We start from the raw sequence: 55,259 nt of genomic DNA, 5'->3' as shown, positions 1-55,259 counted from the left end.
GCCCGAACGGGCCGACTACGAGCGGACGCTGCGCCGCCTCGTGCTGCGCGGCTACGCCGAGGCGGGCGCGGTCGACAAACCTGAGAAGTGGGGCGCACTCCTGTGGCTGCTCGCGGCCGAGTTCTCCGACCGCCCGCGGTGACACGCTGCCGGGTCATACGGATGCCGAAGTGCGCGCGAGAAAGGAGAGTGCTCCCTGCTGGACGCCGAGGTGTACGGGCAGGCCGGCGACCAGTGTGCGGACAGTCCGGACTTGATCCGGTGATGTGGGCCGGACGGCCCGGTTGACGATCTGGGCCGGCAGCCTTGCCCGGAGACGCGACCCCGGCACCAGGCCTTCCGGCCGTGGTGCCAGTACCCCCTCCACGGGCGTGTGTCGTGGAAGCCCGGCCCGCCCCGGCGTCCGCTTCCCGGCCGCTGCCGGTTACCGGACCGTGAGGAACTGCAGCGTCCCACTGCCCGCCAGATAGAGCGTGCTGTCGTCGGCGCTGATCGCGGCGCCCCGGACGTCGGTGGCTTCGACGTCGGCGAACGGGTCGAGGAGCGTGCGGGTGGCCGTGTCCGCCACCGCCACCGAGGGCCCGTTGATGTCGTCGTTGACGACGTACAGCTTGGTGCCGTCGTGGCTCAGCATCGGGTTCCGCAGGTCGGCGTAACCCTGCACGACCGCGATCGTGGCCAGTGTGCCGTCGCCTGCCGTGCTGATCACTCGGACATAGCCGAGGTTGTTGACGACGTCGTAGATCCTGCTGCCGTCCGCGCTGATCGTCGCACCGCTCGTGCCGCTCTCACCGGGCGGCTGGGCAACCGTCCGCACCACGGTGGGCGGGGTGGCCGCGACGTCGAGGTGCACCAGCCCGGCGCCGCCGCTGACGTAGACGTCCTTCCCGCCCGGGTGGACGAGGACGTCGTTCACGTACTGGTTGTTGATGTCCACCGAGCCGGTGAAGGCCCCGGTCGCCGCGGCGAACACCATGACCCGGCTCGGACCGCCCTGGCGGTAGGTCCTCGCCCCGTCCTGGCTGACGTAGAGCGACGCGCCGTCCGGGCTCACCGCCACCGACTTCAGCAGGCCCGGCGCCCAGCCCGCCGGGCGCGGCTGATCGGGCACGGCGAAGGTGCGGAGCACGGTGTCGGCAACAGCGTCGATGACCGTCACCGTCTGCCCGGCCAGGGCGTAGGCCCGCTTGCCGTCCCGACCGACCGCCACCTGACCGGCCATGAGAGCGTTGCTCCTGGGCAGCGGGAGCGTGGCCTTGATGGCGCCGGTGCCGGTGTCGACAACCTTCACCAGCGCGGTGGGGCCGTCCTTGTCGCTGTCGTCGATCATTACGAACGCCTGTTTCCCGTCAGGGCTCACGGCCACCGCCTCCGGTGACCCGCCGACCGCTGTCGAGCCCACCTCGGTCGGGCGCGCCGACGGTGCGGCGACCGCTGTCCCCGCCCCGAGCGCCGACAGCACCACGGCCAGGCAGACCGCCCGACGCAGACTCGACAGTCGTCTCTTCTTCACTTGTACCCCTCCCGGTGACCGGTATCGAACATTAGGCCACCGTGACCAACTCGGCTGCGCCTTCCGGTGATTCGAGGCGGGGGAGGGCCCAAGGGGTCGGCCCGCCACGGGGCTTCGCCGGATTCGTCCGCCAGGACCGTCCCCCTCACCGCCGAGGCCGAACGGGCGCCTACGACGCCGCCGACTGTTCGCGGGGCCGATCCGCGGGTGCGGGGCCGTCGGCGGAGTTGGGTATCCACTTGGTCGTGACCGCTCATCGCCGTACGCGCGCTGCCCTGTTCCTGTTCGTCGGCCTGCTCACCTGCCCGCTGCTCACGCCGGGTGCGAGAGCCCCCCAAGTGCTCCGCGGCAGCCCTGCATCCCTTGTGTCCGCCTCCTCTGCGACGGGCCGGCCGGGGTGCGGGTCGGATCGTGCCGGGCCGGCTCGCGGGGAGAGGTTCATGGTCGCGGCTGCCAGTCCTTCGGCGGCCGCGGCCGGCTGCGGAGTGCTCCGTGACGGCGGCAGCGCCGCCGACGCGGCCGTCGCGGTACAGGCGGTCCTGGCGGTGGTGGAACCCCAGTCCTCCGGCCTGGGAGGCGGCTCACAGATCACCTACTGGGACAGCGGCAGGCATCGCGTCCGGTTCTTCGAAGGGCTGTCCCAGGCACCGGCGGTCGTCACCGAGGGGCTGGGCGTGCCCACCGCCGCCGAGCAGCAGGGTCACCACGTCCGTGCCTTCGACGAAAGCGTCGAGCACACCGGCCGGGCCGTGGGCGTGCCCGGCACCGGGCCTCCTATCGGGACGCGAGCAGGTGACGTCGACGACCTGCGCGTTCCAGTAGCGGCGAGTTGTTCCCACGGATCCGGTGTGGTTTTGGACGTGCGGCCAGGACGTCACGGTTCGGGCCGCACGTGTTGCCGGCGATTCGGTGGCCGGCCCCAGGAGGATGTGGCTCAGGAGCAGGCGACGAGGTCGCAGTCGAACTTCACTGCCAGCGCGGAAGGGGTTCCGTCCGGCTTACTCCACGCCGTGCCCCTCCCGGTTCCGGGGTCGGCCGCCACGACGGCAATTTCTCTTGTGCTGCACTGGGCGTCCTGGAAGAGGTGAGCCTTCTGGTTGGTCGCGTTGGTGACCCGGATGACCGGATAGGGGAACTTGATGCACCTGCCCGAGGGCGGGCTGTTCATCTCTCCCGTTCGGCTGACCGAGTTCTCGAAAATGAAGCGGCCGTTCGCCGCGTATGCCGGCGCTACGCCCGCTGTGGTGGTGAGCAGCGCTGCTACGGGCAGCGCGAGCAGGATGCTCATACGGTGCTTCATCCGGCCCTCCCTCCTCGCCGTGCTCATGTGTGTGTGACCTCGATTTGGGTGTGACAGTTCGGGCTGGGGCTGATGTCTCGGGTGTGGAGGACCTCGCGGGTGCCGATGTAGGCGCTGGCTGCGAACTGCCGGACGTCGGAGCAGGGGCCGAGATCGAAGCTCGCTGTGGCTCCTGACACCACGTGGCGCTGAGTCTGCAGCCGGATGGTCGGGTCGCTGAAGCGCGCGACGGCGAGGTCGACCTCGTCCAGACCGAAGCCCGAGTGGTTGACGACATCAACCCGGTAGTTCGATGCGGTTGCCTGGCGTACGGCCGAAGCCGGCGAGGCAGGTGCGACCGCCGCGACGAGTGCCAGTGATGTGGCGCAGACCGCCTTGACCGCGCTCCTCATCGGACTTTCCTGTGCATTTCGAGTGCTGCCGTGTTCCGGATGGTGACGATGTCGTCGCAGCCGACGGGATCGGCGTCGACGTCACCGGTGGTGAACTTGCGCTCGCCGCCCACGAGTCCGCTGACCGCGTACTGCTTGACGTCGGAGCACGGTCCGAGATCGAAGATGATCACGCTGGAGGCCGGCACGTTGAACTGGTGGAGGATCTGGGTGACGGGCGTGCTGTTGCGAGTGAAAGCCAGCGCGATCTCGTCGAAAGCCTGGTTGGAGAAGTTGTCCACCTCGACTTGATAGTTCTTCTCCTGACGCATCATCACGTGCGGAGCCGATGCCGTTCTCGTCTCAGCCGCATGCCCGGAGGCCGGAGTCGCGGCCAAGGCCGCGAGGCAGGCCGCTGTCACGGCCATGGCGCGGTTGAGCAATGAGAATCGCATGTCTTCCCCCTGGAAGAGCCGGCGGAGGCCGGCCCACCCGACCCCCCTACGGTAAGTAGTGAAGCTATCGCCCGCCGTAGCGGACCGGCCAGAGCTCGATCGGGTGAATAGTCCGACAGTCCACGCCGGACCACACGCGTCTCGACCCCATGAGCGCCGTACGCCGCCAGCAGGGCCACCAGTTGAGGCAGCCGCTCTGGCCGCCCCGCCCGATGGGCAAGAACAACATCAGCGTGGGTGGGCCATGGGCGGCCGCGGCATCGGCCTCAAGGCCGTGGACCGTCTCAGGAAGACCGGCCTGTGCGAGATGGCCGCCGCCGACACCCTCCTTCAGGGTCCGGTCGAGACCGCCTCGCTCTGATCGTTCGTGGGCGTGTTGTTCAAGAGATCCCTGTGGCGCGCACAGTGGAGTGTTCCAAGGATTTGGAAGGGGCGTGCGCCCTGGACACCCCGTGCATCCGCGCGCCGGATGCCGCCCGCAGGGGTACGTGGTGTGCTGGCTCTGGCATGGACCGTCATGGTGGCGGTGCGCAGGTGCCGGGCGCGCGGAGGAGATCTCGATGGCGATCTTGGTGAAGGCCGAGCTGGCGGGCGTGACGACTGATCAGTATGACGCCCTGAACAGCAAACTCCAGGCGCTGCCCGGCAACCCCTTCGAGGGCTGTCTCTCGCACGTGTGCGTTCCGACGGGTTCGGGGCTGCTGGTCTACAACCTGTGGGAGTCGGAGGAGGCCATGGAGAAGTTCATGGGGATCGTGATGCCGGTGGCCCAGGAGGTGGGCCTGCCGCAGGGTTCACAGCCGGAGATCTCGCCGGTCCACGGGTACTGGACGCCGTAGCTTTCCCTACCGAACGCGTCCGGTGCGGGACCGGCGTCGCTGTGAGGGGCGCGGGGCACCGCGTGACCAGCCACGCAGCAACGCGAAGTCTTGGGGCCCATGGCCACAGAGGAATTGAAAGGCGGCGGTGAGACCATTGCTCAGGTTGTCCCGGCTGGTGAAGTCGCCGGGACGGCGGTTACTCGAACTCGCTGCTCCGGCCCGGCCCGGAGTAGCGGGATGGGAGGGGTAGATCGCCGCGTGGGTCCAGGTCGCGGCTGGGCCGGTCGGGATGCCTGTGGCCGTGGCGATCACCGCGACGCGGCCGGCCTGGGCGGGCGGCGCCCCTCAGGCCGGCCAGTCCGTGGGCGGCGAACCGTTGCAGTACATCGCGTGTGTGATCGTTCACCGTCGCGGCCGCCGCACTTCTCCCTGAGCCCTCCGTCATGGGAAGCGATCATGGCGGAGGGTGTGCCGGGCTCCCGAGGATGGGCCCGGCGTCAGGCGCTCATCCCCTGGAGACAGCGGCGCCCCAGCCCTTCTCCAGGAGGTCGAAGGCGCGTGTGACCGCCTGGCGAGGATCCTGGCCGGTGCGGGCGGTCCGGGGTGCTTCGAGGGCGAAGTGGGCGAGGGCGGCACAGGCCGGGTCGTCGGTCGGAAGTCCGCTTTCCTCGGCAATGGCGCGAGCGAGGGCGGTTTCGTGGCGCAACCACATGCGCTGGGCGTAGTCCCGCAATGCCGGGGTGTTGTCCACCAGCTCGACGAACGCGGTGAAAGCGGCGTCGTTCTCCACGGCCGCGACGCGGTAGCGCAGGGCATGCTCGCGCAGGGCCGCGGGGATGGACTCGCCTAGGGGTCGCTCGCGTACGGCGGCGAGCAGACGGGCTTCCTGGTCGGCGTCCTCGTCGAAGACGAGGGCTTCTTTGACCGGGAAGTGCTTGAACAGCGTGGTGGTGGACACGTCAGCGGCGTCCGCGATCTCACGGATGCCGACCTGCTCGTATCCCCGCTCAACGAAGAGACGCAGAGCGGCGTCGGCCAGGGCTTGGCGGGTGGCGGCCTTCTTGCGTTCGCGGCGCCCCGCCGGTGCTGTCGCCGGGGTGCCGGTCGTCGTGTCGGTCATGCCACAACCCTACACACTCGGTTGCCCAACTTCAAAAGTTGTGTCGTTGCACTTATTGAGTTGATGTGCTCTTCTGGAGTGGCGGGGCCGCGTGGCACAGCCCGGCCCGTTCCGCATGCTCCCCTCTGCCCGAAAGGCGTGACCAGCCATGCCCACCCACCGCATCGCGATCATCGGCGCCGGCCCCGGCGGCCTGACCTGCGCCCGCATCCTGCAGCAGCACGGCATCACCGCGGCCGTCTACGACCTGGACACTTCCCCTGCCGCCCGCGACCAGGGCGGCACCCTCGACATGCACCCCGGCTCCGGCCAGCACGCCCTGCGCGAGGCCGGCCTCTGGGACGACTTCCTCGCCCAGGCCCGCCCCGAAGGCCAGCAGATGCGCCTGGTCAGCCGCGACGGCCGCATCCTGTTCGACGCGATCCCGCCCGAGGCCGACACCGCCGAAGGCAACCCAGAGATCGACCGCGGACAGCTCCGCGACCTCCTCCTCGGCTCCCTCGAACCCGACACCGTGCGCTGGGGACACAAACTCACCCGCGCCGAACCCCTCGGCAACGGCACCCACCGCCTGCGCTTTGCAGGCGGCACCAGCACCGACGCCGACCTCGTCATCGGAGCCGACGGAGCCTGGTCCCAGGTCCGCCCCCTCCTGTCCGACGCGACGCCCCTCTACACAGGCGTCACCTTTGTCGAGACCGGACTCAACGACGCCGACACCCGCCACCCCCGCCTCGCCGCACTCACCGGCCACGGCACGATGATGGCCCTCCACGACAACCAGGGCTTCGTCGCCCAGCGCAACAGCGGCGGACACATCCGCGTTTACGTCGGCATGCGCACCGCACAGGACTGGCACCAGCAGGCCGGCCTCGACTTGACCGACACCACCGCCGTACGCGAGGCCCTCCTGAAAAAGTTCATCGGCTGGAGCCCCGACCTGCTCGGCTTCATCACCGCCACCGACACCGGCTACACCAACCGGCCCCTGTTCGCCCTGCCCGTCCCTCACACCTGGACCCACGCCCCCGGCGTCACCCTCCTCGGCGACGCCGCCCACCTCATGTCCCCCTTCTCCGGCATGGGTGCCAACCTCGCCATGCTCGACGGCGCCGACCTCGCCCACGCCCTCATCGAAAGCCCCACCATCGACGACGCCATCTGCGCCTACGAAACCGTCCTGCTGCCCCGCTCCATCGGGGCAGCCGAAGGAGCCGCAGAAGGCATCAACAGCGCCTTCTCCCCCGACAGCGCCGCCCAGACCCTCGCCCACATGGCCCAGCACCACTGACATCGGACAACCGCAACCTCTGCGAGCACGTGCTGCAACTGGGCGATCAGGGAGCCTGGTGGAAGGGGATGGGTATGTCGTGAGCCTTCAGAGCTGCCGTGTAGCGAGCCAGCAGCTCGTCAAGGTTGGAGAGGAGGATGACCGCAGCCTCGCGGGCTTCCAGGCGTAGCCATCACGGATGCGCGGCCAGAACCCCACAGTTGACCAACCTGAGCACGCTTGCCGGTCAGCGCGCCTGGGGCTGTCCGGGGATGACGCCGAGGTCGACGCCGGTCAGGTCACGGCTGGCGTCCCACAACCGCGCCGCTACGGAGGTGTCGGTGAGGTGGTTCCACGCCCGTTCACGGTGGGGCTTGCCGCGCAGGCTGAAGACGCGCGGTCCCCACAACTGCCCTCCGCGCACGGTGGGGTCCAGCACCGCTCGGACCGCGGGCCATGCGCCGGCGTGCTTGCCCTGGACGAGGAGGGCGGCCGGCGCACCGCAGAGCCGCGCGCCAGCGGTCCGCACATGGACTGGCGGCCGTGACGGGGTCAGGGAGTCCAGCGCGCCGCCGGGATGGACCACCACGCTTGCCACCGTGCTGTCGACAGCGCGCAGGCGGCGGTCGAGCTCGAGGCCGAAGTACATCTGCGCCAGCTTGGAGCGTCCGTAGGCGCGCTTGGGCCGGTAGTCCTTCCGGGACTGCAGGTCGTCGAGGTCGAGCCGCTCGGACTTCGCCGCGAAGCTGCCCATGGTCACGATGCGGGCCACCGATGCGGCCGACAGCAGCGGCATCAGCCAATGGGTCAGCGCGAAGTGCCCGAGGTGGTTCGTGCCGAACATGAGCTCGTGACCGTCCCCGGTCTCCCGGCGCGCCGGGGCGTCGAGCGCGACGCCGGCGTTGTGGACCACCGCGTCGAGGCATTCCACATCCAGTGATTCCACCGCTGTTCCGAGCGACGAGAAGTCGGCGAGGTCCAGCCGTACGGCCCGCACCCGCGCGCCAGGGACACGCGAGCGGATCGAGGCTGTGGCGACTTCGGCCTTCGCGGGATTCCGGCTGCCCAGTACGACAGTGGCTCCGGTCGCGGACAACTGCTCCGCGACGAAGTACCCGATGCCGGCGTTGCCGCCGGTGACCAGGAAGACGCTGCCATCGGCACGCGGCAGCCGTTGGACATCCCAGGGCGGGGTGGAGGACGTGGACGACATGGCGGCGGGGCTCCCTTGCTGTTGAAGGCGACTGCGACTGCCCTGCGGGACAGCTCGACACCCACGGTTCCAGCGGCCCCCGACACATCGCCTACAGATCACCGAAAGCCTCGCCGGACGGCCGACATCCTGCCGACGCGGTGCCGGCCCGTCGCATCAGGTGTTCGGGCCGTGTTCAGCTCGTCGGAGTGTTCTCGGCGACAGCGGCCCGGGCAACGGAGGGCGAGAGGTAGTCGGCAACGAATCCGTGAAGGCCGGCTACCTGTTCGCTCGTCAAGTGCCGGAAGCCGCGGGAGGCGCCGCGGCAGCATGCGCTGCCGCAGGAGCAGCTGGGAACGGCAATGCTCTCCCACTCGGTGGAGGAGTAGTCCCAGCAGATTTCGGTGCCGGGCGCGATATCGCGGAGGGCTATGAAGTCGTATCCTCCCGCAGCGTTGTTTCGGACCCCGGTGTTCGGTGAACAGGAGTGATTGGCCAGCCGCGCCGGGGCATCCAGCTCGACGTGGGTCTCCCAACCGACCTGGAACGAATGGTCCGTCCGCTCAGCGAGCTCCGCCAGCGGCCGCCCGGCGAGCACGACATCTCCGGCCACGAAGTCGCGCAGTGCGAACACACCCAGCCCCCTGTCGAGGGTGGGCCGAATAGCGAGATGTGAACAGGCTTCGGCTGGTGGCTGGTACATGGAGGCTTCCCTTCGTCGGGTCGAAGCACAGGATCACACGATGCCCATCCCGTCTTCAGTCGGATCGGGAATCCGGCTCCCCGCCAACCGTCAGGCATCGGGGACGCAGGTCCAGGCCTGTGCCTCGTCGGCAGCATGCCACCCGGGTTTACCCGTAAGTTCGGGCAACGTCCTGAAGTGATGTCGCCGCCGTACGCGACGCGTCGGCGCTTCGGGAGGAGCCTGTCCGTCCAGAGCGGACGACAAAAGGCAAAGGCAAGGAGTTACCCACTCCTTGCCACTCTCAATGTATAGCGCACCGGGGGCCTTGCGGCAAGGCCCGGGTCGTGCCGCAGAATGGTCTGCCAAGGCCATGACCTGCGGAAACGACAGGCGCGGAGGTGCGGCGAGCGCGCCGCCGGACCGCGCGGAGCGGCTGGCCGAAGATCAATCTCGTTAAATGGGGGACTTCATGATTGACGTGATCGTGGTCGGCGGCGGACCGACCGGTTTGATGCTGGCCTGTGAGTTGCGGCTGCACGGCGTGCACGTGGTCGTGCTGGAGAAGCTGACCGAGCCGACCAAGGAGACCCGCGGGCGCGGCCTGCACGCGCGCAGCGTCGAGCTGATGGACCAGCGTGGTCTGTTGGACCGGTTCCTCGCGGTCAGTGAGAAGTTCCAGGTCGGCGGTCTCTTCGGCGGCATCATGAAGGACTGGCCGGACCGGTTGGACACAGCTCATCCGTACGGCCTCTCCACCCTGCAGCCGGTCACCGAACGGCTGCTCGACGAGCGCGCCCTTGAACTCGGTGCCGAGATCCGGCGCGGCTGCGACGTGGTCGGGCTGAGCCAGGACGAGGACGGGGTGACCGTCGAGCTGGCGGACCGCACGCAGCTGCGCTCGCGCTACCTCGTCGGGTGTGACGGCGCCCGCAGCGCGGTGCGCAAGGGGATCGGTGTGGGTTTCCCGGGCGTGCCCGCCAAGGTCGAGACGCTGCTGGGTGACATGGAGATGACCGAGGATCCGGCGACGGTTGCCGCCGTCGTCGAGGAAGTCCGCAAGACCCAACTGCGGTTCGGCACCATCCCGAACGGGGACGGGACGTACCGCGTGGTCGTGCCCGCCGACGGTGTGGCCGAGGACCGGGCGACCGCGCCGACCTTCGAGGAGTTCAAGCAGCAGTTGCGGGCGATCGCGGGCACCGACTTCGGCGTGCACTCGCCGCGCTGGCTTTCCCGGTTCGGCGATGCCACCCGACAGGCCGAGCGCTACCGGGTCGGCCGGGTGCTGCTGGCCGGCGACGCGGCGCACGTCCACCCGCCGACCGGCGGGCAGGGGCTCAACCTCGGCGTGCAGGACGCGTTCAACCTCGGCTGGAAGCTGGCCGCCGCGGTCGACGGCTGGGCGCCGGAAGGGCTGCTGGACAGCTACCAGGCCGAACGGCACCCGGTGGGCGCTGCCGTACTGGACAACACCCGCGCGCAGATGGCGCTGCTGGGTACCGATCCGGGTGCGACCGCGCTGCGGGAGCTGTTCGCGAAGCTGATGGACTTCGAGGAGGTGAACCGGTACGTGACCGGGATGGTCACCGCGGTCGAGGTCCGCTACGACTTCGGCGAGGGCCACGAACTGCTCGGCAAGCGGCTGCGGGACGTGAAGCTGAAGGAGGGGCGCCTCTACGAGCTGATGCACGGCGGCCGCGGACTGCTGCTGGACCAGACCGGCCGGCTCTCGGTGGAGGGCTGGGCGGACCGGGTCGACCACGTCGTCGACGTCAGCGAGGAACTGGACGTGCCCGCGGTGCTGCTGCGGCCGGACGGTCACGTGGCGTGGGTCGGTGAGGATCAGCAGGATCTGCTCGGTCAGCTGCCCAAGTGGTTCGGCGCTGCCGTCGGCTGAGCGCGCGGCTGGGGCGACGGAAGCGGGGAGCCGCGCCCCCTTCCGTCGCCCGGTTTCCGCCCGTCTCGCCGGGCGCAGTATCGAGAAGGGTGGCGCAGCGGAGGGGGAGACCATGACCGTGATCGTCGGGCTCGTGCACAACGCGCGGGTGCATCTGGGCGGGGACTCGGCAGGTGTCTGTGGCCTGAGCCTCACCATCCGCCGGGATCCGAAGGTCTTCCGCAACGGCCCGTACGCCATGGGCTTCACCACCAGCTTCCGCATGGGCCAGCTGCTGCACCACGCGTTCAAAGCGCCCAAGCCCAAGGGCGACTTGGACCGGTTCATGACCACCGTCTTCGTCGACAGACTGCGCACCTGCCTCAAGAGCGGCGGCTGGTCGCGCAAGGACTCCGAACAGGAGAAGGCCGGGACGTTCCTCGTCGGCATATACGGCCGCCTGTTCGCCGTCTACGAGGACTACCAGATAGCCGAGCCCGCCGACGGATACGCGGCCGTGGGGTGCGGGGACGAGTTCGCACTCGGCGCTCTGCACGCCACCGCGGGCCTGGGCCTCACACCACATAAGCGTCTGGCCCTGGCTCTCGCGGCTGCCGGCCACCACAGTGCCGGAGTCTCCGAGCCGTTCAGTTACGTCACCGCGCGAAAGCGCCCTTCCTGATCGGGGGCCCGGTCCAAGGGCCTGGCCCCGCTCAGCGCAGTTGGTCGCCCCATCCGCCCTGGATCATCGTCTGGAACGCCCATGAACCGTCTCGCCGGATCAGGACATCGGCGTAGCGGAGCCGCTGCGTGTGCCCGTCGGCGGTCATCACCGAGTCGGTGAAGACCACGGCGATCGCGGGGCCGAGGAAGACCGGTGTGCGGGTGGACTCGAAGGTGATGTCCTCGGCGCCGTCGCCCATCACCCGGGTCATGGCGTCGATGAACCGCTGCCGGTCCCACTGGGCGCTCGCGCCCTGCCCCGCCGCGTCGTCGCTCACCAGGTTGAGCGGGAAGACCGCCAGGTCGGCCATGCGCTCGATGTCACGCCGGCCCGCGGCGGTGTCGTAGTCGGCGAACCACTTCTCGATGCTCGCCAGCTCCTCGTCGGTGGGCTGGTAGGCGGTGTCGGGCGGGATCGTCATGCTCTTTCCTCCGTGCTGTCGTGTCGTGGATCCGTGGGCGATTAATCAAATTTGACTAGCAGGAAGATAGCTCGGCGGGGCGGGTGCCGCAAGTCGCCTCCGGCCAACACCAGTTGAGTGCGCGGAAGCCGCATGGCCGCGTTGACTTCTCCGGAGTCGTTTGCCGATGTTCGGGCCATGTGGCGCGCCCCTACGGCCCGCTTCCAAACGGCGCCGGTCCATGCATACCCTCATGGAGCTCGCGAGCACGGCGAATCAGAACGTCGTAAACCGTCTACTCCATGGCAAGCCCGGTCCAGGAACGTCATGAACGGCCCGACTGGAGGAGCGATCCGTATGCCGCATGCCTACTACTGCGCCAAGTGCAAGAACGAGCAGACCGACCCCCGTGACGCCGAACGCCTCGCCGGCATCCTCGGGTTACCCCTGTGGTTGCCCAAGGACAAGGCCGGTTCGTTCGGATTCCCCGACGGCGCCCTGGCGTGCCGGCAGGCCATTGACGAAGCTGATTGCGTCATCTGCCAGCCGCCGATCGGCCATGACTGTGCCTGGGAACTCGGCTACGCCGCGGGCGCCGGGAAGAAGATCTACGTCATCGGGTCCCTGCCGGAGGACGACTGGATGACCAAAATCGACATCCACTACGTCGACCCGGCCGCCTTGGCGCCGGGCTTCCGGCAACCTCGTGCCGACAGCGGGCCGGTCGGTGTCCCGGCCCTCGTGGCACAGGACCGGACAGCCGACGGCGGCGCATCACGCCGGCGGCACGCGCTGTCCGGCCGCGCGTACACCAGGGTGGCGGCGATCGACTGCGGCACCAACTCGATCCGGCTCATCGTGGCCGATCTGCCCTCGGCGGAGCACGGCCCGGACGCGCGGATGGTCGAGGTGGTGGAACGATTCGACATCATCCGCCTGGGGCAGGACGTCGGTCGCACCGGGAGACTGGCGCGGGAGGCCGTCGGCCGAGCGCGTGCGGTCCTGGCCGACTATGCGGCGCTGATCACCGCGTTCGGTGTCGAGCGCGTCCGGATGTGTGCCACCTGGGTCTCGCGCGGCGCCGCCGACGGCGAGGAGTTTCTGGCCCTGGTGAGCGACACGCTCGGCCTGAGGAGCGAGGTGCTGTCCGGCGGACAGGAAGCCCACCTGGCCTTCGCGGGAGTCACCCGCGCCCTGACCGGTGGGGTCGAGGCCCCGTACCTGATGGCCGACATCGGCGGCGGCTCGACCCAGTTCGCCCTCGGATCCTCGGACGCCGAGCATGTCGTCTCCGCCGACCTCGGATGCGTACGGATCGCGGAACACTGTCTGCGCACCGATCCGCCGGTACCGCGGGAGATCGCCGCGGCCGAGCTGGCCATTGAGACCGGGCTCGACGAGGCGCTGGCGGCGTTGCCGGGGTGGCAGGACGCCACCTTGATCGGAGCCTCCGAAGCGGTCACCACAGTGGCGGCGATCGCCTGGGCACGGCCGTTCTCCTCGTCCGGAAGCCGCCCCGGATGGCTGACCTACCACGAGGTGGACCGAGTGGTGACCGATCTGCTGGGGACCACGGCGGCGCAGCGGTCCCGGATCCCCGGCATGCACCCGGACATGGTGGACGTGATCGTCGCGAGCGCGCTGGTGGTGCGCGCCACGATGAAGCACACCGGCAAGGAAACGATGGTCGTCAGCCGGCACGGACTCCTGCACGGCATCGCCTGGTCGCTCGGCGACCGGCCGCCGCACACCGCTTCTCCCGCGGGTGCCGCAATCGACGACGGAAAGGTACGGTCGTGAACCTCATCGTCGGCATGACCGGCGCGTCGGGTGCCATCATCGGCGTGCGCACCCTGCAGGCATTGCGGGCCCTGGACGTGGAGACCCACCTCGTACTCACCCGGTGGGGGCGTGCGCTCGTGGAATACGAGACCGATTACACCGTGCAGGATCTGCGGGCGATGGCCGACCATGTTCACGGCCCCGCGGACCAGGCAGCCGCGATAGCCAGCGGGTCCTGTCCGGCCGACGGGATGATCATCGCCCCGTGCAGCATGAAGACGCTGGCCGCGATCCGGGCGGGGTACGCCGAAGACCTCGTCGTACGAGCGGCCGATGTCACGCTCAAGGAGCGGAGGAAGCTCGTCCTCGTCCCTCGTGAGGCACCACTGAACGAGATCCACCTGGAGAACATGCTGGCCCTGGCCCGCATGGGCGCCCTGATCCTTCCGCCGATGCCGGCCTTCTACAACCACCCCAAGACCATCGACGACATCATCATGCACCTCGTCGCCCGCGTCCTCGACCACTTCGGTCTCGAACTCCCCTCCGCCTTCCGCTGGAAGGGCGGGCTCGGCAAACCCCAGGTCGAGCTCGTGAGGGACCCGGCCGCAGAAGCACACTCGGATGCGCACGCGTAGCAGGACACCCGTGCCGAGCTGATGAGGATCTCTGAAATCTGGAGTACCACGAGGAATCGGCCACGTCCGAGTCGTCGGATCCTGGCCGGTTCGTGCACCTTGCAGGCAATTTTCGGCCCGGCATAGCCTCAGCGGAGTTCCGGCACATCACGCGCATCCCATGCCGCGCGCGGTGGTCCCGCGTGCCCGAGGAGGCTGTCGTATGCCTGAGTTCCATGAGCCGATCGATGTTGCCCCTTCAGTTGCCGAGGCCAACCGGCGGATCATCGAGACGATCCCGCCGAACGCCGAGGACTTCGAGGACGCCCGGCGGGGTCTGCTCGCGCTCCCCCCGATCCCCGCGATCCCGGCCCGCCGTCAGGGGGACCGGATCGTGTGGAACTTCGTCTCCTACGACTTCCTGAGCGACGCCGAGGTGTCCGAGGCCCCGCCGACGGTCAACGCGAGCCTGTGGCGCCAGGGCCTGCTCACCGCCCAGGCAGGGCTCTTCCAGGTCGCATCCTACGAGCACGGTGCGATCTATCAGGTCCGCGGCTACGACCTGTCCAACATGACCATCATCGAAGGCGCTTCGGGCATCGTCGTCATCGACCCGCTCGCCAGCTACGAGACCGCCCAGTGGGCGCTCAAGCTCTACCGGGACACGACGGAGAGCAAGCGGCCGATCGTGGGCATCATCTACACCCACAGCCACGTCGACCACTTCGGCGGCGTCCGCGGCCTGTTCCACGAGCACAACGACGTGATCGACGCCGACATCCCGATCATCGCGCCCGACGGCTTCCTGGAGCACGCCGTCAGCGAGAACGTCTACGCCGGCCCGGCCATGGCCCGCCGCTCGGAGTACATGTACGCGGCCAAGCTCGACAAGAGCCCGCACGGGCAGGTCGGCTCCGGCCTCGGGCTGACCATCTCCACCGGCGAGGTCACGCTCGTCCCGCCGAACGTCTCCATCGGCGGAACCGGCACCGCCCCCGTCCCGCGCGACCAGTGGTCCTCCAAGGACGTCGTCCCCTGGCGGCCCGGCCTCTACCGCCAGCTCGTCGACGGCATCCGGCTGATCTTCCAGCTCACGCCCGGCACCGAGGCCCCCGCGGAGATGAACATCTACCTCCCGCAGGCCCGCGCCCTGTGCGCCGCCGAGAACGCCACCCACACCCTGCACAACCTCCTCACCCTGCGCGGTGCCCAGGTCCGCGACCCCCACGCGTGGTCGAAGTACCTCACCGAGACGATCCAGACCTTCGGCGAGCACACCGACATCGAGTTCGCCTCCCACCACTGGCCCCGCTGGGGCAAGGAGAAGATCGTCGAGTTCCTGAGCATCCAGCGGGACCTGTACGGCTACCTCAACGACCAGTCACTGCGCCTGATCAACACCGGCAAGACGGGCATCGAGATCGCCGAGGAGCTCCAGTTGCCCGAGTCCCTCGCGGCCCACTGGTACACGCGCGGCTATTACGGCTCCCTCAGCCACGACCTCAAGGCCGTCTATCAGCGCTACATCGGCTGGTTCGACGGCAACCCCGCCCACCTGTGGAACCTCCCGCCGGCCAAGGCGGGCGTGCACTACGTGGAGGCCATGGGCGGCGTCGACGCCGTTGTCGCCAAGGCGCAGGAGGCGTACGACCGCCACGAGTACCGCTGGACCGCCGAGCTCCTCAACCACGTGATCTTCGGCCACCCCGAGGACAATGCGGCAGCCAAGGAGCTCCAGCGCCAAGCCCTGACCCAGCTCGGCTACGGCTCCGAGAACGGCACCTGGCGCAACTTCTTCCTCACCGGCGCCCACGAACTGGCCCACGGCATCGACCGGCCCGCCAACCAGGAAGCCGGCGACCTGGCCCTCAGCATGTCCTTGGAGCAGTACTTCTCGACCCTGGCTCGCACCGTCGACGGCCCCGCGGCCGGCCGCGAACAGCGCGACCCGATCGTGCTCCAGTGGCTGATCGGCGGCGCGGACGAGGAGACCTGCACAACGACCCTGCGCAACGGTGTTCTCGTCTACGTACCGGGCAAGGATCACTTCGCCGGGATCCCGCAGACCGTGATCAAGCTGACCCGCGAGGTACTCAACGGTCTGATGTACGGCCCCCAGGGCTTCAAGACGGCATTCGACGTCGCCGTCCGCGACGGCATTGTCCAGATCCCCGAGGGCAAACAGGAATACGCGGACACGGTGTTCGGCTACCTGACAGCCCCCGATCCCTCCTTCCCGATCGTCGCCCCGGCCATCTCCGAGCAGCAGCCGCACCGCTCCTGACGGAGCACCGATGCCCCGCCGCCCGGGACGGACCGCAACTCGGGAAGCCGGCCGAGCAGGTGTGGGGGAGGGGCATGGTCGGTGTGCCGTGCCGACGGTGACGAAGTCCCGGATGAGGGCTGCGGTCCTCGTCGGCTCTTCGAACATGGGGGTGTGGCCGACGCCGTCGAGCCGCTCGATTCTGGCCCTGGGAACCGCCGCGTAGCTCTCGTAGGAGGCCGGCAGCCACCGCTTGTCCCTGGCGCCGTGGATCACCATGACCGGCAGGCCGAGACCGGACAGCCGCTCCGGCATGGCGCGTTCCCTCAAGTAGGCCGAGGACGCCCGGTCCGTCGAGGTGTAGCTGCGGTAGGTCATGCCGCGCACGTCGGCGATGATCTGGTCCGGGATCCTGACCGGGCGGGTGAAGGCGGTGGACAGCCCGTCCCGTATGGCCGAGTCGCGAAGGTCGCGCCGCTGCTCGGCGAGAGAAGTGGCGACCATACCGCCAAGGGAATGGCCGACCACCGCCGCGTGGCCTATGCCGAGCCGGTCGAGGACGGCGCCGATGCGGCGCGCCTGCTCCGGGACGCTGTAGCCGCTTGCCGGTTTCGCCGAACTGCCGTGCCCGAGAAGGTCGATCCGGACGACGCGGTGGACACCCAGCATCGGCATGACGGGATCCCACCAGCGGGTGGACCCGGCGGTGCCGTGGATGAGCACCAGCGCGGGCGCGGTCGGCGGCCCGTCCTCGACGATGTGGACATCCCCGCCGTCGAGCCGGACGATGCGGTCGCCGGTGGCCTCGCGAAGCGGTCCTCCCACGAGGTGGCCTCGCCCAGCCGTTCTCGAATCCGCGCCGCGTCCCGGCCCCACAGGTCGTCCAGGGCGATCACATTGCCGTCCAGCTCCGCCGGGGAGGCACCCAGCGCGGCGTGTGCGGTCACCGGGGACAGCCGCACCTGCACGCACCGGATGTTCTCGCCACGCACACGAACCGCGCCCGGCAGGAACCCGGCGGCGAGACTTCCCCGCTGCCGGCCGGCAGCGCCCTTGACGACCAGTGGGCCGTCACCGAACTCGACGACCAACGTGACAGCCGGATGCGGGATCACCCGCTGGTCAACCGGGCCGGGGCCCCGATCGTGGAACCCGGCCATGCTGATGCCCGCCACCCGGCTGGGCCGCGACGGCAGCGCGACATCCCATACAACCGCAGCATCGTGCTCGTCCACGGTGGATCGCATCGCCCCATGCTAGTGCCGTGGCGACATCACCCTGCGCGGCCCGCGCGCCGCACCACCTCAGCTGTCTCCGGGCGGGGCGCCCTCCAGCGCGCGGGCCGTACCTCGGGGCCCCGCCCGTACGCGTTGGTTACTGCTTGCCGGCGGGCAGTACGTCGAACATGTAGAGGTGGTCCGCGAATTCCGTGCCGCCGTTCGAGTTGCCGTACGTCATGATCCTGGCAGGGCCGGAGACGTGCGGCGCGAATCGCACCCGGAGGCCGGTCGTGAAAGTGTCACCCTTCTTCACGGTTCCCCAGCGCAGCCTGAAGTACCGGCCCGTTCCGAGGGCCTGGTCCCAAGTGCCGTCCTGGGTACGGTATTCGAGGTCGACCTTTCCGGTCTTCACCGCGGTCAGCCCGGTGATGTCGAGGTCCGTGACGAAGTCCTGGGTGGTCTCGCCCTGGCGATTGTCGACCGTCAGCTTCAGCTCCGCCCAATTCCCGGCGGTGAGGGTGGCGGGCCCGGTGACGGTGACATCGGGGCCGTGCCAGCCCGCCGTCCTGTGCCGATCGGCGATCTCCGTCGCCTGAGCGGTGCCGGCCGGCTTCGCGGCCGCGACGGCCGGAGTGGACAGGAGAACGGCCGGTGCTATCGCGGCCGCGGCGAGGACGGCTGCGATTCTGCGCGAATTCAAGTGAGATGACCCCTTGTTGAGCATTTTCTGGAACGAAGCACCATATTAAACAGTACGTAAACAGATGCGCTACTGAGTTCCGTGCCCGGACCGGGGAAATGCCCGGCGCGCGCATGAGGGGACGCGGGTGACAGCCGAGTGGGTCCCCGGTCCTAGGTCCAAAAGGCGAGGGCGACAGGGCCTCCTGGCAGAGGTCCGGAGAGGACCGGCCGTCTACGGTCTGAGCAGCGGAAACGTTGAACCCTTGACCACGAAGGCTGGAGCCATGACGAAGACGGACGCTGGAAACGGATGGCACGGCGACGAGTTGGACCTCGACGCCTATCTGGCCCGGATCGGCTACGAGGGGGAGCGGGCGCCGACGCTGGAGGTGCTGCGCGGGGTGCAGCGGGCACATGTCACGTCCATACCCTTCGAGAACCTCGACGTCATGCTGGGCGTGCCGATCCTGCTGGATCTGGAGTCCGTGCAGGAGAAGCTGGTGCGCGGGCGGCGCGGTGGCTACTGCTTCGAGCACGTGGTGCTGTTCGCCGCGGTGCTGGAGCGGCTGGGCTTTGAGTTCACGGGGCTGATGGGGCGGGTGACGCTGGGCGCGGAGAAGGTCCTGCCCGCCACGCACGCCCTGCTGGCGGTCACGGCCGTCGACGACGAGCGGCTGTGGCTGTGTGATGTCGGTTTCGGCAAGGGGCCGTTGGAGCCGATAGAGATCGCCGACGGGGCCGAGGCGGACCTGGACGGCTGGCGGTTCCGGATGGAGCGGCGGGACGGGGTATTCGGCATCGACCACTGGTGGCTGCACCAGTACGGAGAGGACGGCTGGCTCGACCGGCACACCTTCACGCTGACCCCGCAGTACACGATCGACTATGTGGTGGGCAGTCACTATGTGGCGACCCACGCCCGTTCCCCCTTTGTGAAGCGACCGTTTGCGCAGGGGTTCAGCGCCACCCGTCACGATCGGCTCGACGCCACCACCTGGACCACCTTCCGGCCGGACGGCTCCTCGACCGAGCGGAAGATCGACCCGGATGAGCTGGGGCGGGTGCTGGAGGAGGGATTCGGGATCGTGGTGGGTGCCGAGGAGCTCGCGCGGCTCAGGGACGGGCTCGACTCTGCCTGATCAGGCCATTCGGGGGAGCGGGCCCGGCACGCGACGGTGCGGGGCGGCGCGCGTGCGCATGGCTGGAATGAGTGGGTCCGGTTGGTGACGCCGACGCAGGCCGACGCCGACGCCGATGTCGTGGGTCTCGTCGTGCTCGACGCAGGCGAACCTTCAAGGTGGGCCCCCGACTCACACCAACCTCTTCACGGGCATCGCCCGACCCGAACAGTTCCGGCCTCCGGCCCACCGCCCCGAGGCTGGCCGGTTCCCTCACGCCGCCGTTGCCGGTTGTCCGTTCCCTCGAGATGATCACCTCTCGTGTCGAGTCGATCACTCAGACGAATGGAGAACCAGACGTGGCACCCCGCATCGTGTTCCGAGCCCTCGCCGCAACCGTCGCCGTGGCGGCCCTGAGCCTGCCGCTCACGCAGGGCGCGTACGCCGCCGCCACCCCGTCTCAGCACGCCGCCCCGGCGAGCGCCCGGGACGACGACAACCCGTTCCGGTGGATGGAACTGGACGGTCTGAAGGCCGAGTTCCGGTTCATGTGCCCGGCGGGGCACTGTGTGGGCTACTGGTCCCTGGCCCTCACCGAGGACGTGGCCGCGAAGAAGTACACGGGCGGGAAGTTCTTCGCCTACGCGCCCGCGACCGGCGACTTCGGGTTCTTCCTGGACACGGACATAGCCACGCGCACCGTCGATCACCCGGGACAGGTCCGGCTGATCGACAGCGACTTCATCCGGTCGCACCCCCGGGTCGAGGTGCGCTACGGCAACCCGGAGAAGCCTCGCAAGGCCAAGGTCGTGGCCTCCGCCACGACGCTGATGCTCTAGGCCCGTCCGGGACGGTCATGTCCGTAGCCGGATGACGATGCCGGCGACGGTGGCTGTGCCGACGTCCGGTCGGCGCAGCCCGATCCTCGCACCGGCCCCTGGCGAATGCCGGGGCCGGTGCCCTGCGGTGGTAAACCGGTGTCCTTGGTCGGCGGAGTGCCGCGATCATGAGACCGGATACCGACACGCAACCCATGAGGAATCGCTCGCCATGCCTGTGCCTGCCGACCCGACGGTGGTCCACCCGATGCCCGATCGGCCGCGGGTGGTGCTGCTCAAGCCGCTGGTGAAGTCCCCGTTGATCGAGGTCGGGGAGTACTCCTACTACGACGACCCGGATGACCCGACCGTGTTCGAGTCGCGCAACGTGCTCTATCACTACGGGCCGGAGAAGCTGGTCATCGGCAAGTTCTGCGCGCTGGGCACGGGGGTGCGGTTCATCATGAACGGCGCCAACCACCGCATGGACGGCCCCTCGACCTTCCCCTTCCCCACCGTGGGCGGCTCGTGGTCCGAGCACTTCGACCTGCTCACCGGTCTGCCGAACCGAGGGGACACGGTCGTCGGCAACGACGTCTGGTTCGGCTACGGCACGACGGTGATGCCCGGCGTACGGATCGGACACGGCGCGATCATCGCCGCCGGCTCCGTGGTCACCACGGACGTGCCCGATTACGGGATCGTCGGCGGCAACCCGGCCCGTCTCATCCGTACCCGCTACAGCGATCAGGACGTCGCCCGGCTGCTGGCGCTGGCCCGGTGGGACTGGCCCGCGGAACACATCACCGAACACGTTCGGACGATCATGTCGGGGAGCATCGGCGAACTCGAGGCCGCCGCCCCCGATACCCGCCGTATGTGACGTGGGTGCGGGAGTCCGGCTCGGTGGCGGTGCGAGCGTACAGCTTCGGCCGTGCCACACCGGAATGGCAAACTCCATCCCATCTTTCCCGGCTTCATCTTCCGTTCTGTCGCGAGCACGCCAAGCTCTCCCCGCGTCGGGCAGCATTCAGCGCCCGGTCGTAGGGAGGAGAGCGCAATGATGCGCCAACGGCATCGGCGGCGGTTCATGACCTGCACCGTCGTGGCCGCCGCGTTCGGACTGGCCGGCGCGCAGTCGTTCGCGGCGTCCGGTGACACCGGACCCCGGCCCTGGAACGCGCGCCACCAGGCCGACATCGGCCACCGGCACACCCAGGCCCTCGCATCCGGCAGGTCCGCCCTCGCGGCGCCGGGAAGCAGTGACGGTGGTTCCGACGAGGCGGAGAACTCCGCCGAGGGCACCGCCCAGTACACCGAGGCCCGTACCGCTCCCGGTGTGGTCGCGCCCGGTGCGTACGGGGCGGCCTGGTCCCAGTTGCAGTCGATGCGGCACACGAACGGAGACTGGTACCACGTCACCAAGAAGGCCTACGACTCCGACGATCCGCGCTATCGCGATGTGAACTCCAACTCCAGTGGCGGCTCCGGGAACGTGACGGGCCGGATCACCGGGATCGCCGCCGACGACCAGGGCCATGTGTACGCGGGCGGTGCCAACGGCGGTGTGTTCCGCTCGCGCACCGGCGGCGGGCACTGGGAGCCCATAGCCGACAAGCTGCCCTCACTGTCGACGGGCACTCTCGCGCTGGACGGCTCACATCGGCTCTGGTACGCCACCGGCGAGTCCAACACCGGTGCGACGTCCTTCGTCGGCACGGGCGTCTACGTTCTGCCCGACCCGCAGCACGGGCAGTTCCAGCCCGGCGGCCGGGTGGGCGGCGCCGAACTGGAGAGCACCGTCATCCACGCGCTGCGCTTCGTCGGCACCACGGTGTGGGCGGCCACCAGCCGGGGTGTGTGGTCGCACTCCACCGTCACGCTCTCGGGTCCGTGGAAGCTCGAATTCGCACCCAACCCCGACTATCTGCCGGGTGGTTCGAAGGCATCCGATCCCAGCGCCCCGTACAAGAACATCGCCAACGACATCGCGGTGGACCCGAAGGACCCGAGCAAGGTGCTGCTGGCCGTCGGCTGGCGCGGCAAGGACAGCTACAACGGCCTGTACGGCAAGCAGGGCGACAGCTGGAAGCCCGTGACCGGGATCGGCGACCTGCCGACCAACAGCGACGACGTCGGCAACGTGACGTTCGGGGCCGCCGCCGACGGTTCGCGGCTGTATGCCGTGGACCAGTCCCCGGCGCAGACGGCTTCCAATCCGGACAGTGGACTCAAAGGCGTGTACGTCTCCAAGAGCGGCTCGCCGTTCGGGCCGTGGACGCAGGTTGCCGACTACAGCAAGCTGAGAACCTCGGGCTCGGCGCTCCAGAGCGCCGGCTACATGCCGGGCATCCAGTCCTGGTACAACCAGTTCCTCCAGGTCGACCCGGCCAATGCCGACCATGTCTACCTGGGGCTGGAGGAGGTCTTCGAGACCAAGAACGGCGGTGCGAGCTGGATCACCCCCGGCCCGTACTGGAACTTCCCGTTCCCCTGCTGGAGCATCGACCCCACGAAGCAGACCGGCGACTGCTCGCCGACCACACACTCCGACCAGCACGCGGTCGCCGTCGGCAGCTACAGAGGCAAGACGTGGGCATATGTGGGGAACGACGGCGGCATCTACCGCCGCCCGCTGAACGGCGCGGTCGACTCCGGTGGGCACGCCAAGGACTGGCAGTCGCTGAACGACGGCACCATCGACACGCTTCAGTACTACTCGGTGGGCGTCGGCAAGGACCGCACCTATGGCGGGACCTCGGTCACCGGGGGACTGCAGGACAACGGCCAGTCGATCCTGCGCGGCCGCGACAAGGTCATGGGATCGAACTTCGGCGGCGACGGCGGTGACACCATCACCGACCCGGAAAACGGCTGCAACATCGCCCAGGAATACGTCTACCTCGACATGTGGGTCACCCAGAACTGCGGTGTGAACAAGGGATCCTGGGCCACGGACCCGTCCAAGGCCACCGAGTACGAGGTCGCACCGCCGGACAAGGACCTGGGGGGCGCGGGCGCACGTTTCATCGCACCCATCACGTCGGACACCAAGGACATCAACACCTGGGTGGCCGGCGGCCGTCACGTATGGGTGCAGAGCAAGGGCTTCGCGATCCGCTCCGGCGGGGAGTGGAAGAACAGCTACGACCTCGGCGAAGGCCATGTGGCCACGGCCGTCGCCTCCTCGGGCGGCACCGTCTACGTCGGCTGGTGCGGCCCCTGCAACAACCAGGGCTTCAGCCGCGGCATCGCGGTCGGCAACGCCGACGGAACCGGCTGGCACCAGCTCGGCCTCCCCGTCGACGGCACGATCCCGAACCGGTACATCTCCGGCTTCGAGATCGACCCGGCCGACGCCCAGCACGTGTACGTCGCCGTCAACGGCTTCTCCCGCACGTGGACCGAAGGCCCGGGCGCCGGCGTCGGCCACCTCTTCGAGTCCCGTGACGGCGGGGCGAGCTGGACGGACATCTCGGAGAACCTGCCCGACGTCCCCGCCAACACGGTCAAGCTCCTGCCGAACGGCGGCCTCGCCCTCGGCACCGACCTGGCCACCTTCTACCGCCCCGCCGGCGCGCACCAGTGGCAGGTACTCGGCAATGACCTGCCCACCACTGCCGTCCTGCAGCTGAAGCTGGGCCCCGACGGCAATCTGTACGCCGCCACTCACGGGCGCGGCATCCGGTCCTTCGACGTACGACGCCTCAAGGGTTCCGCGGGTTATCGGGTGGTGAGCCGGTAGGGAATGGTGCAGATGACGGCATCCGTGCCGGCCCGCAGTACGGTCGCCAGGAGGAGGCCTCGCTGGTTCTGGAGGATCCGGTAGCGCCATCGGCGTGGCTGGACCTCGACTATCAGGACGGCAACCTGACGGTTGCCCTGTTGCGCTCGGCGGACGTAGTCGACGATCGGGTGGACGAGGGACCGGTGCGGGCTGTTGAGGGTGTCCAGGCGTACGCCGGGGTTCCACTGCTCCCACTGGGTACGGAAGGCCGTGCCTTCTTCGGGTTCTGGGTGAACGCTGACGGCGACGACATCGCTGCCGAGGGACAGTGCCGCGCGCAGGGCGTGCTCGGCGACCTTGCTGATGCTGCCGACGGGGACGATGACCAGGCTCGCGGTCGGCCGCGGGGGATGCGGGAGCACGCCCAGGTCGAGTTCGAGCCCTACCGCCTGGTAGTAGCTTTCGATGCGGGAGAACAGCAGTATCAGGGCCGGCACGGTGAGGACCACCACCCAGGCGCCGGAGGTGAACTTGCCGGCGATGAAGACAGCGGCAGCGGTCGCGGTCAGCACGGCGCCGGTGCCGTTGAGGGCGGCGTGCAGGGCCCAGCGCGGTGAGCGTCGGCGGTACCAGTGGCGGACGAGGCCGGTCTGGCTGATGGTGAACCCGATGAACACCCCGATCGCGTACAGCGGGATGAGCCGGTCGGTGACCGCGTCGACGGCGATCAGCAGGACGGCTGCGAGCACCGCGAGGGCGATGACGCCGTAGCGGTAGACCGGCCGTTCGGCCCGCAGGCCGAAAAGGTGGGGCAGCCGGTTGTCCTTGGACAGCAGACTCATCAGCACCGGCAGGCCGCCGAAGCTGGTGTTGGCGGCCAGCGCCAGTACCAGGGTGACGATGATGTTGGAGGCGTAGTACGCCCAACCGGTGCCGAAGGAACCGGCGGTGAGCTGCGCCAGCACGGTGACTCCGCCGCGGGGTGCGACGCGGTCGCGGTTGATCAGCACCGACAGCCCGATGAGCATCGCACCGAGCAGCGCACCGAGCATCAGCTCGGTGCGCTGGGCGCGGCGCGCACGCGGTTGCCGGAAGGTGGGGACGCCGTTGGCGATGGCTTCGATGCCGGTCAAGGCCGAGCAGCCGGCGGCGAAGGCCCTGAGGATCACGACCGTTCCCAGCGCCTCGCTGATGTGAACAGGCTGCGCGCTGCCGACCACCGCGGCGGGGTGCGAGCGGAGCAGACCCACGACGATCACACCGAAGACCGCGGCGAGGAACAGCACCAGGGGCAGCATGAGCGCGCGTGCGCTCTCCGCGATGCCCCAGAGGTTGACCGTGGTGATCAGGGCCAGCCCGATCAGGCACATGCCGAGCATGTGGTGCCCCAGCGAGGGGAACGCCGATACCAGGCTGGCGGCTCCCGCGGCGAGGCTGACCGCGACGGTGAGCACGTAGTCCACCACCAGGCTCGCGGCTGCCAGCAGACTGACCGTGGCTCCCAGGTCCTTCTTGCCCACCGCGTACGCGCCACCGCCGTCCGGGTGCACCGCGATGACCTGGCAGTAGGAGACGACCAGCACGACCAGCAGGCCCACGATGGCCAGCGTGACCGGCAGGGTCAGGCGCAACGCCGACGCGCCGGCCGTCACCAGCACCAGCACGATGGCCTCAGGCCCGTACGCCACCGAGCTCAGCGCGTCGAGCGACAGCGCGGCCAGACCGCCGAAGCTGGTCAGATGCTCTTTGTCGCCCTCCCCGTGCCGCAACGGCACCCGCGGCGCGACCGTCTTCGGCGCCGTTCCAAAACTCATAGGTGCCTTCCCTGCTGACGGATCCACAGCCCGTTCTCCAGCCCAGGCAGGGCCATCATGCCGCCGGGAGGGCCCGACGCGCCCATAGCGACCCGAAGACAGGTGGCATTCCGGGCCCTGCGGGAACGCTCCCGTAAGGACGGCATCCATGAGCGAGCTTGCTCACGACATCGGCTGACCTCCGCCGCCCGGCATGGTGGCGGGCCGAAGCGCAGTGGGGCGCCTACTTCTGCGGGGCGTCGGAACCTTCGTCGGCGGGGGTGTCCTGAGCCGGTTGTTCGGTTGCCGAGGGTGTCGATGTGGCCGGCGGGGCTGCGGCGGCCACTTCGCGGGCGAGGAAGGCGCCGAGTTCGCCGATGGTGCTCATCAAGGGGGCGGGGAAGACGACGGTGGTGTTCTTGTCCACGCCGATCTCCACCAGGCTCTGCAGGTTGCGGAGCTGCAGCGCCAGCGGGTGGGCCATCATCGTGTCGGAGGCGTCGCCCAGTGCCGCGGCGGCGAGCGACTCGCCCTCGGCTCCGATGATCTTTGCGCGCTTCTCCCGCTCGGCCTCCGCCTGGCGGGCCATGGCCCGCTTCATGCTCTCGGGAAGCTGGATGTCCTTCAGCTCGACAAGGGTGACCTCCACGCCCCACTCCGCGGTGGTGACGTCGAGGATCTCGCGGATGCCGAGGTTGATACGGTCCGTCTCCGACAGTGTCTCGTCGAGAGTGTGCTGACCGACGACTTTCCGCAGGGTGGTCTGCGCGATCTGGTCGATCGCCGAGTAGACGTTCTCGATCGCGATGACCGACTTCACGGCGTCGACGATCCGGAAGTAGGCGACTGCGGACACATCGACGCTGACGTTGTCCCGGGTGATGATGCCCTGTGACTGGATCGGCATGGTGACGATCCGCAGCGACACCCGGTGCAGGACGTCGGCGAACGGGATGATGAACCGCAGCCCCGGGGCACGCTCCCCGACGAGCCGGCCGAACCGGAACAGCACCCCTTTCTCGAACTGCTTGACGACCCTGATGGCCATCGCGAGCCCGATCAGGACCAGGACGACGACCACCACCAGGACGAAGATCAAAGCTCCCATGTTCCGCTCCTCGGAATCGGGGCCCCGTCACTCGTGCACGTGGCCCTGGGCAGTACGTCGGTGACGCGGGCGATGCCCCGCATGGGTCGGTGCCGGGTCGGTCGAGTGCGCGGCCAGGCCCGCAACCGCTGATGTCCGTTGCTACGAGCTTGATGCTTCCCTGGTGCCGAGAAGCTTCTCGCCTGCGATCAGGGCGCTGGCGGTGCGGTGGTTGCGCGGGTCGGTCGCGGCGGACATCAGCCGGGCGGCCGCGTCCTCGCTGCTCTCCGGCGGTATGACCAGCAGGTCCCAGCGGCCGACGGCGTAGGAGAGCAGCAGGAGCTTGTGCGGATCCTGCTCCGCCGCGAACCAGCCCACATGCACGACATGCCCGGTGACGGGTATCTTTCGCGGGATCACCGGCCAGTAGGTGGGGTTCACCGTGATCCGGGTAATGCGCGCCCAGCGGTGGTCCAGCACATCGGTCAGGGCGGGAAGCTCGCGCGCGAGGTCGCGGGAACGAGGCCACCAGGCGCCGTCCAGGAGCCCCCGGTCCGCGCCCGCCGGTTTCAGGGCCAGGCGCGCCGGTGGCGGGCAAGTGCCCTCTTCGAGGGTCGAAGAGGGGCTGATGGTCGTCGTCATGAGGCGGACCCGATTCCGGGCGCATTTGCATGCGCCCGATATAGCCGCTCGCCGGAAACGGCACCGACATGGAGCCGGCGCACGGAGCATTCCCAGTGTCCCCAGGCTACTCCGGGGGCGGCCCGAGCGCTGGGATCCGCGGCAGTTCTCGCCTTGCCGTGCATTTCCGTGCTTCAGGCGAAATACCGCCATAACGGAAGAGTTGGAAGCGGTATCGGGCTATCTATTTCCGGTTGGGCGGAGTAGCGTCCGGGCTGGTTGTTCGTTGGCCGCCGGTGACCGCTCCTGCGGGACGTTTGAGTTTTCTTACTCAGCCACCATCGGTCTCAGTGCCATGAAAGTCCTGATGCGAAACACTCGCACAATTCTCGCACTTTCCGCGGCCGGTGCTCTTGCCGCTGGTGCCGCCATTCTTCTGCCCGGGGCCGCGCAGGCCCGGCCTGCGTCTGTCGCCTGCGACGAGACAGCCCTGGTGACCGCTGTGAACGCGGCGAACGCCGCGGGCGGCGGGACCGTCACCCTGACCCCTGGCTGTACGTACACCCTCACAGCCGGCCACGGCGACGACGGGGTGAACGGCCCGGCCGGCTTGCCGGTCATCACCACCCCCGTCACTCTCGAGGGCAACGCCAACACCATCACCCGCGCGGGAACGGCGCCCGCGTTCCGTATCGCCCAGGTCGGCCCCACGGGCGGCCTCACTCTCAAGGCAGTCACTCTCAGCGGCGGTCACGCGGCCGCAACGGGTCATGGCGACGGCGGAGGCATCCTCAGCTTCGGCGCGGTCACACTCACCGGCAGTCAGCTGTCCGGCAACACCGCCGACGGTCTCGGCGGTGCCCTCTCCAGCACCGGTACAGCGTCCGCGGCGACGCTCACCAGCAGCACCGTCAAGAGCAACACCGCTCATCAGGGTGCAGGCATCGCCAGCGTCAACGGGACGCTCACCCTGACCAGCAGCGTGGTCAACACCAATATCGCTGCTGTGAACCCCGGCGGGATCTACTACACCGCCGGCTCGGCAACACTCAACACCTCCACCGTGACCGCCAACATCGCGACCAACTGCACCGGCAGCCCCTCACCCGTCCCCGGCTGCATCGGCTGACAAGCCCCTCCGTACCAAAGACCGGCATCCGACCACGGCCGCTCCCTCCCCGGAGCGGCCGTGGCGTTTCTCCGGGCGTGGATGGCAGGGCCGGGCCCTTGCACGGACGCGGGCCCGACGCGGGCGATCCGGTGGCTCGTTCGGACGCTGGTTGCGTGACGCGGGCAGGGCTAGGGTGTCGGCTGCGGCCCCGGCCCCCGGCAGCGTGGAGACCATTTCCGCTCCGTGGAGGTGCGTGGTGCACGCAAGTGCCGGAGTCGCCCTCATGTGCCGCGACCCCGGAACTCCTCGGCATCGCCGTCATCGGTGCTCACGACGCCGCCCGCAGTCCCGAGTACGCCGCCCGACCACCGGTATCCGCGGCGCCGCGCCGCCCGACGACTTGGAGAACCAGGAAATGGCCGATGTCCACCCGGAACCCGACAGCTGTCTCGACGACGCGGAGCTGGGAGAACTCGATGCCCACTGGCGGGCCGCGAACTATCTGGCCGTGGGCCAGATCTACCTCATGACCAACCCGCTGCTGGCCGAGCCGCTGCTCCCGGAGCACATCAAGCCCAGACTGCTCGGGCACTGGGGAACCTCGCCCGGGCTGAACCTGGTCCACACCCACCTCAACCGGGTGATCAAGGCCCGTGGCCAGGACACCCTGTGCATCTGGGGCCCCGGCCACGGAGGGCCGGCCGTGCTCGCCAACTCCTGGCTGGAGGGCACCTACACCGAGACCTACCCGGACGTCGGCCGCGACACCGCGGGCATGACACGGCTCTTCCGCCAGTTCTCCTTCCCCGGCGGCGTGCCCAGCCATGTCGCCCCCCAGACGCCCGGCTCGATCCACGAGGGCGGCGAACTCGGCTACTCCCTCGCCCACGCCTACGGTGCGGCCCTGGACAACCCCGGCCTGCTGGTCGCCTGCGTCATCGGCGACGGCGAGGCCGAGACCGGGCCACTGGCCGCCTCGTGGCACTCCAACAAGTTCCTCGACCCGGTGCACGACGGAGCGGTCCTGCCGATCCTCCACCTCAACGGATACAAGATCGCCAACCCGGCGGTCCTAGCCCGGCTGCCCGAATACGAACTCGACGACTTCATCCGCGGTCTGGGCCACGACCCGATCCACGTCGGTGGCAACGACCCGCTCCAGGTGCACCGCGCCATGGCGCGTGCGATGGACACCGCGCTGGAGCGCATCGCCGACATCCAGCGCGGTGCCCGCGAACAGGGCGTCACCGAACGCCGCCGGTGGCCGGTGATCGTGCTGCGCACCCCCAAGGGCTGGACCGGCCCCGCCGAGGTCGACGGCCTGCCCGTGGAGGACACCTGGCGCGCCCACCAAGTCCCCCTCGACACGGTGCGGGAGAACCCCGAGCACTTGCGGCAACTGGAAGCGTGGATGCGCTCCTATCGGCCCGCCGAGCTGTTCGACGACCAGGGCCGCCCACGTGAGCGGGTTCTGGCATGTGTGCCCGAGGGGGAGCACAGGCTCGGCGCCGTCCCGCACGCCAACGGCGGCCGACTGCTGCGCGAGCTGCCGATCCCGCCGCTGGAGCGATACGCGATCCCGGTCGACAAACCCGGCGCCACCCTCCACGAACCCACGCGTGTCCTGGGCGGCCTGCTGGAGACCCTCATGGAGGACACCGCACAGCGCCGCGACTTCCGGCTGGTCGGCCCGGACGAAACCGCCTCCAACCGCCTCCAGGCCGTCTACCGCGCCACCGGAAAAGCCTGGCAGGCGACGACCCTGGACACCGACGAACATCTGGACCTCCACGGCCGGGTCATGGAAATCCTCTCCGAACACACCTGCCAGGGCTGGCTGGAGGGCTACCTCCTCACCGGCCGGCACGGGATGTTCTCCTGCTACGAGGCGTTCGTCCACATCGTCGACTCCATGGTCAACCAGCACATCAAATGGCTGCGCACCTCGCGTCGCATCCCCTGGCGCCGCCCCATCGCCTCCCTCAACTACCTGCTCACCTCGCACGTCTGGAGGCAGGACAGCAACGGCTTCTCGCATCAGGATCCCGGCTTCGTCGACCACGTCCTCAACAAGTCCCCCGAGGTCGTCCGCGTCTACTTCCCCCCGGACGCCAACACCCTCCTGGCCGTCGCGGATCACGTGCTGCGCAGCCGCGACCACGTCAACGTCGTCGTCGCCGGCAAACAGCCCTGCTTCGACTGGCTCGGCCTCGAGGAGGCACGTGCCCACTGCGCCCGCGGAGCCGGGATCTGGACATGGGCCGGGAGCGAGGACGGCACTGCGGAACCCGACGCGGTCCTGGCCTGCGCGGGCGACGTTCCCACGCTGGAGGTCCTGGCCGCCGCGCAATTGCTCCGCCGCCACCTGCCCGACCTCGCGGTCCGGGTCGTCAACGTCGTGGACCTGGCCCGCCTGCTCCCGAACGAAGAGCACCCGCACGGCATGTCCGACCCGGAATTCGACGCGCTGTTCACCCGCGGCAAACCGGTCGTCTTCGCCTACCACGGGTACCCGTGGCTGATCCACCGCCTTGCCTACCGCCGCGCCGGTCATACCCATCTGCACGTCCGCGGCTACAAGGAGGAAGGCACGACCACCACCCCGTTCGACATGGTCGTGCGCAACGACATGGACCGCTACCGCCTGGTCATGGACGTCATCGACCGCGTCCCCGGCCTGGCCGTACGCGCCGCCACGCTCCGGCAGGAGATGGAGGACGTCCGTACCCGCCACCGCGCCTGGATCCGTGAACACGGCACCGACCTGCCGGAAGTCACGGAATGGACCTGGACGAACTGAGCCATGCGGCGCCGGGGTCCGGGGATCCCGGAGGGCAGCAGGTGCGTCCCGGCCGCCCGGATGACCGGCCGGTTGCCGGTTCGCTGGGAGGCGGGGCGGCCGGGCGCGTCCTGCTGCGGCGACTCGATGGTCCGCAGCAGCTCAGGGGGCGGTGAAGTCATGACAGTTCACAGTTGCAGCAGCTGCTCTGTGATCTCCCGGTACTGCCGTAGCGCGAGCCGCAGTTCCTCCGTCTCCGCCTCGGAGTACTGGTCCTGCCAGCGCGCGCGGAGGACGCGTCCTCGTTCCGCCAGGGTGTCCGTCAGGTAGGTGACGGCTTTGTCGAAGGCGCCCTCGGCTTCCTCCACCGCCTGACGCGGATGGTCGACAAACGTGTTGACGGCCTGCTGGAGGAGCGTGGCCAGCTTGTCCCGGGCATCCTGCGGGAACAACTGCTCCGAGCCCGGGGTGTGGCCGGTGCTGTCGGCACCCGTGACCGGCTGGAGCGGTTGCCGGGGCGGCTCGGGGTGAGGTACGTGCGGGGCGCGTGGCTCAGCGGGGGTCCGGCTCTTGGCGGGGGGCTGCTGTGCGCGTTCTTGGTCGTACATCATCACGTTCCCCTATCCCTTCGTATGGCGTCGGCCGAGCGGCCTTGGCGCGTGGCCGCGGTCGTCGCAGGACTGCGGCCGGTGCCGGCCCGAGCCGTCCGGTCGTTGCGTGAGCAGTTCATCGAAGAGATCCCGGGCCTCGACCACGGCCTCGCGCATCTCCTCCGTGCCGGCCTGGCCGCGCACGGCCATGTGCACCTTGCGGTATCCGTGGACCTGCCCGGCGTGGTGGACGGAGAGCGCGGCCAGCTGTTCCTCGAACTCCTCACCACCGGGGAAGCCCCGGTCCTTCGCCAGCCGCGCCAGTACCGCGTCGGCCTCGGCGGCCGCCTCCCACGGTGAGTCGACGAACCACTCCTGGATCCGGGCCCACTGGGCCGCGTACTGCTCGCGGGCCCCAGGTGGCAGCGGCTGTTCCTTGAGGAAACCGTGGCGCTGCACGCGCTCGTCGAGTTCCCGCTCGGCTGTCCTGGTGTTGCCGTCGTGGCGGGCGACGGCACGGGCGTACTCGGGGCCGAAGCGCCGTTTCAGCGCGTGCTCGCCGCTCGCCCGGCCGCGTCCGGTGAAGAGGACGGCGGCCACGGCAATGACGGCCACGATGATCGAGGCAGTGATCACGACGGTGGACATGGCCGCCCTCGCCGGTTCCCGGCTCGTAAGCCGCTCAGTTTCATTCCCGTCAGCTCCTGTTGGCTCGTACCCCGCGTGGTGCCTGCCGGGTGGTGCCCACGCGGCGTGGGCACCACCCGGGGCGGTCGGGGGTCAGCGTTCGAAGGCGTCCTTGGCCTTCTCGCCGGACTGCTTCAGATTTCCCGCGACGCGATCCGTTTTCCCTTCCGTCCGCAGCCGCCTGTTCCCGGTGGCCCGGCCGATGCTCTGCTTGATCTTTCCGCTGAGCACCTGCGTCTTGTCCTTGAACTTCTTTCCCAGGCTCATGGCAGTCCTTTCGCGTCCGTTGGGGTGTACAGGCGCCGTTCTCGCAGGCGGGCCGAAGCCCGAGGCCGGTCACCGGCGGGCGCGGCCGTGGCGGCGATGCCGGTCCTTGCCGACGAATCCGCCGCGGCTGCGGCTGTGTCGGCCGAAACCGAAGATCCAGATGATCAGCACGACGGCTGCCGCGATCCACAGCAGGTGCGCGACGAAGCCGAACCCGAACAGGATCAGGGCCGACAGGAGAAGAGCGATCCAGACGGTCACGGCCGGAACTCCAATGAGCACAGGGAGAATTCCCTGAGTTCCGCGGGGTCCGGGCGAAGCTGGACGGAGGGCGCCGCCCGGAGAATGCCGGAGCGTCGTAGTCCTGCGCCGTGATGCCCAGTCAACGCCCGGCGGCCTCCCCTGTCAACGAACTGGCGATAGTGACGGGTTCCGGCTCCGGCGCCGATGCGCCCCGGTCCCCGGCAGCGTGAGACCCCTTCCGCTCCGAGGAGGCGCGTGATACGCGTAGGTGCCGGACTCTCCCGCACCGCCCTCGGGCTTCCGCTTTCCGCGAGGGCTGAACCCCGCGGCCTCCGTCTTGCGCCATCGGCCCTGGTGCTCGCCAAGAGCGTTCGCCATGGACCGGCGGCGCGAGTCTCCTGACGCGCGGAAGAATCCCGCGGACGCCACCTCGGCTCGGCGACACCGATTACCACCGCAATGTCGGCTCCTACTGCCAGCGCCCACGCGGCTGACCTCGTCGTCACACCGGGCGGGTACCGGGAACGTTCCCGGCGCCAGTCCGGTGTGCTCCTTGACCGGTCCGGGGCAGAGATATCGGGTTGGTGCGATGACGACGTCGGTGCCGGCCCGCGGATACGGCCGCCAGGAGCAGAGCCCGGCGGTCAGGCGGGGTTGCCATATGGCGCCGGCCGCTGCACTGTGCTTCACACAGGTGCCTGCGCACGCTGTGGGAGAACCGGCCGCCGCCGGGAGGAGAACCGGTACCGGCGGCGGCCGGACGCTGGAGAGCGGGGCTCCTTTCCCCGCCTCCAGCGTGGATCCGCCCTTCCTGGCCGGCAGGGTCGCGTGGGGTGATCGGAAGCCCCTGGCGGACAGGCCGGGAAGGGCGGGGCCGGGGAACGCGCGCTGAGGAACGCAATCTCCGGCCGTCCTTGTGGGCACTGCGGCCTCGGGGTCCGGGAAGCCGGGCCGGGCAGCATGCATGCTCCGGCCTTGTGGGGGAGGCTAGACGCCCTCCATGAGGGCGGACAAGGCATCAGAACCGGACACGCTCGATATCCGGACCGACCGTGTACCAGCCGTCACTGGGCACACCTCTCCGACTCCTCATCTCATCCCCGGGTCCACCCCGTCCGCTTCACGGGGCCGCTCAGTGCCTGCGTTGTGCGCCAGGCCATCCCGGTTCGCCGCGGTCCGCTCTCCGAGGGGGAGGACCAGCACCCGCAGGGCGGTTGGACCGGGCGGCCGGCGGATCTCTCCGATGTCCTGCCATCCCCAGGACCGGAAGGCGGCGCAGGTCGCGCGGTCGGCCTGATCCACCTGGGTGGCACCGAGCGACGCCTGATGGCCGGTGAGCAGCCGCTCCTGCAAGTGACCGGCGATTCCGCGGTCGCCCTCGTGCGGATGAACCACGATCTCGGTGATCGCGAAGACATGCCCGGACGCAGTGAGCCGCTCGATGTCCTGCGGGAGCGCCCCGGAGAACCCTTGCCACCAAGTGCCGTCACGCCGTACGGCGAATCCGAAGGCACATCCCACCAGGACCGACGCCTCCGCTGCCTCCGTGGCCTCCGCGATCACCATGTCGAACCCGGGGCGACGGACGTCATCGGCAAGGCGCCGCAGGAAACCCTCGCGACTGCGGTACTCCTCACCGGGTTCGGTGCCGACGGACTCCACGTAGAGATCCGCCAGGTCCTCACGCTGGCCTTCGGCCTGCCAGCGGCTCAGCCCGCGCAGATACAGCTCACCCCTCTCTGATGGCATGTCGCCCTCCAGATGCCGTGCCTGCCCCGGCCCGGAACGGGCCGTCACAGCACACCACCCACGGCAGTGGCCATGGCCGGAACGAGCCGGTGTACTGCCCCGAAGGGCTGTGGTTGCAGGGCGGGAGAGCTCCCGGCCGGATCGCCCGGGAGAGCAGGCACCATGTCACCGTCCGGGAGGGCGAGGAGGATGGAGGCGGTGCCGGTAAGGGCGAGGAGCCGGACCAGCAGCGGAGGCGGGTAGTGCAGGCGCAGGGTCCCGCCGACCTCAGCAGTGCGGCACGCGGCGGCGAGGAAGACGTTGAGACCGCTGCAGTCGCAGAAGGTGACAGGGGTGAGGTCGACGTCGATGGTGCGGATGCCCTCGCGCAGACACCGCTCCAGCGTCTCGCGCACCAAGGGAACCGAGACCAGGTCGATCTCACCGGCCAGGGTGATCAGCGCACGGTTCTTTCTGTCGTGCCGGTAGACGTTCAGCATCTGATGGGTGGGCATGGCGCCTCGGTTCAGGAGACCGGCCGGGGCAGCGCCGAGCAGTGATGCCGGGCTCCGGCACCTCCTGGGCGTACTCCCGGTTCAACTACAGGTGGCCGGGTGAATGGCCGGTCCAGCAGCCCGTGTTCCGGAGCGGAGGACTCGGCTGGTTCCCCTGGGGGTGCGCTGAGCGGCCGGACGGATGGTCCGCTCCCCACAGGCACCTTGCGTCGAACAGTAGTGAGCCGTCGGGGTCCGGGACGTCCACTCGGCAGCATAGACCCTGGCCTGGCTCAACGGGCGGGGGAAGAAGGTGACTTCTCACGGACCCGCAGTAACCGTGGGCGCGGTCCGGCTCCGCTCGTGACCCGCCGGGCAGCCCTTAGGTGCAGGCCTTGGCCGCGGCGGTGTTGGCGGCCGCGGCGGTGGTGTAGGCGGCGGCGCTGGCGGCGGCCGCGGTGGCGGCTGCCTTGGCGGCTTCGGCCGCGGTGCTGGCGTCGGCGGCGATGACGGTGGCGGGTTGGCCGACATCGTTGGCGAGGGTCTTGGCTGCGGCAGCGGCGGTGGCCGCGTTGGCGACGTTGGCCGCGGCGGCGGTGGCCGCGTCGACGTTCGCCGCGTCGGCGGCGGCCTTGGCGGTCAGGCAGGCGGTGGAGGGGTCGCGGTGTGCTGACGCCGAGTGTGCAGGGGTGGTGGCGTCGGCGGGTGCGCCCGCGCCGACCAGGCCCCCTGCGGCCAGCACGGGTACGGCCAGCAGTCCGGCGATACGGATACCGATGGCAGTGTTCATGACGGGTCTCCATAACGTTCTGCGATGCGTTACCGCCGGGGCAGAGTGCCAGAGACCTCTATGGAGTCGGTCCGCCGTCGGGCCGCACCGTTGTCCTACCAGCATGGGCGTCCACAAGGGGAAGCGGTAGTTCTCGTTCAGGTGAATTCGGGCCGTATGGCTGCGCCGGTGGAGGCCCTTGGTGTGCAAGCAGACAACTGAAGGCTCAAACGACGGGGTCCTACTCCGAATTCGGAGTAGGACCCCGCTCGACGTTGTCGAGGTGTCACGCCATGCCTGAGCCACTCACGTCTACACGCCCAAACTGCTCAAGAAGGCCAGGAGCTGAGGCGCGATGCCGGCCGCTGCGCCACTCGCGATTCCGATTACGCTGTCGATCAAACCACCCATGAACACTCCTCGTATCGGTAACTCCCATTGTCTGAGGGGGACTTCACCTGCCACGGCTGTTCGGCCGCTGGCTCACCCGCACGAGGGACAACTCGCTGTGGCATGGAGAAGACCGTGCGGATGGGGTGTCGTCATGTCGCGACATCCTGGCCGCACGGCCTTCTTGCTTGTGTCTTCGCCGGTCCGCTGTGCCCCGGTGGTCCGGGGTGGGCTGTCTCAGCAGGTGCCGCTGCCGGTTCCGGGGGTGCCGTGTGCGCCGTTGCCGACGCCGCCGAGCCCGCCGGTGCCGCCGGGGCCGCAGTGACCGATCATGCCGGTGCCGGTGGCCGCCCCGCCGTCGCCGCCGGCCCCGCCTGCACCACCCGTGCCGTTGGTGCCGCTGTTGCCACCGTTACCGCCTGTTCCGCCGGCCCCGCCATTGTTGTTGCTGCCGGTCGCCGCACCGCCGGCCCCGCCGTGACCGCCGGCCCCGCCGGTGCTGACAGTGGAGTTGCCGCCGAGCCCGCCGACACCGCCGGTCGCGCCGTTGCTGCCGGAGGCCGTCCCGGCCCCGCCGGCCCCGCCGATGCCCCCGGCGCCGCCGGCCCCGCCGCTCGGGCCGGAGTTGCCTCCGTTGCCACCGGCTCCACCGAAGCCTGTGGCGCCTGCGCCGCCGACCCCACCGTTGCCGCCGGCGCCGCCTGCTCCGCCGCCCCAGCCGGCCCCGCCGTTGCCGCCGGTCCCGCCCGCGCAGCCGGGGGCGCCGTTGCCGCCGTCGGTGCCGGGCCAGCCTGCCGGGTGGGTGGGAGTGCCGTCGGCGCCGTTTTGCCCGTTGGTGCCGGAGCAGGCTGCGACCGGCGGGGTCGTGCCCACGGCCAGGGCCGCGGTGGGCACCGCGGTGAGCATCACCGCGGCGAAGAGGGCTCGCATGCCCAGCAGGGCGGTAGGCCGTCGTTTTCCACTCATGACGCAATCTCCTTGAAGGAGGTGGGTGTCAGCTCGTGAACACCCGCTGTGGTGCAGTCTGTTGGCGCCTTCCCGGATGGCCGGGACTCAGTCGCCCATTTCCCCGTACCACCCGCGAGTCGGACAGCGGGGAGAGGTGTGTGTGGCCCCGGCCAGGGGCCGTCGCGCGCTTTCGGCCCATTCCGGATCGTCTCCGACGCTAATGCGCATACGATGAATAAGCCAGATGCAGAGCTTTTAAGCAGCTAAGTCGTTTTATCTTCTTGAGTTTTCGCTTCCGTGGCGATGTAAAGAGACGGGCTCTCGCCGTGAGGCCGCACCAATGCCCGGACCGCAGGTGAGCGATGGTCCGCACTCACGCTGCGCGACCAGTCTGGAATTCGAGAGTGAAGAACTGGGAGTCCTTCCAACGGCTGACCAATGCTACGCATTTCCGCAAGAAGGGAAAAGTTGTCCTGCGTATCGCCCTGCGGCTGAGGGGGTACGTCTGAGCTCGCTGCGTACAGACGCAGTGCCCGCATCAGCGAGGCAGTCGAGCTACTTCCAGGGGGTTTCATGAGATTCCGTCGCGCCCTTCTCGCCCTTGCCGGGGCCGCCGTTCTGGCCACCGGCACGACCGCGCTCCTGCCCGTGACCGCCCAGGCGCGGGTGATGGCCGTCGCCTGCGACGAGCCATCGCTGATCACCGCCGTGAACGCCGCGAACGCCGCGGGCGGCGGCACGGTGACCCTGACCCCGGGCTGTACGTACACCCTCACCGCCAGCCACGGCGACGACGGCGTCAACGGGCCCACCGGGCTCCCGATCATCACCACGCCCATCACCTTCGAGGGCAACGCCAACACCATCACCCGCGCCGGGGCGTCCAACTTCCGCATCGCCCAGGTCGGCACCACCGGCGGGCTTACGCTCAAGGCCGTCACTCTCAGCGGTGGTCATACGGCCACGAACGGCGGCGGCATCCTCAACTTCGGCGCGGTCACCCTCACCGGAAGCGAGCTGAACAACAACGCCGCCGACGGCACCGGCGGTGCCATCTACAGCACCGGCGGTGCGGCAGCGGCGACGTTCACCAGCAGCAACGTCAAGAACAACACCGCGCACCAGGCCGCCGGCATCGCGAGCGTGAACTCGACCCTCACCCTCACCAGCAGCGTGGTCAGCGGCAATGCCGCGGGCATCAATCCCGGTGGCATCTACTATGTCGCAGGCACCGCAACGCTCAACACTTCCTCGGTGACCGCCAACACCCCCACGAACTGCACCGGCAGCCCCTCCGTCGTCCCCGGCTGCGTCGGATAACACCGCCCCACCGCTGGAGCGCCAACCGGACCAGACCGGGCCGCCCGCAACCGTTGCGGGCGGCCCGGGCCGCTGTTCGTCCGCAGTGCGCCGCGAACACCCCTGTTGTCAGGGCTCCTTGACGGATGCCGCACCTGTCAGGGTAGCCTGACAGGTATGGGAGTTTCGGAGGAATCCCCGGCCGCCGATCTGGTCGGCCAGGTCACCGGCAAGGATCCGGCCGTCGGACTCGGCGCGGTCGTCGCACTGCGGCGGCTGCTGGAGGAACTGGAGCGCCTGCACGTCGACAGCGCGCGGGACCAGGGCTGGACCTGGCAGAGCATCGCGACGGCGCTGCAGGTGAGTCGGCAGTCGGTGCACGAGAAGCACGCGACCAGGCGCAAGGCCACGGGTAAGGAGAACTGACGTGTTCGAATACTTCACCGACCGCGCGAAGCGGTCCATCGTCGCGGCCCAGGACGAGGCGCTCTCGCTCGGCCACGACTTCATGGGTACCGAGCACCTGCTGCTCGGGCTGGTCGGCATCACCGACAGCAACGCGGGCGCGGTGCTGGCCGACCAGGGCGTCGAGGCCGACCGCGCCCGCGAGGTGACCGTGCGCCTGCTGGACGCGGCGGGCGTCCCCGCGACGGGCGGCCAGGCGGCACGCGACGCGCTCTCCTCGCTCGGCATCGACGTCGCCGAGATCCAGCGCCGCGCCGACGACAACTTCGGCCCGGGCGCGTTCCAGTTCCCGCGCCCGGCCTACACCCCGCACGCGAAGAAGGCCCTGGAACAGACGATCAGCGAGGCCCGCGAGCTCGGGCAGGAGCGTTTCGGTACGGAACACATGCTGCTCGCCCTCCTGGCCGTCGGCCCCAGCGACACCGAGGTCGCCGCCACGGACGTGCTCAACGCATTGGACGTCGACCTCTCCGCCGTCCATACGGCCATCCACGCGCGCATCGCCGACGCATAGCGGGTGGCGCAGCACGCGGTGGTTTCCGTGCCCCCGGCCTGTGGGTGCGGACGGCCCTCAAGAACAGGTGCTGTAGCAGACTGTGGTTCATGAACGGCCCTGTGATCAAGCATCGTGTCCCGTACTACTCCCAGTGGGAGTCCGCAGCCCTGGTGCCTGATTTCGTCACCGGCATCAGGGCGGCGGCTCAGGACCCGCTGTGGCAGCAGTCCGGAGCGGATACGGCCCAGGAGTACGACTTCTGGGCGCGCCGCATGTGCGGAATGGCGTGTCTGCGTATGGCTCTCGACTTCTGGGGCCACCCCGTACCCCCTTCGGTTCCACTCGTGCGTGACTTCCTCGAGGCAGGCGCCTACGTCCTGCAAGGGCAAGAAGTGAAGGGCCTGATCTATCAACCCTTCGCCGACCATGTGGAGAGCCGATGGGGACTGAACGCCCGCTCCGCCCCCCAGCTGTCCGTGGAGCAGGTGGCCGAGGATGTGCGGTCCGGGAACCTCGTGATGCTGTCGGTCCATCCGAGCATCCGCACCCTGGAACCGGCCCCGCCGGGCCGTGGCGGGCACCTCGTCCTCGCGGTCGGGGCCACCTCCGAGCACGTGCTGATCCACAATCCTTCCGGGCTTCCGGGACGGTCACAGGAGTTCGCTCCTGTCCCTTGGCAGGACCTGCCGCGCTTCTTCGCCGGCCGAGGGGTGGTTCTCGGGAAACACTGAGGATGTGTGCGCGATGAGCAGTGCTGCCGAAGCGAAAGGTGTTGCCCAGGCTCGGCCGGGCGCGTTGCGGTCACCGCACTCTGAAGATCACGCTCTCTGGAAAGCCAGGCCGGCTCCCGGCACGTCACGCGGTGGGAGTCACTGTGACCCCCGGCTTCCCTGCCGTTTCCGTTCGAGGGGCGGGACGCTGACCGTGGGGGTGAAGTAGCCCGGCGGGTACGGCTCGTCGACCGGGCGGCCGTCGGCCTCGACCCACGCGTGCCCGCGGAAGGGACGGGTCCGGACGCCCGCGCACCATGTGGGCCAGGTGCCTTCGAGGCGGCACAGGAGCGCGGTGGCCAGGGAGCGCTGGAGACAGCCCTGGCCCGCGCAGCGGGTGCTGACGGCGACGACCGCGGTCCGGGCGGCCAGCGCCTGCTCGTAACCGGCGGGCACGGCGCCCCGGCGCAGGAACGCGCACAGCCGGCGGAGCCGGCCGGGGGTCAGCCTCAGGAGCGGGCGGGCGGCGGCGACGGCCAGCCTCGCCCGGAGCCGGTGGCGCCACGGCACATCGCTGGGCTGATGGAGCGTCACGGACTGGCTCATCGGGATCCTCCGGCGATCGTGGTGCGCAGCCACCGCTCGGCGGCCAGCGTCGGGTCGAGGGGCCAGATCGTGCCGGTATCGCGGTGCGGCGCGACCCGGGCGGCGCGCAGCGCGGCCGCGCCCGGTCCGGCGGCCGCGACCCGTACCGCACCCGCGTGCACGACGGTCATCCCGCCGGGTGCCCACCGGCCCAGGAGCCAGGGGCGCCCGGAGGCGTGAGGGATCTCCTCCAGGGCTCCGCTGTCGCGCAGCAGACGTGCCGCGGCCCCACCCGCATCCGTATCGGGCAGAACGGCGAACCACGTGCCGTCGTCCGGGAAGTGGGCCGTGTCCGCCGTCACCAGGCCTGGTTGTCCCGCGAGTCCTCCTCGACGTATCCGTGGCCCAGCGTCACGTCCGCGAAGTCGCCCATGTCCGTCAGGGCCGGAGGGAGGTAGACCTCGGGGGCCTCGCCCACGGGTTTGTCGGCATCCATCACGGCTCTCCTTTCCGCCTCCCGCGCGGGTTGCGCCCGCGCGCCTCGGCCAAGCGTGGCAGTGAGGGCGACAAGGGGCAATGAGGCCTCGACAAACCTCAATGGGACCGGCCGGCCCCCTGGTTCTCCTCAGGGTGCCGGGTGGGGACCGGCCGCTGCGCCGAGCATGATCTCCCTGACCCGGTCGAGGTACTTCGGCACACCCGCTGTGGCCTCCGGGGTGTCCGGCATGCTGACCACAAGGTCGGCCCGGTCGGGGAACCAGTTGAGCCACAGTGATACGCCACTGGCGTTGTCGGGGCCGGTCAGGACCGTCGCGTCCGCGCGCAGGTAGTCACGGGAGCCCGGCGCGGCCCGTCCGTCCACGTAGGACGCCATCGGGGGAATGGTCGGGGCGTCGCCGTCCTCGAGGAGCAGTTCGAGCGCTCGGTGCAGCGGCACGTCGTATCCCGCGCGGGCTCGCTGGAAGCCTTGCTGTGCGGAGGCGATCGCGTCGGCGAGCGTCGGTGAGGCGGGCAGCCGGAACAGCAACGGCACGAGGTTGACCAACCAGCCGTGCACCGGGAGCAGCCGTGGGTAGGCCCTGGTCGACACGGCGGTGAGCACTCGGTAGACGTCGTTTCCGGTGAACTCCCACTGCGCGAGGGCCAGCGCGGCGAAGGCGCCCGCGCCGAACCCGCCGCCGTGCCGGGCGCAATAGGCGCGGAACGCGCGCGCCTCGGCGCCTGTGAGCACCGGGTAGTGGATTCGCGTGGCGGCGAGCAGTTCGTCGGCGTCGTTGCCCAGATGGACGGGGAAGCCGGGGAAGCCGCCGTCCTCCACTGCCAGGAACTCCGACCACGCGGCGAGCTCAGGCGAGGCTGCCGTCAGCGACGCGGAGCGTTCCCGCTCGTGGCGGTTGTGGTCCAGGTAGCCGGGTGCCGGTGCCAGGTCGAGCGGGGCGCCGCAGCAGGCCGCGTGGTACCGGGCGCGGATCTCGTCGAACAGCAGGGCCAGGGAGTGCCCGTCGGTATAGGCGTGATCGACCGCGAAGTACACGGTGGACGCCGTGTCCCGTCGGATCACTCCGGCCAGCACACCCGGCCGGCCCGTCGTGGTCTGTTCATCGATCCGCCGGTGCAGGTAGGTGCGCAGGTCGTCCGCGTCCGTGAAGTCGCCGACGCGCGCCGGGCGCACCGTGAGGGAATCAGGTGGCAGACGGAACCCGGCCAGGTTCTCGGGCTCGTACCAGGTGTGGAAAGCCTCGTGCCGCCGCACAAGTCCTCGCCACGCGTCGGCGAGCGCGTCGAGATCGGCCCGTCCCTCCAGGTCGAACGCCATGGCCACCCACGGCGACTGCCGTCGTCCGGCGGCGCGGTTGGCGGCCGTCGACCGCAGGTGCGCCTGCTGGAAGTGCGACGCGGGCACGGTGTGCGGTACGGGTGCCCGGTCGGTGGTCAGCTCGAACTCGACCACTTCACCCGGCTCGGGTCGCCAGTCGAGGATCTGGGTCATACGCACGGTGGGGTCTCCTCCTGCATCGGGCGGCGGGCTAGGCGGGCGTGGGCACGGCTTCGGTCCGGTCGTCGTCCGCGACACGGGCGGCGGCGTGCGCGGCGGCCAGAACGAAGCGTTCGACGTTCGCGCGCGCAACGGCCGTGTCAGGGAAGCGCGTTGACAAGTGCACGCCGCGCTCACTCCTGGTCAGCCACACGTACACCTCGGCCGGACCGTGGATTCGGCTGCGCAGCATCGTGTCTTCCGGCTGTGGCGGGGCGCTGCCCACCACTCGGCGTACATCGAGATAGGACACGACGAACCGGGGGTGGATCTCCCTGCGCAGCATCCGGCTGATGTGCGGCAGCGAACTGCCCGGCCCCGGTCTGCGGCGGCGCAGTTCGGCGGCGGCGAGGGCGACGGTGTCGGTGAAGGCCGCCCCGGGGGTCGTCGGGATCCGAACCGGGTGCAGACCGACGAACCAGCCCGGCGCCGCTCGCCACCGGTCGGGCCGGGTGTTGGCCAGACTCACCACGGACAAGTGCCGCTCACCCGCGACCTTCGCCGCGGCGAGCGCGAGGCAGGCGAGCAGCCCTGCGGCGGTTGTGCCTCCGCCGTCGCGTGACGCGGCGGCGAACCTGTCGGCCGCCGGCCCGTCGAGAAGCCAACGGTAGGCGCTGCACTGCGTGAGCGGTGCCTCGGACGGGCCGAGCGGCAGCGGGAAAGAGGGTGTCCTGCCGCGGGCGTTGCAGAGCAGGCTCCGCCAGTGGTCCGCGTGCTCGGATCCCGTCGACAGCCGATCGACCAGGCTCCGTTCCTCGGCACCGAAGTCCAGGAAGGTCAGCCCGGGCATGCCCGCCGCACGGCCTGCCAGGGCGCCGCGGATCTGCCCCGGGATCATGGCGAGCGTGTAGCCGTCCACGACACCGTGATCCGCCCCCGCGAACACCGTCACCCCGTCCGCGCCCTCGACCGTCGCGAAGACCACCTGCGGCCAGCCCAGTGCGCCGGTGCCGCGGTCGAAGAACGCCTCGATCTGCCGACGGACCGAGGCGCCGTCGGCGAAGACACCGATGTACTCCTGTCGCAACGTGACCATGCTCGCGGGGAGCGTGCGGCGCACACAGCGCTCGCGGGTCGGCACCAGCTTGCTGCGCAGGTGCTCATGTCCGCGCAGCCAGGCCGATATCGCGGAACCGACCTGGTGCCGGCCGACTCGGCCCACGCCGAACGACACTCCGACCCACGCCGGATCCACATGCCGCGGTCCCCTTGCGGCCGCGGCACGCACGTGGTGCTCGTGGACGAGCGCGGGTGCTCGTGGATCGTCCGCCCAGGCCGGGGCCGAGGCGGTCGGTGTCCAGAACACCAGACGGCCGGCGGGAACCGTACTGTCGCCCAATTCTGTGAACTCCAATGTCTTACCGACCCGACAAAATGTGACGCCGGCCTCGAATCACTGTCACGATGCTCTCCTTTTGATGCCTCGGTGCAGCCCGCCGAAACTATCCGGCTGCGATGAAGCCGAGATGAAACAGAGATGTGTTTGCTGGTCGCACGGATCGGGATGAGGGCATGGGAAACCAACCTCTTGTTGCTCTTCGATTGCGCTGGTAGCGTCGGCCCCCGTCATTCATTCCGTACCGCGTCGATTCGTCGACCGCACTGACGGAAGGTCAATTCATGAACGCACGAGCAGACACTGAATCCACTCAAGTCGTGGGCGGTGAAAAACCATCCATGGACTACGCCGAACTGCGTCGCGACCCGGAATACGCCGAGCTGAACCGCGCGCTGCTCGATCTGGTCCCGGTCGGCTCCGGGCCGTCCGTCCTCGACCTGGGGTGCGGAGACGGAGCCGTCAGCGAGCAACTGCTGCTGCGCGACCCGGCCATGTCCCTGGTCGGCGCCGACCCCGACCCGGCCCTGCTCGACGCGGCACAGGCCCGTCTGGGCGACCGGGCCCGTTTCGTCGTGGGCGACGCGGCCTCCGTCGCCCGCTTGTTCCCACGGGACTCCTTCGACACCGTCGTGCTGGCCAACTGCATCCATCTCGTCCCGGACCTCGCCGAGGCGCTCGACGCGATCGGGCAGGTTCTCGCCGGTGGCGGACGCCTGGTGTTCAACTCGGCCTTCTACTCGGGCGCGGAGAGCGCGGCCGACGTACCGGTGTACGCCGAGTTGGTCGGCACGGCCCGCCGCGTCGCCCGCGAACGCGGGCTCCCGCCGGCCCGGTCGGCCGCCGGACGGCCCGCGGGGCTGCGCAGGAGTGCCGGGGACTATCAGGCCGCTCTCGACGCGGGCGGTTTCACCGGCGTGGTCACCACCGAGCGGGCGTTCACCCTCGGCCGGCGCTTTCTCGCCGCATTGTGCTCGACCCCGATGTTCGCCACCGCCGCGTTACCCGGAATCGACCGGCATGTCGCCGCGGAACTGCTCACCGAGACGATGGAAAAGCAATACGAGCGCGCCCCGTTCACGATCACACGGCGCTGCGTGTACTTCTCCGCGATCCGGCCTTGAAAACAGCACGGAAGGAATTCATCATGACCGAGGTAATGAACGTGGTCACCCGGGCCATTGTCGATGTCCGGCCGGACCTGGGTGAATCCAGGACGGAAATCACCCGCGACTCGGCTCTGTTCTACGCCGCCGATCCCGACCAGCCGGTGCTGGGACTCGATTCCATGGAGGCGCTCGAGCTGATCGCCGCGCTGGAGCAGGAATTCGGGGTCGAGCTGGCGGACACCAGTATCAGGATCACCGACCTCCGCACGGTCGGAGACGTGGTCGACGCTATGTCCGGGGCGCTGTGATGTCCCAGGCGGCGCGCAACCGCGTGCTGGTGACCGGTATCGGTGTCGAGTCGTGCGCGGGCGCCACACCGGACGAGTTATGGGACGCCCTGTCCGCGGGACGGCCCGCGATCTCGGCGCTGGAACTCGAGGAACCGCTGCCGTGCCAGGTCGGTGGCGTGGTCAAGGGGTTCGACCCCCGAGAGCACATGTCCGCCCAGCAGATCCGCCGCACCTCGCGCTTTCAGCAGATGTTGTTCGCCGCGGCGATGAAGGCACGGGCGGACGCGGGGCTGCGCACGGCGCCGGGGGCGCTGTACGTCGGCACCGGCGGCGGTGGGCTCGACGAAGCCGCGCAACTCGTGACCGTCCTGCGCCAGAAGGGGTGGTCGCGGATGAACCGGCTCGGCCTGCTCCGTCTGCTGCCCAACCAGGCCGCCGGGCTCGTCGCCCAGGAACTGGACATCACGGGCCCGGTGCTCACCATCTCGACCGCCTGCGCCTCCTCGACGGACGCCATCGGAGCCGGAATGCGCGCGGTGCGTGACGGCACCGCCGACGTGGTCCTCGTCGGCGGCGTGGAGAGCTGGCTGGACCTGCCGTGCCTGGCATCGTTCTGCTTGCTGGACGCGCTCTCCCAGCGACCCGCCGCGGAGGCGGCCGGCGCCTCCCGGCCCTTCGACCGTGACCGCGACGGCATGGTGCCGGCCGAAGGAGCCGCCGTGCTCGTGCTGGAGTCCGAGCGGTCCGCGCTGCGCCGGGGCGCGACCGTGCACGGCGAGGTGCTCGGCGCCGCGTCCACCTGCGACGCCCACCACCCGGTGGCTCCCCGGGCGGACGGCGCGACAGCGGCCAGAACGATCGAGCTGGCCTGCGCCGACGCCGGTCTCGACACCGCTGCCGTGGACCTGGTCAGCGCGCACGGAACATCGACACCGCTCAACGACCGGGCCGAAACCACGGCCATCAAGCTCGCGTTCGGCTCCCACGCGCGACACGTGGCGATCACGGCACCCAAATCGGTCATCGGTCACGCCTGCGGCGCGTGCGGGATCCTGGAGAGCGTCGGCGTGCTGCTCGCCATCCGCAACAAGTATGTGCCACCCACCGCGAACCTGGAGAACCCCGACCCCGACTGCGACTTGGACTACACCCCGCTTGTGGGCCGGTTCGCACCGATCAATGTCGCCATCAAGCAGAACTTCGGGTTCGGTGGCCAGAACTCGGCTGTGGTGTTCGGCGCCGCGTGACAGTACGCACCGGTCGGTGAACCGGGCCCGGGCCGTGGCCGGTGGCTTGGGCGGCCGTGGTCAGTGGCCGCCGGTGGGGCGGTCGCAGCCGGAGTGGTCGGGGTAGCCGCCGAAGGCGTCGGCCTGTGTGGAGTCCCGGTTCATCGTGCCCTCCAGGCACAGCGGAGAGGCGTCGACGTCGATGAGGAAGCCGACCCCGGTGGGGCCGTTCTGGTACGACTGCACCTTCCCGGCAGGGTAGCCGAGGGCGGTGAGTGTGCTGCGGACGCTCTCCGGGGCGAAATCACCGCGCTTGCGCAGCGGTTCGAGCGCGCTCTTGACGCGTCCGACAGCCGCGAGTCCGTCGCAGCGCTGCCGGCCGTGCAGGGGGAAGGGGACCATGAAGCCGTGGTTCTCGGCGTAGTGGTCGGTGGGCGGCACGGCCGGATCCGGGGTGCCCGCGGTCGTCGGTGGCGCCGGTGTGGGGCTCTCGCCGGGGCATGGGGAGTCCGTCGGCGTGCCCGGCGTCGCCACGGACTTGGCCGTACCGGCGTCATCCCCTGGGCGGTGCGTCCCGCACCCCGCCGCGAACATGGCCAGCACCGCCAAAGGCAGCATTCCGAGCCGGACCCCCGTCGTCCTGGTCATTGTCATGTCCCGATTCTCCCCGGCATCGGGCCCGGGAGTTCACCCAGGGTGGGTGCAGCCCGTCGCGCGGTGGGGATCGCCGCTGTCGAGTGGGGGCGAGGATGCCCGGTAGGTGCGGGCGAGGTGGTCCTGGAGGCGGGCGTGGCGGAACTGGTAGACCGCGCCGGCCTGGCGGAGCACGCCCCGCTGGTAGGCGTCCTCGAGGAAGGTGACGACGGCCCAGGGCAGTCGGCCGGTCAGCGGCAGCCAGATCCGGGCGAAGACCACCCACTGGCCCCAGGCGGACAGGCAGAGTCCGTAGCCGAGGACGCCGCCGAGCCCGCTGATGAAGCCGAGCTTGAACCCGGCCGTGAGATTCCAGATGAACTGGCTGCCCAGGAGTGCCGAAATGGGCCGGATCATCGCCCCGGCCCAGATGCCGACGAGAAGCCCGAAGGCGGGTGCCCAGACGGCGAATTGGGCGATGACCGCTCGGTAGTTCGTACGCAGCAGGCTGACCGGGTTGACGGCGGACCGGATGTCGAGAGGGCTTTCGAGAAGGGCCAGGAGTCCGAAGGAGGGGCCGGCTGCCAGCGTCAGCACGAGCCCGAAGAACACGCCGTCGTCGAAGCCGATGCGCAGGGCGGCCGGGAGGGTGAGGTGGTTGAGGACGCCGATGAGCACTCCGTGCAGAAGGCCGTAGCCGAAGCCGAAGACGAGCCCGCACAGCGACCCGATCAGGAATCGGGTGGCGGTTCCCCGCCGGGTCCTCCCCGCCCTGCCGAATATCCTCATGCCCACGTTGGACGGCGGCACCGCCGAGTCCTTGGCCGCGACCATGAACCAGTGAGCGATCCCGAAGATGAGTCCGGCTAGGGGCCCTACCAGCAGCGCGTCCGCGAGTTGGAAGCTGAGGGGGTCGAAGAGGGCGCCGACGGCACAGTTGACGAGCCCGATGGTCAGACTGATCACCAGCGCGGTCACCAGCGTGCGGGTGGAGCGGCGCAGTCCTGAACCGAGCCGCCACCACTCCAGGTTGGGGGTGTCGAGCCGGGCCAGGTGGTGGGCGAGGTAGCCGAGCCAGTACTGGGCGCGTTCCGGGTCGAAGCCGCGGCGCGGCCCGCCGACCGGGCCGTGCTCCGGCCGAAGACGGTAGGCAGTGGCGATGAAGTTGTCGAGGAGGTGGACCTCCAGCTCCTCGGGACTGCCGAATCGCCGGGTGTCCAGCAGCGAGGCCGGGTCACGGTCGGGGGTGTCGCTGTAGACGGCGCGGGCGAGCGTGACCATCAGCGGGGTGGTCAGCACCGCGGCGAGGTTGGCGCCGCCCTGGCTGCTCGGCCGCTCGTGCAGCTCGCTCAGCACGGGGTCCCACGCGGTCGTCGCCGGGTCCCCGCCGCGGGCCTTGCGCGTGGTGCGCGGCAGGTAGTCGGCCAGGTCGCTCAGGGCGAGATCGTCGAGCTCCACCGCGGCGGCGGACGTGAGCACGTCGGTCTCCGCCACCGCGGCGGCGTACTCGGACGGACGGCTCGTCAGCAGCAGGGGAAGGGCGGTGGCGTTGAGCGCCTCCAACGCGGGACGGTTCAGTCCGTCGGCGATCTCGTCGAAGCCGTCCAGCACGGGGAGCACCCGGCCGCTCTCGACCAGCGCGGCGGCCAGGCTCGGCCCGCCGGGTGCCGGGGCGGCGAGACCGGGATGGTCGCGGGTCAGCTGTGCGGTGAGCCAGTCCCGGAACGTGATGGCGGTGGGGTCCCACGCGCCGATGCTGAAGATCACCGGTACGGCCTCGGCGCGGGCCCTCGACTTCAAGTAGTCCAGGACGAACCGCGTGGTGAGGATCGTCTTCCCGGAACCGGGCCGGCCCAGCACCACCAGCCGCCCGGACGGTATTCGCCGGTACACGCCCACGATCTCGTCCAGCCGCCCGCCGAGGTCCAGCGGGCCGTGCGTGCCTCCGGCGGGCAGGCGCCGGATGTTGGCCCAGTGGTCGGTCAGCTCTTCGGGGGCCTGCCGCCAGCGCACCGGCAGCGGGTACGGATCGTGCACCTGCCGCTGCTCCTCCTCGCGTTGCCAGCGGGCAGCCACCGCGTGGGCGAGTTGCTCGGCGACGTCGGCCAGGGTCTCGTGCAACACCGAAGCCGGCTGTGCGGTGACCGGTTCGACGCGGTCGGGCGAGTCGTCGGGCTGGATCCTCTGCCCGGTCCGGTGGACGGCGGCCGCCAGCAGTTCCTCGCGTTCGGCCGGTCCCAGTCCGAGCGCGTCGGCCAGCAGCCGCACGGTGGTCACCCTGGGGTCGGCACGCTCACCGGTCTCCAGCCCGCGGATGGTGCGCACGCCCACCCCGGCGCGCTCCGCCAGGGTCTCCTGGGTCATTCCCGCGTTGTGCCGCAGCCGCCGTAACAGCGCGCTGAACTCACTGGCCACCGATCACAACCTCCCCCTCGAATATGTGGTTTCCCCAGGTGAGGGACTCTAGCGTGGGCCACCGGCCGCATACGGCCGGTCCCCTGGCCTGTTTGTTTTCCGGCGCCGGAGCCAGCGTCGACGGCATGCGCCGCAGGGAGCGGCCCGAAGCCCGGGGAGCCACGATGCCGATCACCGCGACCACCGGCCAGCCGACCGCCACCACGCTCAGACACCAGGAGCGCGAGGTGCTCTACGCGGTCGGCTGTGGCCTCAGGGACAACGAGATCGCCGCCACCCTCGCCATCCCCGAGGACGCCGTGGCCGGACACCTCGCACGGATCCTCGTCAAACTCGGGCTGCGCGACCGGGCCGCCGCCATCGTCCACGCCTTCGACTGCGGCCTGGTCGCCCCCGGCCGCGGCCCCCGCAGACAAGTGACGAACCCGGTGCCACCGGCTGCCACCCGCCGCGCGCCCGAGCCGCGGTTACAGATCTCGATACTCGGACCACTGCGGGCATGGCGCGACGGACAGCCCCTGGACCTCGGTCATCTGCGCCAGCAGGCCGTACTGACAGCGCTGGCGCTGTGCCTGGGCCGGACGGTCAGCCAGCAGGAACTGCTCGACGGGGTGTGGGGGGAGGAGCCGCCGAACACGAACGTGGTGCCGGTGTACATCTACCGGCTGCGCAAGATCCTGCGCGTGGGCGGCAGCCCGGACCCGGCGATCGAGCGCGATCGGTGCGGTTACCGGCTGCTCCCCGGCGCGGCCACCGTGGACGTGGCGCGCGTGGAGGAACTGGTCACCGCGGCCGGTACGGCCGAGCGGGCGGGCGAGCTGACCGAGGCGGTCCGTGCCTGCTCCCAGGCGCTGGACCTGTTCCGTGGAGAGCCCCTGGCCGGCCTGCCCGGGCCGTTCGCCGAACTGGAGCGGCTGCGGCTCACCGAGCGCAGGACCGTCCTCGTGCAGCGGAAGCTCGAGTGGCAGCTGCGGCTGGGCCGGCACTCCGAGGCGATCGCCGAGCTGTCGGCCCTGGCCGTGGCGCAGCCCCTGAACGAACCGGTCGCCACCATGCTGATGCGCGCGCTGTACCTCGGCGGCCGACAGGCCGACGCATTGACCGTGTTCGACCGCACCCGCCGCCGTCTGGCCGATGACCTGGGAGTCTCTCCGGGCCGGATGCTGAGGCAGACGCACCGGATGATTCTGCGCGGGGACGAAGCCTGCCTCGGCCTCACCGGACCGACGCGGTGACCGGACCGACGCGGCGTACGCGCAGCGACGAGCTGCTGCTGGCGAGGATCTCGGCGGCGGCCGGCCGCGAGCACCTCGGCAGGCGGCGTGCCACCTACGCGGGAGCCGCGCACACGGCACACGCGAGGGCCCTGCGGGACAGGGGGATACGTGGTCTGCTGGCCTTCGTCCGGTACGGCATGCCTTCCGCGACGAACGCGCACGATGACGCGCGACTGGACCTGTACGACCACGGAATGACGGTTGCCGTCAAGGGGCGGATCCACGTCGTCCGCTACGACACCACCTCCGTATTCCAGACGAACACCCCGCACTCGCACGACGCGGCCCACGTCGGGACCGCCTACACGCTCACCGACGTCGACGGGGAGCGGATCGTACTGCGTGGCAGGCCGGAGCACGGCGACGCGGCGGAATGGCGGTCCGAGATCCAGTCGGGCGTCACCCGCGCCCAACTGCCCCGGGCACTGGCCGCGCTCGACAAGGGCGAGCGCCTGACCTTCGGCGGCATCTGGCTGACCAGGGAAGAGATCGGGTACGGAGAGGCTCGCGCGCGGTGGCCGCAGGTCCGGAACATCTGGATCCGGAAGGGCGCCGTCAAGCTCGACATCGACGGGGCGTGGCACGAACCGGGCTCCAGGGTCTCCGAGATCCCGAACCTCTTCCTGCTCCGCGCGCTCGTCGAGCTGTTTCATCGCGATGTCAACGGCAGTGTCTAACGTCGGATCGCTTCAAGGCAGTTGTGTGCTGCCCCGACTCGAGGAGGAACAGAGTGATGACTCCGGCCCGCAGATGGAAGAAGACGATCCGTGCCGTCGGCGCGGCAGCGGCGATGGTGGCCGTCACCGCCTTGGCGCCCACCGTCGCCCACGCCGATCCGGCACGTCATTACTACCTGGAGCTCGGCGGCACGGGCTCGGCGGCGCCCGCGCCCGACTGCACCAGCAGCTACATATTCGCCAACAAGCACCTCAACGGGGGCATACCGGTGCCCGTCTGCTATCCGGCGAGCGCCGGACCCTGGCTCAACGGCCACAACGTCCCCGACCTGACCGCACCGAACTTCGACGCCAGCGCGCGCGAGGGATACCGCAATCTGCTGGCCGCCGCCGAGGACACCTACCGCCGAGACCCGGGCGCCCGCCTCACGATCGTCGGCTACTCACAAGGCGCGCAAGTGGCCGACCAGGTGCTCCAGACGATAGCCAACGGCGGCACCGACATACCGCGCTCGAAGGTGAACGGCATGCTCTACGCCGACCCGATGCAGCCGGGCACCGGCATCTGGGCCCTGCTGCCCAAGGGCTGGAGCGCCCTGGGCTTCACCTCTCCCGGCGCCGGCCCGGCGAAGTTCGAGGGCGTCCCGGTGCAGCGCTTCTGCATCCGCACCGACGGGGTGTGCGACGCGACGTCGCTGACGTCCATCGGTGGCTTCCTGACCCAGCACCCCAAGTACTGGCAGGACGGCGACATCATGACGAAGACCATCGGCAACGACGGCGGCGAGGGAGTCGTCTGGTACGACTCCTGACAGCCCGCTCGCGACGCCGCCCACCGGCCGGCCTCGCCGCGCCCGATCGTGCTCACGCCGCCGGGGCGTGCGGTGCTGCCGCACGCCCCGGCCGCGCCGGCCGACGCCGACAAGGTCAGGTCCGCCGCCCTGCGGGTCAACGGCACCGACGTCGGCGAGCCGCGGCCGACCGTCCTGCGGCTGGATGAACGCCGCTATTTTCCCGGCAGCTGATGGGTAACGGCCTGGGTGCGCGGTCGTCGTACGGCGGCGCGCTGTTCATCACGGAGGTGGAGCATGGCGCAGTGCCCCGGAGCGTCCCCGTACCCGATCCCGCCCGCGGTCCAGGAAGCGTACGGCCCGGCCGATCTCGGCTCGATGCCCCTGTTCGCCGGGGGATTCATCAACTTCGGCTACTGGCAGGGCATCGACCTCGACCAGCCGCTGACCGAACACGACCGGATCAGCAGCGAGCTGGCCATGTACCGCCACGTGCTCGGCACCTTGGCGCCCACCGAAGGGCTACGGGCCCTGGAGGTCGGCTGCGGGCGGGGGATCGGTGGTGCGATGGCACTGGAGGAGTACGGCTTCGCGCACGTCACCGGCATGGACATCCATCCGCAGCAGCTCGAACGTGCTCAGCAGGCCAACTCCGCTCTGCTGGCCCGCCGCCCGGAACAGCTGCGCTTCGCCCGCGGCGCGGCTGAGAGCATGCCGTTCGACGACGGCGAGTTCGACCGCGTGCACAGCGTCGAAGCCGCCCAGCACTTCCGCGACCTCGACGCGTTCGCCCGGGAGACCGCACGCGTGCTGCGGCCCGGCGGCCGCGCCGCCGTCGCCAGCTTCTTCGTCCCCGACGCCGACCCGGCCCGAGCCGCACGGCTGGCCGAACTGCTCGACACCTTCGCCACCGGCCTGGACGTCGCGCACACCATCCCCCTGCTGACCGGCAGCCTCGAACGGGCAGGACTGACCGGAATCCGCGTCACCCCGATCGGGGCGTCGGTGTGGGCCGGCTGGGACCGCTGGCTGGCCGAGACGTGGAAGCCCGGCACGTGGCCTCGCAATTTCTTGCGGGCCTACCGTGAAGGAACCCTCGACTACTTCACGGTCACCGCGGAACGGCCCGAGGAATGACGGAGGATGAGTCCGTAGCGATGTTCTCTCCATGCTCCGGCGCGCAGAGGTCACCGTCGACCGGTCCGGCCGCCACGCGGCACTCCGTCCGGGCCGGTCGGCGCTACCGGCCGATCAGCGGGATCGCGGGAAAAGTGTGGTCCTGCCAGATGAGGCGGGAGGTTTCCTCCGGGTAGGCGGTGACGGTCGGCCGGGTGTCGAAGAGCTGCACGAGGCATTGCCCGGTGTCGTACGCGGGCCAGCCCGGGTCGCCGTGGGCGGCGAACGCCGTCCACGCGGCGCGCATGCGGGTGGACAGCGCCTCCGCCTCCGGGGACGGGCCCTCGCCGATCAGCACGGCAGGCCGGCCGCGGTCCAGGTTGCCGAAGACGAGCGGCACGTCGAGGCCGTGGCAGGCGCCGAAGGCACCGCCCATGCCCGGAGCGGGCCAGGTCAGCTCGTAGACGTGGGCACGGCCTCCGGCGGCGGTCCGGGCCCGGGCGAGATGGAGGCTCGGCATGCGGAACAGCCAGTCGGAGTGGACCAGTTCGTAGAGCTCGTCCGGGCCCGCGGCCGGGAAGCCGTCGAGGTAACGGCGTGCGCCGTCCTGGCCGGGGCCGAAGACGTGCAGGGCTCTCGCCGCCTGCTCCTGTGTCACCTGGCCGAGCAGGCCGTCGAGCGCGGTGAACAGCCGTTGTTCGTCGCGGGTGTGGCCGACGAGGAGTCCGACGTCCCGCCCGGCGCCTTCGGCCAGGGCCTGCCACGGAGTGACCGGCAGGGCGTCACCGTCGACGACCGGCGAGAACGGGATCGACCTGTGCGCGATCCGCCCCCAGCGTCCCGCCCACTGGGCCATCTTGGCGCCGACCGCATCACCGGCGGCGGACAGCCGGGCCGGGGCCACCGTGGACAGGTCGGCCACCGTGGGCCTCAGCCCCAGCTCGGAGGCGCAGGCAGTCGCGATGTCGGCGGCGAGCTCCGGCGAGAAGAACGTGCCCTGCACACTCTGCGCGACGGCCCGGCCGAAGAGCCCGGCCGCGCGTGGCATCGCCAGCAGCGCGGCGACCGATCCGGCGCCCGCCGACTGGCCGAAGACCGTGACGCGGGCCGGGTCGCCGCCGAAGGCCCGGATGTTCTCACCCACCCACTCCAGAGCGGCGACCTGGTCGAGCAGACCCCGGTTGGCGGGCGCCCCCTCGATCTGCCCGAAACCCTCCAGACCCACCCGGTAGTTGAACGTCACCACGACGACACCGCGACGCGCCAGGCGGGCGCCGTCGTACTCGGGAAGACCGGACATGCCGATCGTGTAGGCGCCGCCCTGGATCCACACCATCAC

General features: G+C 69.9%; 55 protein-coding genes and 2 pseudogenes (2 of these 57 only partly in view). 27 read left to right on the top strand and 30 right to left on the bottom strand.

All coding sequences use genetic code 11. The annotated features are described in order from the left end of the window. Positions 1-142, top strand: partial view of a hypothetical protein gene (locus DXZ73_RS05215; protein ID WP_116209846.1) — the final stretch only. It extends 1,877 nt beyond the left edge of the window; 142 of the gene's 2,019 nt are visible here — the last part of the coding sequence; the start codon falls outside the window, past its left edge; it ends in the stop codon at positions 140-142. Between the two features lie 282 nt (positions 143-424). Here the strand turns inward: DXZ73_RS05215 and DXZ73_RS05210 are convergent, their stop codons facing one another. After that, positions 425-1,513 carry a WD40 repeat domain-containing protein gene (locus tag DXZ73_RS05210; RefSeq protein WP_162890050.1) on the bottom strand — a complete coding sequence of 363 codons (1,089 nt, stop codon included), beginning with the start codon at positions 1,511-1,513 and terminating at the stop codon, positions 425-427. A 440-nt stretch (positions 1,514-1,953) separates the two neighbouring features. Here DXZ73_RS05210 and DXZ73_RS40530 point away from each other — a divergent pair. Continuing rightward, positions 1,954-2,220, top strand: a pseudogene (locus tag DXZ73_RS40530) (gamma-glutamyltransferase); the annotation flags it as partial. A gap of 227 nt (positions 2,221-2,447) precedes the next feature. Here DXZ73_RS40530 and DXZ73_RS39270 read toward each other — a convergent pair. Genes DXZ73_RS39270 through DXZ73_RS05190 form a run of 3 tightly spaced genes read right to left on the bottom strand, consistent with a single transcriptional unit; the run spans position 2,448 to position 3,612 of the window. After that, entirely contained in the window at positions 2,448-2,801 is a 354-nt protein-coding gene (locus DXZ73_RS39270) for a hypothetical protein (protein WP_240351194.1), read from the bottom strand. A gap of 35 nt (positions 2,802-2,836) precedes the next feature. Further along, positions 2,837-3,205, bottom strand: coding sequence for a hypothetical protein (locus DXZ73_RS05195; protein WP_116209842.1), 369 nt, complete (start codon positions 3,203-3,205; stop codon positions 2,837-2,839). Next, on the bottom strand, positions 3,202-3,612 hold the full coding sequence (locus DXZ73_RS05190) for a hypothetical protein (protein WP_162890049.1): 411 nt from the start codon (positions 3,610-3,612) through the stop codon (positions 3,202-3,204). Before DXZ73_RS05190 ends, DXZ73_RS05195 begins: the two co-directional genes overlap by 4 nt. Before the next feature lie 587 nt (positions 3,613-4,199). Between DXZ73_RS05190 and DXZ73_RS05185 the strand changes: the two genes are divergently transcribed. Continuing rightward, positions 4,200-4,478 (top strand): hypothetical protein, encoded by a 279-nt coding sequence (locus tag DXZ73_RS05185; RefSeq protein ID WP_116209840.1) that lies wholly within the window; start codon positions 4,200-4,202, stop codon positions 4,476-4,478. Positions 4,479-4,965: 487 nt separating this feature from the next. On the opposite strand, the gene DXZ73_RS05180 is transcribed toward DXZ73_RS05185, so the two are convergent. Next, a complete protein-coding gene (locus tag DXZ73_RS05180; RefSeq protein WP_116209839.1) occupies positions 4,966-5,580 on the bottom strand; it encodes a TetR/AcrR family transcriptional regulator in 615 nt (204 codons plus the stop codon). Positions 5,581-5,728: 148 nt separating this feature from the next. Between DXZ73_RS05180 and DXZ73_RS05175 the strand changes: the two genes are divergently transcribed. Further along, positions 5,729-6,871 carry an FAD-dependent oxidoreductase gene (locus DXZ73_RS05175; protein ID WP_116209838.1) on the top strand — a complete coding sequence of 381 codons (1,143 nt, stop codon included), beginning with the start codon at positions 5,729-5,731 and terminating at the stop codon, positions 6,869-6,871. Between the two features lie 46 nt (positions 6,872-6,917). Here DXZ73_RS05175 and DXZ73_RS40525 read toward each other — a convergent pair whose 3' ends face one another. The 3 genes from DXZ73_RS40525 to DXZ73_RS05165 form a co-directional block, all read right to left on the bottom strand. Next, the gene (locus DXZ73_RS40525; protein WP_425315903.1) at positions 6,918-7,034 is read right to left on the bottom strand and encodes a DUF6959 family protein; all 117 of its coding nucleotides are present in this window, start codon (positions 7,032-7,034) and stop codon (positions 6,918-6,920) included. Between the two features lie 63 nt (positions 7,035-7,097). After that, positions 7,098-8,063 (bottom strand): SDR family NAD(P)-dependent oxidoreductase, encoded by a 966-nt coding sequence (locus DXZ73_RS05170; protein ID WP_116209837.1) that lies wholly within the window; start codon positions 8,061-8,063, stop codon positions 7,098-7,100. Positions 8,064-8,238: 175 nt separating this feature from the next. Next, entirely contained in the window at positions 8,239-8,745 is a 507-nt protein-coding gene (locus DXZ73_RS05165; RefSeq protein WP_116209836.1) for an SET domain-containing protein, read from the bottom strand. A gap of 451 nt (positions 8,746-9,196) precedes the next feature. Between DXZ73_RS05165 and rox the strand changes: the two genes are divergently transcribed. Continuing rightward, positions 9,197-10,624, top strand: a complete 1,428-nt coding sequence (gene rox, locus DXZ73_RS05160; RefSeq protein WP_116215421.1) for a rifampin monooxygenase — start codon at positions 9,197-9,199, stop codon at positions 10,622-10,624. A 112-nt stretch (positions 10,625-10,736) separates the two neighbouring features. Continuing rightward, complete coding sequence (locus DXZ73_RS05155; protein ID WP_116209835.1) at positions 10,737-11,285, top strand: hypothetical protein; 549 nt, start codon at positions 10,737-10,739, stop codon at positions 11,283-11,285. Between the two features lie 31 nt (positions 11,286-11,316). Here the strand turns inward: DXZ73_RS05155 and DXZ73_RS05150 are convergent, their stop codons facing one another. Beyond that, positions 11,317-11,748, bottom strand: a complete 432-nt coding sequence (locus DXZ73_RS05150; protein ID WP_116209834.1) for a nuclear transport factor 2 family protein — start codon at positions 11,746-11,748, stop codon at positions 11,317-11,319. 336 nt (positions 11,749-12,084) lie between these two features. On the opposite strand from DXZ73_RS05150, the gene DXZ73_RS05145 reads away from it, so the two are divergent. The 3 genes from DXZ73_RS05145 to DXZ73_RS05135 all read left to right on the top strand — a co-directional run bounded on the left by DXZ73_RS05145 (position 12,085) and on the right by DXZ73_RS05135 (position 16,410). Further along, the gene (locus tag DXZ73_RS05145; RefSeq protein WP_205519112.1) at positions 12,085-13,527 is read left to right on the top strand and encodes a Ppx/GppA phosphatase family protein; all 1,443 of its coding nucleotides are present in this window, start codon (positions 12,085-12,087) and stop codon (positions 13,525-13,527) included. Beyond that, the gene (locus DXZ73_RS05140) at positions 13,524-14,147 is read left to right on the top strand and encodes a UbiX family flavin prenyltransferase (RefSeq protein WP_116209833.1); all 624 of its coding nucleotides are present in this window, start codon (positions 13,524-13,526) and stop codon (positions 14,145-14,147) included. Before DXZ73_RS05145 ends, DXZ73_RS05140 begins: the two co-directional genes overlap by 4 nt. A 202-nt stretch (positions 14,148-14,349) precedes the next feature. Further along, a complete protein-coding gene (locus DXZ73_RS05135) occupies positions 14,350-16,410 on the top strand; it encodes an alkyl/aryl-sulfatase (RefSeq protein ID WP_116209832.1) in 2,061 nt (686 codons plus the stop codon). A gap of 177 nt (positions 16,411-16,587) precedes the next feature. Here DXZ73_RS05135 and DXZ73_RS05130 read toward each other — a convergent pair. After that, a pseudogene (locus tag DXZ73_RS05130) lies at positions 16,588-17,064 on the bottom strand (alpha/beta fold hydrolase); the annotation flags it as partial. Between the two features lie 699 nt (positions 17,065-17,763). Further along, complete coding sequence (locus tag DXZ73_RS05125; RefSeq protein ID WP_116209831.1) at positions 17,764-18,309, bottom strand: hypothetical protein; 546 nt, start codon at positions 18,307-18,309, stop codon at positions 17,764-17,766. 265 nt (positions 18,310-18,574) lie between these two features. On the opposite strand from DXZ73_RS05125, the gene DXZ73_RS05120 reads away from it, so the two are divergent. The 4 genes from DXZ73_RS05120 to DXZ73_RS05100 all read left to right on the top strand — a co-directional run bounded on the left by DXZ73_RS05120 (position 18,575) and on the right by DXZ73_RS05100 (position 23,971). Further along, on the top strand, positions 18,575-19,429 hold the full coding sequence (locus DXZ73_RS05120) for an arylamine N-acetyltransferase family protein (protein ID WP_116209830.1): 855 nt from the start codon (positions 18,575-18,577) through the stop codon (positions 19,427-19,429). A 338-nt stretch (positions 19,430-19,767) separates the two neighbouring features. Then, positions 19,768-20,247: a hypothetical protein gene (locus tag DXZ73_RS05110; protein ID WP_116209829.1), complete on the top strand. Its 480-nt coding sequence runs from the start codon at positions 19,768-19,770 to the stop codon at positions 20,245-20,247. Positions 20,248-20,458: 211 nt separating this feature from the next. Beyond that, entirely contained in the window at positions 20,459-21,109 is a 651-nt protein-coding gene (locus tag DXZ73_RS05105) for a CatB-related O-acetyltransferase (RefSeq protein ID WP_116209828.1), read from the top strand. A 177-nt stretch (positions 21,110-21,286) separates the two neighbouring features. Further along, the gene (locus DXZ73_RS05100) at positions 21,287-23,971 is read left to right on the top strand and encodes a WD40/YVTN/BNR-like repeat-containing protein (RefSeq protein ID WP_116209827.1); all 2,685 of its coding nucleotides are present in this window, start codon (positions 21,287-21,289) and stop codon (positions 23,969-23,971) included. Here the strand turns inward: DXZ73_RS05100 and DXZ73_RS05095 are convergent. The 3 genes from DXZ73_RS05095 to DXZ73_RS05085 form a co-directional block, all read right to left on the bottom strand. Then, the gene (locus tag DXZ73_RS05095; RefSeq protein WP_116209826.1) at positions 23,950-25,767 is read right to left on the bottom strand and encodes an APC family permease; all 1,818 of its coding nucleotides are present in this window, start codon (positions 25,765-25,767) and stop codon (positions 23,950-23,952) included. The genes DXZ73_RS05100 and DXZ73_RS05095 overlap by 22 nt on opposite strands. 223 nt (positions 25,768-25,990) lie before the next feature. Further along, complete coding sequence (locus tag DXZ73_RS05090) at positions 25,991-26,854, bottom strand: slipin family protein (RefSeq protein ID WP_116209825.1); 864 nt, start codon at positions 26,852-26,854, stop codon at positions 25,991-25,993. A 141-nt stretch (positions 26,855-26,995) separates the two neighbouring features. Next, positions 26,996-27,475: a DUF5994 family protein gene (locus tag DXZ73_RS05085; protein WP_240351192.1), complete on the bottom strand. Its 480-nt coding sequence runs from the start codon at positions 27,473-27,475 to the stop codon at positions 26,996-26,998. 472 nt (positions 27,476-27,947) lie between these two features. Between DXZ73_RS05085 and DXZ73_RS05080 the strand changes: the two genes are divergently transcribed. Further along, a complete protein-coding gene (locus DXZ73_RS05080) occupies positions 27,948-28,583 on the top strand; it encodes a hypothetical protein (protein WP_205519111.1) in 636 nt (211 codons plus the stop codon). A gap of 397 nt (positions 28,584-28,980) precedes the next feature. Further along, positions 28,981-31,365, top strand: a complete 2,385-nt coding sequence (locus DXZ73_RS05075) for a phosphoketolase family protein (RefSeq protein ID WP_116209824.1) — start codon at positions 28,981-28,983, stop codon at positions 31,363-31,365. A gap of 167 nt (positions 31,366-31,532) precedes the next feature. On the opposite strand, the gene DXZ73_RS05070 is transcribed toward DXZ73_RS05075, so the two are convergent. The 8 genes from DXZ73_RS05070 to DXZ73_RS37910 form a co-directional block, all read right to left on the bottom strand. Further along, positions 31,533-31,955, bottom strand: coding sequence for a hypothetical protein (locus tag DXZ73_RS05070; RefSeq protein WP_116209823.1), 423 nt, complete (start codon positions 31,953-31,955; stop codon positions 31,533-31,535). A gap of 9 nt (positions 31,956-31,964) precedes the next feature. Next, the gene (locus tag DXZ73_RS05065; RefSeq protein ID WP_116209822.1) at positions 31,965-32,582 is read right to left on the bottom strand and encodes a hypothetical protein; all 618 of its coding nucleotides are present in this window, start codon (positions 32,580-32,582) and stop codon (positions 31,965-31,967) included. A gap of 132 nt (positions 32,583-32,714) precedes the next feature. Then, complete coding sequence (locus tag DXZ73_RS05060; protein ID WP_116209821.1) at positions 32,715-32,888, bottom strand: CsbD family protein; 174 nt, start codon at positions 32,886-32,888, stop codon at positions 32,715-32,717. Positions 32,889-32,957: 69 nt separating this feature from the next. Beyond that, positions 32,958-33,149 carry a hydrophobic protein gene (locus DXZ73_RS05055; protein ID WP_116209820.1) on the bottom strand — a complete coding sequence of 64 codons (192 nt, stop codon included), beginning with the start codon at positions 33,147-33,149 and terminating at the stop codon, positions 32,958-32,960. 1,071 nt (positions 33,150-34,220) lie between these two features. Beyond that, entirely contained in the window at positions 34,221-34,880 is a 660-nt protein-coding gene (locus DXZ73_RS05050) for a hypothetical protein (RefSeq protein ID WP_205519110.1), read from the bottom strand. A 44-nt stretch (positions 34,881-34,924) separates the two neighbouring features. Then, positions 34,925-35,374, bottom strand: coding sequence for an STAS domain-containing protein (locus DXZ73_RS05045; RefSeq protein WP_116209819.1), 450 nt, complete (start codon positions 35,372-35,374; stop codon positions 34,925-34,927). Positions 35,375-35,735: 361 nt separating this feature from the next. Next, positions 35,736-36,143, bottom strand: coding sequence for a hypothetical protein (locus DXZ73_RS05040; RefSeq protein ID WP_116209818.1), 408 nt, complete (start codon positions 36,141-36,143; stop codon positions 35,736-35,738). Positions 36,144-36,749: 606 nt separating this feature from the next. Then, positions 36,750-37,478: a hypothetical protein gene (locus DXZ73_RS37910; RefSeq protein ID WP_162890048.1), complete on the bottom strand. Its 729-nt coding sequence runs from the start codon at positions 37,476-37,478 to the stop codon at positions 36,750-36,752. Positions 37,479-38,033: 555 nt separating this feature from the next. On the opposite strand from DXZ73_RS37910, the gene DXZ73_RS05030 reads away from it, so the two are divergent. The 4 genes from DXZ73_RS05030 (at position 38,034) to DXZ73_RS05015 (ending at position 40,451) form a co-directional block, all read left to right on the top strand. Then, complete coding sequence (locus DXZ73_RS05030) at positions 38,034-38,780, top strand: hypothetical protein (protein WP_240351190.1); 747 nt, start codon at positions 38,034-38,036, stop codon at positions 38,778-38,780. Between the two features lie 156 nt (positions 38,781-38,936). After that, complete coding sequence (locus DXZ73_RS05025) at positions 38,937-39,185, top strand: hypothetical protein (protein WP_116209817.1); 249 nt, start codon at positions 38,937-38,939, stop codon at positions 39,183-39,185. Position 39,186: 1 nt separating this feature from the next. Beyond that, on the top strand, positions 39,187-39,738 hold the full coding sequence (locus DXZ73_RS40030; RefSeq protein ID WP_116209816.1) for a Clp protease N-terminal domain-containing protein: 552 nt from the start codon (positions 39,187-39,189) through the stop codon (positions 39,736-39,738). A gap of 89 nt (positions 39,739-39,827) precedes the next feature. Then, complete coding sequence (locus DXZ73_RS05015) at positions 39,828-40,451, top strand: C39 family peptidase (protein WP_116209815.1); 624 nt, start codon at positions 39,828-39,830, stop codon at positions 40,449-40,451. Positions 40,452-40,589: 138 nt separating this feature from the next. Here DXZ73_RS05015 and DXZ73_RS05010 read toward each other — a convergent pair whose 3' ends face one another. From DXZ73_RS05010 to DXZ73_RS04990, 5 genes are all read right to left on the bottom strand, one after another. Next, entirely contained in the window at positions 40,590-41,036 is a 447-nt protein-coding gene (locus DXZ73_RS05010) for a lasso peptide biosynthesis B2 protein (protein WP_116209814.1), read from the bottom strand. Further along, entirely contained in the window at positions 41,033-41,377 is a 345-nt protein-coding gene (locus tag DXZ73_RS05005; RefSeq protein WP_116209813.1) for a hypothetical protein, read from the bottom strand. The genes DXZ73_RS05010 and DXZ73_RS05005 overlap by 4 nt, the downstream gene beginning before the upstream one ends. Then, on the bottom strand, positions 41,374-41,511 hold the full coding sequence (locus tag DXZ73_RS05000; protein WP_116209812.1) for a lasso RiPP family leader peptide-containing protein: 138 nt from the start codon (positions 41,509-41,511) through the stop codon (positions 41,374-41,376). Before DXZ73_RS05000 ends, DXZ73_RS05005 begins: the two co-directional genes overlap by 4 nt. 129 nt (positions 41,512-41,640) lie before the next feature. Continuing rightward, complete coding sequence (locus DXZ73_RS04995) at positions 41,641-43,005, bottom strand: condensation domain-containing protein (protein ID WP_116209811.1); 1,365 nt, start codon at positions 43,003-43,005, stop codon at positions 41,641-41,643. 37 nt (positions 43,006-43,042) lie between these two features. Continuing rightward, positions 43,043-44,212, bottom strand: coding sequence for a hypothetical protein (locus DXZ73_RS04990; protein WP_162890046.1), 1,170 nt, complete (start codon positions 44,210-44,212; stop codon positions 43,043-43,045). Between the two features lie 515 nt (positions 44,213-44,727). Between DXZ73_RS04990 and DXZ73_RS04985 the strand changes: the two genes are divergently transcribed. The 3 genes from DXZ73_RS04985 to DXZ73_RS04975 are packed head-to-tail and all read left to right on the top strand — an operon-like array spanning position 44,728 to position 47,032. Beyond that, on the top strand, positions 44,728-45,510 hold the full coding sequence (locus DXZ73_RS04985; protein ID WP_162890045.1) for a class I SAM-dependent methyltransferase: 783 nt from the start codon (positions 44,728-44,730) through the stop codon (positions 45,508-45,510). A gap of 23 nt (positions 45,511-45,533) precedes the next feature. Then, the gene (locus DXZ73_RS04980) at positions 45,534-45,803 is read left to right on the top strand and encodes an acyl carrier protein (RefSeq protein ID WP_116209808.1); all 270 of its coding nucleotides are present in this window, start codon (positions 45,534-45,536) and stop codon (positions 45,801-45,803) included. Then, positions 45,803-47,032 (top strand): beta-ketoacyl-[acyl-carrier-protein] synthase family protein, encoded by a 1,230-nt coding sequence (locus DXZ73_RS04975; protein ID WP_116209807.1) that lies wholly within the window; start codon positions 45,803-45,805, stop codon positions 47,030-47,032. Before DXZ73_RS04980 ends, DXZ73_RS04975 begins: the two co-directional genes overlap by 1 nt. Before the next feature lie 60 nt (positions 47,033-47,092). Here the strand turns inward: DXZ73_RS04975 and DXZ73_RS38730 are convergent, their stop codons facing one another. Further along, a complete protein-coding gene (locus DXZ73_RS38730) occupies positions 47,093-47,665 on the bottom strand; it encodes a hypothetical protein (protein WP_205519109.1) in 573 nt (190 codons plus the stop codon). A 33-nt stretch (positions 47,666-47,698) separates the two neighbouring features. Continuing rightward, the gene (locus DXZ73_RS04965) at positions 47,699-50,059 is read right to left on the bottom strand and encodes an XRE family transcriptional regulator (RefSeq protein ID WP_116209806.1); all 2,361 of its coding nucleotides are present in this window, start codon (positions 50,057-50,059) and stop codon (positions 47,699-47,701) included. A 164-nt stretch (positions 50,060-50,223) separates the two neighbouring features. Here DXZ73_RS04965 and DXZ73_RS04960 point away from each other — a divergent pair, with 164 nt between their 5' ends. From DXZ73_RS04960 to DXZ73_RS04945, 5 genes are all read left to right on the top strand, one after another. Further along, entirely contained in the window at positions 50,224-51,294 is a 1,071-nt protein-coding gene (locus DXZ73_RS04960) for a BTAD domain-containing putative transcriptional regulator (RefSeq protein WP_116209805.1), read from the top strand. After that, complete coding sequence (locus tag DXZ73_RS04955) at positions 51,291-52,013, top strand: DUF6585 family protein (protein ID WP_240351186.1); 723 nt, start codon at positions 51,291-51,293, stop codon at positions 52,011-52,013. The genes DXZ73_RS04960 and DXZ73_RS04955 overlap by 4 nt, the downstream gene beginning before the upstream one ends. Before the next feature lie 56 nt (positions 52,014-52,069). After that, positions 52,070-52,825 (top strand): PE-PPE domain-containing protein, encoded by a 756-nt coding sequence (locus DXZ73_RS04950; protein WP_116209804.1) that lies wholly within the window; start codon positions 52,070-52,072, stop codon positions 52,823-52,825. A gap of 48 nt (positions 52,826-52,873) precedes the next feature. Next, complete coding sequence (locus DXZ73_RS37905) at positions 52,874-53,038, top strand: hypothetical protein (protein WP_162890044.1); 165 nt, start codon at positions 52,874-52,876, stop codon at positions 53,036-53,038. 63 nt (positions 53,039-53,101) lie between these two features. Continuing rightward, positions 53,102-53,941 carry a class I SAM-dependent methyltransferase gene (locus tag DXZ73_RS04945; RefSeq protein ID WP_116209803.1) on the top strand — a complete coding sequence of 280 codons (840 nt, stop codon included), beginning with the start codon at positions 53,102-53,104 and terminating at the stop codon, positions 53,939-53,941. A gap of 103 nt (positions 53,942-54,044) precedes the next feature. On the opposite strand, the gene DXZ73_RS04940 is transcribed toward DXZ73_RS04945, so the two are convergent. Continuing rightward, a protein-coding gene (locus tag DXZ73_RS04940; protein WP_116209802.1) for a carboxylesterase/lipase family protein crosses the window boundary here: on the bottom strand, positions 54,045-55,259 show its 3' portion. 321 nt of this gene lie beyond the right edge of the window; the window shows 1,215 of its 1,536 coding nt (coding positions 322-1,536); its start codon lies beyond the right edge, outside the window; the stop codon is at positions 54,045-54,047.

It is taken from the genome of Streptoverticillium olivoreticuli subsp. olivoreticuli (genome assembly GCF_003391135.1).
GTDB classification, from domain to species: Bacteria; Actinomycetota; Actinomycetes; order Streptomycetales; family Streptomycetaceae; genus Streptomyces; species Streptomyces blastmyceticus.
Note: the sequence above shows the minus strand (reverse complement) of the source record. Positions and strands in the feature narration are given on the sequence as shown.

Excerpts from the sequence above, each read along its gene's own strand:
- DXZ73_RS05170 (WP_116209837.1), bottom strand. The coding sequence starts at position 8,063 with ATGTCGTCCACGTCCTCCACCCCGCCCTGGGATGTCCAACGGCTGCCG.
- DXZ73_RS05065 (WP_116209822.1), bottom strand. The coding sequence starts at position 32,582 with ATGTCCACCGTCGTGATCACTGCCTCGATCATCGTGGCCGTCATTGCC.
- DXZ73_RS05085 (WP_240351192.1), bottom strand. The coding sequence starts at position 27,475 with ATGACGACGACCATCAGCCCCTCTTCGACCCTCGAAGAGGGCACTTGC.
- DXZ73_RS05070 (WP_116209823.1), bottom strand. The coding sequence starts at position 31,955 with ATGATGTACGACCAAGAACGCGCACAGCAGCCCCCCGCCAAGAGCCGG.
- DXZ73_RS39270 (WP_240351194.1), bottom strand. The coding sequence starts at position 2,801 with ATGAGCATCCTGCTCGCGCTGCCCGTAGCAGCGCTGCTCACCACCACA.
- DXZ73_RS05155 (WP_116209835.1), top strand. The coding sequence starts at position 10,737 with ATGACCGTGATCGTCGGGCTCGTGCACAACGCGCGGGTGCATCTGGGC.
- DXZ73_RS05185 (WP_116209840.1), top strand. The coding sequence starts at position 4,200 with ATGGCGATCTTGGTGAAGGCCGAGCTGGCGGGCGTGACGACTGATCAG.
- DXZ73_RS05190 (WP_162890049.1), bottom strand. The coding sequence starts at position 3,612 with ATGGCCGTGACAGCGGCCTGCCTCGCGGCCTTGGCCGCGACTCCGGCC.
- DXZ73_RS05050 (WP_205519110.1), bottom strand. The coding sequence starts at position 34,880 with ATGCCATCAGAGAGGGGTGAGCTGTATCTGCGCGGGCTGAGCCGCTGG.
- DXZ73_RS05165 (WP_116209836.1), bottom strand. The coding sequence starts at position 8,745 with ATGTACCAGCCACCAGCCGAAGCCTGTTCACATCTCGCTATTCGGCCC.
- DXZ73_RS04975 (WP_116209807.1), top strand. The coding sequence starts at position 45,803 with ATGTCCCAGGCGGCGCGCAACCGCGTGCTGGTGACCGGTATCGGTGTC.
- DXZ73_RS05000 (WP_116209812.1), bottom strand. The coding sequence starts at position 41,511 with ATGGATGCCGACAAACCCGTGGGCGAGGCCCCCGAGGTCTACCTCCCT.
- DXZ73_RS04995 (WP_116209811.1), bottom strand. The coding sequence starts at position 43,005 with ATGACCCAGATCCTCGACTGGCGACCCGAGCCGGGTGAAGTGGTCGAG.
- DXZ73_RS05150 (WP_116209834.1), bottom strand. The coding sequence starts at position 11,748 with ATGACGATCCCGCCCGACACCGCCTACCAGCCCACCGACGAGGAGCTG.
- DXZ73_RS05195 (WP_116209842.1), bottom strand. The coding sequence starts at position 3,205 with ATGAGGAGCGCGGTCAAGGCGGTCTGCGCCACATCACTGGCACTCGTC.
- DXZ73_RS05060 (WP_116209821.1), bottom strand. The coding sequence starts at position 32,888 with ATGAGCCTGGGAAAGAAGTTCAAGGACAAGACGCAGGTGCTCAGCGGA.
- DXZ73_RS05010 (WP_116209814.1), bottom strand. The coding sequence starts at position 41,036 with ATGAGCCAGTCCGTGACGCTCCATCAGCCCAGCGATGTGCCGTGGCGC.
- DXZ73_RS05040 (WP_116209818.1), bottom strand. The coding sequence starts at position 36,143 with ATGAACACTGCCATCGGTATCCGTATCGCCGGACTGCTGGCCGTACCC.
- DXZ73_RS38730 (WP_205519109.1), bottom strand. The coding sequence starts at position 47,665 with ATGACAATGACCAGGACGACGGGGGTCCGGCTCGGAATGCTGCCTTTG.
- DXZ73_RS04945 (WP_116209803.1), top strand. The coding sequence starts at position 53,102 with ATGGCGCAGTGCCCCGGAGCGTCCCCGTACCCGATCCCGCCCGCGGTC.
- DXZ73_RS04950 (WP_116209804.1), top strand. The coding sequence starts at position 52,070 with ATGACTCCGGCCCGCAGATGGAAGAAGACGATCCGTGCCGTCGGCGCG.
- DXZ73_RS04960 (WP_116209805.1), top strand. The coding sequence starts at position 50,224 with ATGCCGATCACCGCGACCACCGGCCAGCCGACCGCCACCACGCTCAGA.
- DXZ73_RS04985 (WP_162890045.1), top strand. The coding sequence starts at position 44,728 with ATGGACTACGCCGAACTGCGTCGCGACCCGGAATACGCCGAGCTGAAC.
- DXZ73_RS05015 (WP_116209815.1), top strand. The coding sequence starts at position 39,828 with ATGAACGGCCCTGTGATCAAGCATCGTGTCCCGTACTACTCCCAGTGG.
- DXZ73_RS05105 (WP_116209828.1), top strand. The coding sequence starts at position 20,459 with ATGCCTGTGCCTGCCGACCCGACGGTGGTCCACCCGATGCCCGATCGG.
- rox (WP_116215421.1), top strand. The coding sequence starts at position 9,197 with ATGATTGACGTGATCGTGGTCGGCGGCGGACCGACCGGTTTGATGCTG.
- DXZ73_RS05095 (WP_116209826.1), bottom strand. The coding sequence starts at position 25,767 with ATGAGTTTTGGAACGGCGCCGAAGACGGTCGCGCCGCGGGTGCCGTTG.
- DXZ73_RS05175 (WP_116209838.1), top strand. The coding sequence starts at position 5,729 with ATGCCCACCCACCGCATCGCGATCATCGGCGCCGGCCCCGGCGGCCTG.
- DXZ73_RS05030 (WP_240351190.1), top strand. The coding sequence starts at position 38,034 with ATGAGATTCCGTCGCGCCCTTCTCGCCCTTGCCGGGGCCGCCGTTCTG.
- DXZ73_RS05135 (WP_116209832.1), top strand. The coding sequence starts at position 14,350 with ATGCCTGAGTTCCATGAGCCGATCGATGTTGCCCCTTCAGTTGCCGAG.
- DXZ73_RS05145 (WP_205519112.1), top strand. The coding sequence starts at position 12,085 with ATGCCGCATGCCTACTACTGCGCCAAGTGCAAGAACGAGCAGACCGAC.
- DXZ73_RS05025 (WP_116209817.1), top strand. The coding sequence starts at position 38,937 with ATGGGAGTTTCGGAGGAATCCCCGGCCGCCGATCTGGTCGGCCAGGTC.
- DXZ73_RS05045 (WP_116209819.1), bottom strand. The coding sequence starts at position 35,374 with ATGCCCACCCATCAGATGCTGAACGTCTACCGGCACGACAGAAAGAAC.
- DXZ73_RS04980 (WP_116209808.1), top strand. The coding sequence starts at position 45,534 with ATGACCGAGGTAATGAACGTGGTCACCCGGGCCATTGTCGATGTCCGG.
- DXZ73_RS37910 (WP_162890048.1), bottom strand. The coding sequence starts at position 37,478 with ATGAGTGGAAAACGACGGCCTACCGCCCTGCTGGGCATGCGAGCCCTC.
- DXZ73_RS05120 (WP_116209830.1), top strand. The coding sequence starts at position 18,575 with ATGACGAAGACGGACGCTGGAAACGGATGGCACGGCGACGAGTTGGAC.
- DXZ73_RS05075 (WP_116209824.1), top strand. The coding sequence starts at position 28,981 with ATGGCCGATGTCCACCCGGAACCCGACAGCTGTCTCGACGACGCGGAG.
- DXZ73_RS05090 (WP_116209825.1), bottom strand. The coding sequence starts at position 26,854 with ATGGGAGCTTTGATCTTCGTCCTGGTGGTGGTCGTCGTCCTGGTCCTG.
- DXZ73_RS05100 (WP_116209827.1), top strand. The coding sequence starts at position 21,287 with ATGATGCGCCAACGGCATCGGCGGCGGTTCATGACCTGCACCGTCGTG.
- DXZ73_RS05180 (WP_116209839.1), bottom strand. The coding sequence starts at position 5,580 with ATGACCGACACGACGACCGGCACCCCGGCGACAGCACCGGCGGGGCGC.